The organism is Dehalococcoidales bacterium (assembly GCA_041656115.1).
Lineage (GTDB): Bacteria > Chloroflexota > Dehalococcoidia > Dehalococcoidales > UBA5627 > UBA5627.
The window spans coordinates 1-57,671 of the sequence record JBBAED010000004.1 but is presented as its reverse complement, the minus strand read 5'-3'; the positions used below and the strand labels follow the sequence as shown (position 1 = coordinate 57,671).

At 44.8% G+C, this 57,671-nt stretch carries 57 protein-coding genes, 5 tRNA genes and 1 other RNA gene (1 of these 63 running past the window's edge); 26 read left to right on the top strand and 37 right to left on the bottom strand.

Annotated elements, in window-relative coordinates; translation table 11 throughout:
• Together WC958_03610 and WC958_03605 are read right to left on the bottom strand one after the other, a co-directional pair.
• Positions 1–646 carry the beginning of a fibronectin type III domain-containing protein gene (locus WC958_03610; protein MFA5629323.1) on the bottom strand. 3,293 nt of this gene lie to the left of the window's left edge, so 646 of the gene's 3,939 nt are visible here — the first part of the coding sequence; it begins with the start codon at positions 644–646; its stop codon lies off the left edge, out of view.
• A 488-nt stretch (positions 647–1,134) separates the two neighbouring features.
• Positions 1,135–1,266: a DUF3096 domain-containing protein gene (locus WC958_03605; GenBank protein MFA5629322.1), complete on the bottom strand. Its 132-nt coding sequence runs from the start codon at positions 1,264–1,266 to the stop codon at positions 1,135–1,137.
• Between the two features lie 212 nt (positions 1,267–1,478).
• Here WC958_03605 and WC958_03600 point away from each other — a divergent pair, with 212 nt between their 5' ends.
• Positions 1,479–1,811 (top strand): nitrous oxide-stimulated promoter family protein, encoded by a 333-nt coding sequence (locus WC958_03600; GenBank protein MFA5629321.1) that lies wholly within the window; start codon positions 1,479–1,481, stop codon positions 1,809–1,811.
• Positions 1,812–1,855: 44 nt separating this feature from the next.
• Here WC958_03600 and WC958_03595 read toward each other — a convergent pair whose 3' ends face one another.
• Together WC958_03595 and WC958_03590 are read right to left on the bottom strand one after the other, a co-directional pair.
• Positions 1,856–2,350, bottom strand: coding sequence for a hydrolase (locus WC958_03595; GenBank protein MFA5629320.1), 495 nt, complete (start codon positions 2,348–2,350; stop codon positions 1,856–1,858).
• Positions 2,351–2,373: 23 nt separating this feature from the next.
• Positions 2,374–3,372, bottom strand: a complete 999-nt coding sequence (locus WC958_03590; GenBank protein ID MFA5629319.1) for a hypothetical protein — start codon at positions 3,370–3,372, stop codon at positions 2,374–2,376.
• 128 nt (positions 3,373–3,500) lie between these two features.
• On the opposite strand from WC958_03590, the gene WC958_03585 reads away from it, so the two are divergent.
• Positions 3,501–3,881 carry a metallopeptidase family protein gene (locus WC958_03585; GenBank protein ID MFA5629318.1) on the top strand — a complete coding sequence of 127 codons (381 nt, stop codon included), beginning with the start codon at positions 3,501–3,503 and terminating at the stop codon, positions 3,879–3,881.
• Here the strand turns inward: WC958_03585 and WC958_03580 are convergent.
• Positions 3,878–4,132, bottom strand: coding sequence for a hypothetical protein (locus WC958_03580; GenBank protein MFA5629317.1), 255 nt, complete (start codon positions 4,130–4,132; stop codon positions 3,878–3,880). The two genes, WC958_03585 and WC958_03580, sit on opposite strands and share 4 nt — an antisense overlap.
• A 364-nt stretch (positions 4,133–4,496) precedes the next feature.
• On the opposite strand from WC958_03580, the gene WC958_03575 reads away from it, so the two are divergent.
• Positions 4,497–5,009, top strand: a complete 513-nt coding sequence (locus WC958_03575) for a deoxyuridine 5'-triphosphate nucleotidohydrolase (protein ID MFA5629316.1) — start codon at positions 4,497–4,499, stop codon at positions 5,007–5,009.
• 3 nt (positions 5,010–5,012) lie between these two features.
• Here WC958_03575 and WC958_03570 read toward each other — a convergent pair whose 3' ends face one another.
• The 6 genes from WC958_03570 to WC958_03545 all read right to left on the bottom strand — a co-directional run bounded on the left by WC958_03570 (position 5,013) and on the right by WC958_03545 (position 10,879).
• Complete coding sequence (locus WC958_03570; protein ID MFA5629315.1) at positions 5,013–5,927, bottom strand: diacylglycerol kinase family protein; 915 nt, start codon at positions 5,925–5,927, stop codon at positions 5,013–5,015.
• 30 nt (positions 5,928–5,957) lie between these two features.
• Complete coding sequence (locus WC958_03565; GenBank protein MFA5629314.1) at positions 5,958–6,764, bottom strand: ABC transporter permease; 807 nt, start codon at positions 6,762–6,764, stop codon at positions 5,958–5,960.
• Complete coding sequence (locus tag WC958_03560; GenBank protein MFA5629313.1) at positions 6,757–7,482, bottom strand: ABC transporter ATP-binding protein; 726 nt, start codon at positions 7,480–7,482, stop codon at positions 6,757–6,759. Before WC958_03560 ends, WC958_03565 begins: the two co-directional genes overlap by 8 nt.
• 924 nt (positions 7,483–8,406) lie before the next feature.
• A complete protein-coding gene (gene ispE / locus WC958_03555; GenBank protein ID MFA5629312.1) occupies positions 8,407–9,252 on the bottom strand; it encodes a 4-(cytidine 5'-diphospho)-2-C-methyl-D-erythritol kinase in 846 nt (281 codons plus the stop codon).
• Entirely contained in the window at positions 9,246–10,139 is an 894-nt protein-coding gene (gene rsmA, locus WC958_03550; protein ID MFA5629311.1) for a 16S rRNA (adenine(1518)-N(6)/adenine(1519)-N(6))-dimethyltransferase RsmA, read from the bottom strand. The genes ispE and rsmA overlap by 7 nt, the downstream gene beginning before the upstream one ends.
• A 2-nt stretch (positions 10,140–10,141) precedes the next feature.
• Positions 10,142–10,879 (bottom strand): metallophosphoesterase family protein, encoded by a 738-nt coding sequence (locus WC958_03545; GenBank protein ID MFA5629310.1) that lies wholly within the window; start codon positions 10,877–10,879, stop codon positions 10,142–10,144.
• A gap of 99 nt (positions 10,880–10,978) precedes the next feature.
• Here WC958_03545 and WC958_03540 point away from each other — a divergent pair, with 99 nt between their 5' ends.
• Entirely contained in the window at positions 10,979–11,611 is a 633-nt protein-coding gene (locus tag WC958_03540) for an MBL fold metallo-hydrolase (GenBank protein MFA5629309.1), read from the top strand.
• 2 nt (positions 11,612–11,613) lie between these two features.
• On the opposite strand, the gene WC958_03535 is transcribed toward WC958_03540, so the two are convergent.
• A complete protein-coding gene (locus WC958_03535) occupies positions 11,614–14,643 on the bottom strand; it encodes a hypothetical protein (protein ID MFA5629308.1) in 3,030 nt (1,009 codons plus the stop codon).
• Positions 14,644–15,028: 385 nt separating this feature from the next.
• A complete protein-coding gene (locus tag WC958_03530) occupies positions 15,029–15,943 on the bottom strand; it encodes an SPFH domain-containing protein (GenBank protein ID MFA5629307.1) in 915 nt (304 codons plus the stop codon).
• An 810-nt stretch (positions 15,944–16,753) separates the two neighbouring features.
• Here WC958_03530 and WC958_03525 point away from each other — a divergent pair.
• The 11 genes from WC958_03525 to WC958_03475 all read left to right on the top strand — a co-directional run bounded on the left by WC958_03525 (position 16,754) and on the right by WC958_03475 (position 27,626).
• Positions 16,754–18,292 carry an NAD(P)H-hydrate dehydratase gene (locus WC958_03525; GenBank protein ID MFA5629306.1) on the top strand — a complete coding sequence of 513 codons (1,539 nt, stop codon included), beginning with the start codon at positions 16,754–16,756 and terminating at the stop codon, positions 18,290–18,292.
• 78 nt (positions 18,293–18,370) lie between these two features.
• Positions 18,371–19,138 (top strand): type III pantothenate kinase, encoded by a 768-nt coding sequence (locus tag WC958_03520; protein ID MFA5629305.1) that lies wholly within the window; start codon positions 18,371–18,373, stop codon positions 19,136–19,138.
• 80 nt (positions 19,139–19,218) lie between these two features.
• On the top strand, positions 19,219–20,403 hold the full coding sequence (gene coaBC, locus WC958_03515; GenBank protein ID MFA5629304.1) for a bifunctional phosphopantothenoylcysteine decarboxylase/phosphopantothenate--cysteine ligase CoaBC: 1,185 nt from the start codon (positions 19,219–19,221) through the stop codon (positions 20,401–20,403).
• A gap of 113 nt (positions 20,404–20,516) precedes the next feature.
• Positions 20,517–23,186, top strand: a complete 2,670-nt coding sequence (locus WC958_03510) for a valine--tRNA ligase (protein MFA5629303.1) — start codon at positions 20,517–20,519, stop codon at positions 23,184–23,186.
• Positions 23,187–23,348: 162 nt separating this feature from the next.
• Positions 23,349–24,185 (top strand): hydroxyethylthiazole kinase, encoded by an 837-nt coding sequence (gene thiM, locus WC958_03505; GenBank protein ID MFA5629302.1) that lies wholly within the window; start codon positions 23,349–23,351, stop codon positions 24,183–24,185.
• A gap of 2 nt (positions 24,186–24,187) precedes the next feature.
• Positions 24,188–24,502 carry a thiamine-binding protein gene (locus tag WC958_03500; GenBank protein ID MFA5629301.1) on the top strand — a complete coding sequence of 105 codons (315 nt, stop codon included), beginning with the start codon at positions 24,188–24,190 and terminating at the stop codon, positions 24,500–24,502.
• Complete coding sequence (locus tag WC958_03495; protein MFA5629300.1) at positions 24,489–25,187, top strand: thiamine phosphate synthase; 699 nt, start codon at positions 24,489–24,491, stop codon at positions 25,185–25,187. Before WC958_03500 ends, WC958_03495 begins: the two co-directional genes overlap by 14 nt.
• A gap of 105 nt (positions 25,188–25,292) precedes the next feature.
• On the top strand, positions 25,293–25,751 hold the full coding sequence (gene smpB, locus WC958_03490) for an SsrA-binding protein SmpB (GenBank protein ID MFA5629299.1): 459 nt from the start codon (positions 25,293–25,295) through the stop codon (positions 25,749–25,751).
• A 16-nt stretch (positions 25,752–25,767) separates the two neighbouring features.
• Positions 25,768–26,122: a transfer-messenger RNA gene (ssrA, locus tag WC958_03485) on the top strand.
• Positions 26,123–26,468: 346 nt separating this feature from the next.
• Positions 26,469–27,203: a DNA repair protein RadC gene (gene radC, locus WC958_03480; protein MFA5629298.1), complete on the top strand. Its 735-nt coding sequence runs from the start codon at positions 26,469–26,471 to the stop codon at positions 27,201–27,203.
• A 39-nt stretch (positions 27,204–27,242) separates the two neighbouring features.
• On the top strand, positions 27,243–27,626 hold the full coding sequence (locus WC958_03475) for a protease inhibitor I42 family protein (protein ID MFA5629297.1): 384 nt from the start codon (positions 27,243–27,245) through the stop codon (positions 27,624–27,626).
• A 161-nt stretch (positions 27,627–27,787) separates the two neighbouring features.
• Here the strand turns inward: WC958_03475 and WC958_03470 are convergent, their stop codons facing one another.
• The 12 genes from WC958_03470 to WC958_03415 all read right to left on the bottom strand — a co-directional run bounded on the left by WC958_03470 (position 27,788) and on the right by WC958_03415 (position 37,087).
• Positions 27,788–28,495 carry a ComF family protein gene (locus WC958_03470; protein MFA5629296.1) on the bottom strand — a complete coding sequence of 236 codons (708 nt, stop codon included), beginning with the start codon at positions 28,493–28,495 and terminating at the stop codon, positions 27,788–27,790.
• A gap of 32 nt (positions 28,496–28,527) precedes the next feature.
• Positions 28,528–28,740, bottom strand: coding sequence for a hypothetical protein (locus tag WC958_03465; GenBank protein ID MFA5629295.1), 213 nt, complete (start codon positions 28,738–28,740; stop codon positions 28,528–28,530).
• A 75-nt stretch (positions 28,741–28,815) separates the two neighbouring features.
• Positions 28,816–29,409: an RNA 2',3'-cyclic phosphodiesterase gene (thpR, locus tag WC958_03460; GenBank protein ID MFA5629294.1), complete on the bottom strand. Its 594-nt coding sequence runs from the start codon at positions 29,407–29,409 to the stop codon at positions 28,816–28,818.
• 1 nt (position 29,410) lies between these two features.
• Positions 29,411–30,253, bottom strand: coding sequence for an amidohydrolase family protein (locus WC958_03455; GenBank protein MFA5629293.1), 843 nt, complete (start codon positions 30,251–30,253; stop codon positions 29,411–29,413).
• 73 nt (positions 30,254–30,326) lie between these two features.
• Complete coding sequence (locus WC958_03450; protein MFA5629292.1) at positions 30,327–31,541, bottom strand: ABC transporter permease; 1,215 nt, start codon at positions 31,539–31,541, stop codon at positions 30,327–30,329.
• Positions 31,534–32,457, bottom strand: coding sequence for an ATP-binding cassette domain-containing protein (locus WC958_03445; protein ID MFA5629291.1), 924 nt, complete (start codon positions 32,455–32,457; stop codon positions 31,534–31,536). Before WC958_03445 ends, WC958_03450 begins: the two co-directional genes overlap by 8 nt.
• A gap of 29 nt (positions 32,458–32,486) precedes the next feature.
• The gene (locus tag WC958_03440; protein ID MFA5629290.1) at positions 32,487–33,149 is read right to left on the bottom strand and encodes a 50S ribosomal protein L25; all 663 of its coding nucleotides are present in this window, start codon (positions 33,147–33,149) and stop codon (positions 32,487–32,489) included.
• Between the two features lie 194 nt (positions 33,150–33,343).
• The gene (locus WC958_03435) at positions 33,344–33,751 is read right to left on the bottom strand and encodes a gamma-glutamylcyclotransferase family protein (GenBank protein MFA5629289.1); all 408 of its coding nucleotides are present in this window, start codon (positions 33,749–33,751) and stop codon (positions 33,344–33,346) included.
• Positions 33,752–33,755: 4 nt separating this feature from the next.
• Entirely contained in the window at positions 33,756–33,911 is a 156-nt protein-coding gene (locus WC958_03430) for a hypothetical protein (GenBank protein ID MFA5629288.1), read from the bottom strand.
• A 128-nt stretch (positions 33,912–34,039) separates the two neighbouring features.
• Positions 34,040–35,143 (bottom strand): hypothetical protein, encoded by a 1,104-nt coding sequence (locus tag WC958_03425; protein MFA5629287.1) that lies wholly within the window; start codon positions 35,141–35,143, stop codon positions 34,040–34,042.
• Positions 35,144–35,162: 19 nt separating this feature from the next.
• Positions 35,163–36,530, bottom strand: a complete 1,368-nt coding sequence (locus WC958_03420; protein ID MFA5629286.1) for an MBOAT family O-acyltransferase — start codon at positions 36,528–36,530, stop codon at positions 35,163–35,165.
• 62 nt (positions 36,531–36,592) lie between these two features.
• Positions 36,593–37,087, bottom strand: a complete 495-nt coding sequence (locus tag WC958_03415; GenBank protein ID MFA5629285.1) for a hypothetical protein — start codon at positions 37,085–37,087, stop codon at positions 36,593–36,595.
• A 225-nt stretch (positions 37,088–37,312) separates the two neighbouring features.
• On the opposite strand from WC958_03415, the gene WC958_03410 reads away from it, so the two are divergent.
• The 4 genes from WC958_03410 to WC958_03395 all read left to right on the top strand — a co-directional run bounded on the left by WC958_03410 (position 37,313) and on the right by WC958_03395 (position 40,299).
• On the top strand, positions 37,313–38,296 hold the full coding sequence (locus WC958_03410; GenBank protein MFA5629284.1) for a hypothetical protein: 984 nt from the start codon (positions 37,313–37,315) through the stop codon (positions 38,294–38,296).
• A 160-nt stretch (positions 38,297–38,456) separates the two neighbouring features.
• The gene (locus WC958_03405) at positions 38,457–38,600 is read left to right on the top strand and encodes a DUF5679 domain-containing protein (GenBank protein ID MFA5629283.1); all 144 of its coding nucleotides are present in this window, start codon (positions 38,457–38,459) and stop codon (positions 38,598–38,600) included.
• 137 nt (positions 38,601–38,737) lie between these two features.
• Positions 38,738–39,148, top strand: coding sequence for a helix-turn-helix domain-containing protein (locus WC958_03400; GenBank protein ID MFA5629282.1), 411 nt, complete (start codon positions 38,738–38,740; stop codon positions 39,146–39,148).
• A gap of 209 nt (positions 39,149–39,357) precedes the next feature.
• Entirely contained in the window at positions 39,358–40,299 is a 942-nt protein-coding gene (locus WC958_03395; protein ID MFA5629281.1) for a nuclease-related domain-containing protein, read from the top strand.
• Positions 40,300–40,426: 127 nt separating this feature from the next.
• Here WC958_03395 and WC958_03390 read toward each other — a convergent pair.
• Positions 40,427–40,511, bottom strand: a tRNA-Leu gene (locus tag WC958_03390).
• 33 nt (positions 40,512–40,544) lie between these two features.
• Here WC958_03390 and WC958_03385 point away from each other — a divergent pair.
• Positions 40,545–40,958 (top strand): hypothetical protein, encoded by a 414-nt coding sequence (locus tag WC958_03385; GenBank protein MFA5629280.1) that lies wholly within the window; start codon positions 40,545–40,547, stop codon positions 40,956–40,958.
• 838 nt (positions 40,959–41,796) lie between these two features.
• Here WC958_03385 and WC958_03380 read toward each other — a convergent pair.
• From WC958_03380 to WC958_03360, 5 genes are all read right to left on the bottom strand, one after another.
• Positions 41,797–41,871 (bottom strand) — tRNA-Cys (locus WC958_03380).
• 7 nt (positions 41,872–41,878) lie between these two features.
• Positions 41,879–41,953 (bottom strand) — tRNA-Gly (locus WC958_03375).
• A gap of 9 nt (positions 41,954–41,962) precedes the next feature.
• A tRNA-Leu gene (locus WC958_03370) sits at positions 41,963–42,048 on the bottom strand.
• A gap of 1 nt (position 42,049) precedes the next feature.
• Positions 42,050–42,126: transfer RNA gene (locus WC958_03365), tRNA-Trp, on the bottom strand.
• Positions 42,127–42,237: 111 nt separating this feature from the next.
• The gene (locus WC958_03360; protein ID MFA5629279.1) at positions 42,238–42,561 is read right to left on the bottom strand and encodes a hypothetical protein; all 324 of its coding nucleotides are present in this window, start codon (positions 42,559–42,561) and stop codon (positions 42,238–42,240) included.
• A 257-nt stretch (positions 42,562–42,818) separates the two neighbouring features.
• Here WC958_03360 and WC958_03355 point away from each other — a divergent pair, with 257 nt between their 5' ends.
• Positions 42,819–44,084 carry a pitrilysin family protein gene (locus WC958_03355; protein ID MFA5629278.1) on the top strand — a complete coding sequence of 422 codons (1,266 nt, stop codon included), beginning with the start codon at positions 42,819–42,821 and terminating at the stop codon, positions 44,082–44,084.
• A gap of 143 nt (positions 44,085–44,227) precedes the next feature.
• Here WC958_03355 and groL read toward each other — a convergent pair whose 3' ends face one another.
• From groL to tsaD, 3 genes are all read right to left on the bottom strand, one after another.
• Complete coding sequence (groL, locus tag WC958_03350) at positions 44,228–45,859, bottom strand: chaperonin GroEL (GenBank protein ID MFA5629277.1); 1,632 nt, start codon at positions 45,857–45,859, stop codon at positions 44,228–44,230.
• A 66-nt stretch (positions 45,860–45,925) separates the two neighbouring features.
• Positions 45,926–46,219, bottom strand: coding sequence for a co-chaperone GroES (gene groES, locus WC958_03345; protein ID MFA5629276.1), 294 nt, complete (start codon positions 46,217–46,219; stop codon positions 45,926–45,928).
• Positions 46,220–46,383: 164 nt separating this feature from the next.
• Complete coding sequence (gene tsaD, locus WC958_03340) at positions 46,384–47,367, bottom strand: tRNA (adenosine(37)-N6)-threonylcarbamoyltransferase complex transferase subunit TsaD (protein MFA5629275.1); 984 nt, start codon at positions 47,365–47,367, stop codon at positions 46,384–46,386.
• Positions 47,368–47,535: 168 nt separating this feature from the next.
• Here tsaD and WC958_03335 point away from each other — a divergent pair, with 168 nt between their 5' ends.
• The 5 genes from WC958_03335 to tilS are packed head-to-tail and all read left to right on the top strand — an operon-like array spanning position 47,536 to position 52,721.
• A complete protein-coding gene (locus WC958_03335; GenBank protein ID MFA5629274.1) occupies positions 47,536–48,825 on the top strand; it encodes a hemolysin family protein in 1,290 nt (429 codons plus the stop codon).
• A complete protein-coding gene (locus tag WC958_03330) occupies positions 48,800–49,444 on the top strand; it encodes a TIGR03936 family radical SAM-associated protein (GenBank protein ID MFA5629273.1) in 645 nt (214 codons plus the stop codon). The genes WC958_03335 and WC958_03330 overlap by 26 nt, the downstream gene beginning before the upstream one ends.
• Before the next feature lie 3 nt (positions 49,445–49,447).
• Positions 49,448–50,617: a M48 family metallopeptidase gene (locus WC958_03325; protein ID MFA5629272.1), complete on the top strand. Its 1,170-nt coding sequence runs from the start codon at positions 49,448–49,450 to the stop codon at positions 50,615–50,617.
• Positions 50,618–50,623: 6 nt separating this feature from the next.
• Positions 50,624–51,265 (top strand): histidine phosphatase family protein, encoded by a 642-nt coding sequence (locus WC958_03320; protein MFA5629271.1) that lies wholly within the window; start codon positions 50,624–50,626, stop codon positions 51,263–51,265.
• Positions 51,266–51,293: 28 nt separating this feature from the next.
• Positions 51,294–52,721, top strand: coding sequence for a tRNA lysidine(34) synthetase TilS (gene tilS, locus WC958_03315; GenBank protein ID MFA5629270.1), 1,428 nt, complete (start codon positions 51,294–51,296; stop codon positions 52,719–52,721).
• A 1,672-nt stretch (positions 52,722–54,393) separates the two neighbouring features.
• Here tilS and purH read toward each other — a convergent pair.
• The 3 genes from purH to WC958_03300 all read right to left on the bottom strand — a co-directional run.
• Positions 54,394–55,938 carry a bifunctional phosphoribosylaminoimidazolecarboxamide formyltransferase/IMP cyclohydrolase gene (gene purH / locus WC958_03310; GenBank protein ID MFA5629269.1) on the bottom strand — a complete coding sequence of 515 codons (1,545 nt, stop codon included), beginning with the start codon at positions 55,936–55,938 and terminating at the stop codon, positions 54,394–54,396.
• Positions 55,939–55,964: 26 nt separating this feature from the next.
• Complete coding sequence (gene purM, locus WC958_03305) at positions 55,965–56,972, bottom strand: phosphoribosylformylglycinamidine cyclo-ligase (GenBank protein MFA5629268.1); 1,008 nt, start codon at positions 56,970–56,972, stop codon at positions 55,965–55,967.
• Between the two features lie 147 nt (positions 56,973–57,119).
• The coding region (locus tag WC958_03300; protein MFA5629267.1) for a phosphoribosyltransferase family protein at positions 57,120–57,671 on the bottom strand (552 nt) is incomplete at its 5' end.

Sequence of the window (57,671 nt, the reverse complement as noted above, 5' to 3'; positions counted from 1 at the left end):
CATCGCTTCCCGTAATTCTGATATCGGTAACGGAAATATCGCCGTTTTCTTGGACCGTAAAACCGTTAATTGCTATTTTTAGATTTTTATTTTCAACCGCTGCTTGAAAAACAGGGTCAGAGGAATAAAAATAACCTCCTGCCTCAAAAGTTACTGTTTTCGTATCTTTATCGGCAATGAGATTACCGGTTATCGAAAAACTTTCGGTACTTGGGGCAGACGTGCCGGAACCTTTAATATCCGCAGTTAACTTAAATATAAAAACTCCGGTAAGATCAGTCAGATGCTCTTCAAGATCAGTTATTGTAACAAAGGTGTAAGATTTATCATTTGAGTCGAGCGATTCTTCAAACCAATTAAATTCAATATTCCCCGTAGGGATTCCGTCACTATATCCCCCTAAATCGATAGCAGGATCAATTTTAAACAGATGCTTTACAGTGCTAATGAATATGGTACCGTCATTGGCTTGCTCTATCAATTCAACGTCGGTACCGGGAGCAAGGTCAGGCATCGCAACACTCTGCCAACCATTTACGGAAGGAGGGTTACCAACAGCAACAACCGGGGATCCGGTTATAACAAACCCGGCAAACATAGCAATCGTTACAATAATACCAAGCATTTTTGTTATGTTGTTTCTCACTCAAATACACTCCAAGAAAAAATTATTGATGCACCCGTTTTTTTGATTGTTTTACCCCTCCCAAATTTGTATTTTGAAAAAAATTTTAGCTGCGGATTATAAATTCAGCCGACAAAAAAGTGCAAACCCGACGATTATATTATTAAAGCCCAAAAAAGGCAAAATTTTGCATATGAATGTTTTTTGTGCGTACGGGATTTAATATTAATGATTTGAGGTCGTTACAGGGGAGTAATATTCGTGCTCTTTGTCTTTGCAGAACCATTCCCGCAGGGAAGGTGAGGCAACCACCTTTGTATTCGCGAGAGTAGCAAAGCAATCCTCCTTGTCTTTGCGAGCGCAGCGAAGCAATCTCTAATAAATCTGTAGGAGATTGCCACGTCACTCGCCTAAAGGCTCATTCCTCACAAAGACGGTTAAAGACCCCGTTCGCCATGTTAAAGGCGAAAAAGACAATATAAATTCTGCTAACAAAGAAAGCTATGTAATCAGAGTGTGGCGATAATGCCCAAAATGCCGGTTATAATCAGAAAAGCGGCAACAATATAGTTTAGGATTTTAGGCCAAACCAAAACGACAATGCCGGCAACCAATGTCAATATTGCAATAACCAGTCCCATAGGAATAACCCTCCTCCGTATTTAGTAACAAACCATTATTTTATAAACAGCGTCCGTAAACGACCGAGTGTTATTGTAATATTGCAATCTATCATAAACATTATCCTATCAGGAAAAGCTGTTGTCAATCATTTTGGGATTGATTTTAATTGGTTTATAATAAACAAACAGACAATTTGCCGAAAATCCATCAAAGGTAAAATAAAAATACAATGGCTGAAAACAAACGAATTAAACGGGAAAGAAAAACAATTGTTACGATGATTGGAATGTATTGCAAAGGGAATCATCATACGGCAGAACTATGCCCGGAGTGTGCTGAACTGCAAGAATACGCATTAAAAAGGCTTGACCTTTGCCCTTTCGGTGAGGGCAAAACAACCTGTGCCAAATGTCCTGTACATTGCTACAAACCGCAAATGAGAGAGCGGGTAAGGGTTGTGATGCGCTATTCGGGTCCGCGTATGACTTACACCCACCCTATTCAAGCTGTTTATCATGTCATTGATAACAGACGTAAAGCCCCGCTAAAAAAGCAAGATTAAAATAATAAGTAATATGTCCGGAAATCAAAAGTGGGTCTCATTACTTAGACCTCGGCAAACACCACCGTATAATTGTGCCCATGTTTTTGTGCGCATTTAGGGCAAGTAGTATGATAAAAGTAGTAATTTTTAACGCTCTTACCTTTTTGGGAAACGTATGATTCCATTTCTTTAATCCATTTCGGGATATTATTATACGCACCGTCAAAAACCCTTGTTAAATAAGTCCCCGATAGCTTTATATTCTCGGCCTCGGAAATTTCTTTGGTAACACTAATATAAACTTCGCCTTTCCACTGCGAGCTTTCCGACATTAGCATCAAAAAGTCTTTGTTTTCCGGTTTGGCGCCGGCGGCTTCAATTTTATTCCACATCGCAGATATCTTTTTAGGTAAAATACCCGGCAGCGGAATATGAAAAAGCTGCGGAACGGTATCTTTGATAAACAATTTGTCGCACCAGATAATTTCTTGGCCATCCCAAGGTATGGGGTCAAATTTAGGGCAACATTCTGTTTCTGACTTATTATCCGCAAACAATTTTACCGACCGCCGTTTATAAATCAGTTCAAATATTCAGCCTTATCGATATTAAAAATCATCTTTATAAAACGCACCAGCGCACTTACTCCTAAGGCAATAGCAACAACGATAAGCGTTGACTTGGCAACAACCGGTATTATACCGGCGGCAATCGCATCGGGAATAATACTGAAATCAAACGGGAATATTACCACCAAATAGATAACCACCGCGATCCCGATTAACTCAAGCACTATTTGTACCGCTTCACGAAACCAATATCGATCGTAAACGATTAAGATTATGTTAGCAACAATGGTAACGGAGAGCGCCGTAATTAAAACCGGTAGCCACAATTGAAAGTCGGGGGTTAAAAACGGCTCCATTATTAACTTACCGTCATCTCCTACAAAATACCAAGCGATATACTCGGAAAACCCTGCAAAGAAAACAATAAAAACAACCGCCCAGAATATCGCAAAACTGTAGCCTATGATTCTGTCGCCGCGTGTACGGTGGAAGTAATTGTCGGCTTTCTTACCGAGGTCATCAACCTTTTGTGAAATATTCTCGGCAAAATCTTGCCCTTCTTTATTTTCTGTTTCGCCGGAATCAGGTGTTTTCCAAACCGATTTATGAATTGCTTCGGCAATGTCACCGGCAACCGGAACCTTAAAGCGCTCTCCTTGATATGTCTTAACCATCAGCACTATCCACAAAATAAACATCGAAATTCCGATTATGGCATTAAGAATACTGCCAACATAAGGAATCCAATTAAAAAAGAGGCTTAGTACGGTGAGCCCGCCGAATAAAACAATGGACTGGATGGCATGGAAATTAACCTCTTTATCCTTTTTTTCTAAAACCAAGAAAATAATGCCGCTAATCCAAAAAAGCGCATAACAGAGCATGCAAGCAACATTTTGCGGGATGTTTGAGCTTAATGTATCACCTGATTCAGTGTCCCGTCCTTCCGCCTCAATGCGTGCTTTTTCTTCTTCGTAAATACGCCGTCTTTCTTCGGGAGACAGTTCCATTTTAATCCCCTCATTTCTTTCTTAAATGAATGATATCACAAATCAGGCTTCCAAAATACAGAATTAGATAGTTTTCACAGATAATTATTGGCAAATATAAATCGGAACACGTAAAATATAAAAACGATATGGACAGAGAACGGTTTGAACAGCTGGTTATTAAGGCGATTGAAAGACTGCCGAAAGAATTTTTGGAGTTGATGGATAACGTCGACGTGGTGGTGGAAGATTACCCGACGGCTGAGCAACTTAAAAACGAAGATGCCGAAGATGAGATATTACTGCTGGGTCTTTACGAAGGGGTGCCGCAGACATGCCGCGGCAGTTACTACGGAATGGTAATTCCGGATAAAATCACCATTTTCCAAAAGGCAATCGAATCAATATCGGCAACGGATGATGAGATTGAAAGGCAGATTGAAAAAACAGTACGACACGAAATAGCTCACCACTTTGGCAGTAGCGAGGAAACTCTAAGGCTGATAGAGGGGGAAGATGATTTCAGCTAGTAAATCACGCTCTTTTTCTGGTAATCGTTAATTGTTAGCTCGTTTCTTTTTCCTTCTTCTACCGCAGTTTTCAGAGAAAACTCGATAATGCTTTTGCATTTTGCGCAACGACAGGAGAAGTTGTCCACCTCTCGAAAATCCAGAGTTACCTGTGCGCCCGGACCGCTTTTTGTTTCAAAGTTACTTAATGTTTCCCCGCAAACCGGGCATTCGACATCTTCATTAACCGAAACGTAATCAATCTCATTCATGTTGACACCATCCAAAAATTATTCACCAAGTTAAAGGATATAACTTACGCCTACTTTTAACAAGTAGTATTTTATCAATTTTGGATTGTTTTTGTAACCCCCCAAAAAAATTATTGCCATTATTTGTTTTGAGATGCTATACTGGCTTTCGTACTTGGAGGAAAGTATGAGCACACGCGGGATGATCAGGCTCATCGGCCTGGTGATTTTTATCGGGATAGTTATATCTGTTATTGCAATCCTGGCCGGATGCTGATATTTTAATTTCTAAGGCCTCTGTGAGTTCTGTCTTTCTCATTTTTTACAAAGACTGTCCGATTGGGTTTTATAAAAAATTGATTTTAACACCGAAAGGCACCACAATATGTCCAATGTCCTATCTAAATACGATATCCAAAAGCTGTTAAATGCAAACCCGCCCCTGATAGAGAGCTTTATCAACACGGATGAACAGCTCCAACCGAACGGGGTCGACTTTACGCTTCGCAGTATATCCGCATTGCAATCCGCCGGTAAAATTGCGATTAACAACAAAGACAGGGTTCTGTCGGGTCAATCTCCGCTGGCGTTTGATGCAAGCGGCTTTATACACCTGCCCCAAGGGGTTTACAGCGTTACTTATAACGAAATAGTGCATTTACCGAAAAACGTAATGGCACTTGCTACGCCGCGCTCAAGCCTTTTACGCTGCGGGGTTACCGTTAATACCGCTGTTTGGGACGCAGGATATTCGGGGCGCTCGGAATCTTTGCTTGCGGTACATAATCCGGCGGGGTTCTCTTTGCAGCAAAATGCGCGCATAATACAGATGGTCTTTTTCAGGCTGGCCTCAGAAACCGATGCTTACAGCGGCATTTATCAGGGGGAAAATATTTAGCCGCTAGAGCGCTAAACTCAAGGCTGCCGGAATTATTCGGAATGTGGCCGGACATTCTCCAAGGAATTCCCCGTCCGCTTCAATTACAACTTTCTCGGCGGAGTTGATTTTAACTTCGGAAGCCCGTTCAACTTTTACTTTAGGATGGGTGGTATGCGTTCCTTTGTATATCTTCGGGAACGTCTTTAAAAGATCCAGTTTATTTACATCGCCGACGCTGACTACATCAAAAAAGCCGTCGTAAATATCGGCGGTAGGGGCAATACACATTCCGCCGCCAAAATAGCAGCCGTTAGCCATTACAACCGTTAACACCCTTCTGTCCTGGCATTCCTCTTCCAAGCAAAGGTTGACCGACTTATTTTTATAACTGACAACGGATTTAAGTAAACCGAGTACGTAAGGAACTGTTCCGCCGAATATTTTCGGCAGGCGGCTGGCAGCTTCTATTGCATGGGCATCAAAACCAACCCCCGCGGAGTTTACAAAATAGCGCTTATGCGGTTTTCCGTCTTTGTGGTACTCAACCACTCCAACATCGATCATCCGTTTGTTTGAGGCGCAAATAGAATTGCAAGCCTGAATATAATCCCGTGTAATACCGGCGGTACGTATAAAATCACCGCCCGTTCCGGTACTGATAATACCGATCGTTGCGTTTGATGAGTCGCCGGATTGCAAGATGCCGTTGGCAACCTCATTGATGGTTCCGTCTCCGCCGACCGCCACCACAAAGCTGTAACCGTTTGCGGTTGCTTCACGAGCAAGTTCAATGGCGTGCCCGATTCCTTCAGTGTATTGATATTCGAAAGGGATTCCGCCGCTTTGCAGCAATTCATTGATAAGGGGCCACTTGCGATATGTGGTTTTGGCTCCGGCCACAGGATTAACGATAACCTTAGTTTTTAATGGAGTCATTTTTAATCGGCCTCTCAAATTATTTTTATTTTAGCTAAGCTCTCTGCGATTGGTTATAATCAGGCTGGGAATAAGGCCTCCCACCAAATAAATAACCATTGCAAGAACACTATGTCCGATATTCGGAACCTGTATTTCAAACGGGAAATTACCGGCCTCTTCCATCGGAATTAAACCTGATAGTATCAGCTCAGTGTTACCTTCGTAAACAAGGGCAATTCCATCGCCGGCGGCGGATATCAAAAACCAATACGGTTTGCCTGCCAGCATCAAAATGCTTTCGATTGTCCCTGAAATTACCATAATTAGAACCAGCGTAATCACAATGGCGCTCATTGAACTTTTGGTTAGAGAGCTAAACAGGAAAGTGACCGCCAAAATCGAAATGCTGTACAAAAGACATAAACCGAAAGATTGCGCCGTTTCCGGAGGAATAGTTTGATAAACGGCAAAAAGGGAAATACAAAGCACGGCGTATGCGAAAATTACCAAGATTGCCACTGCCATACAACCGGCGATGTATTTACCGAGCACCAATGTAGTGCGCTTTACGGGATTGGTAAACAACAAAAAGCCGGTTTTGCTTTCAAATTCTCCGGCAATGGCATCCCCCGAAAAGAAAATTGCTCCGAAAGCCGCCATTGACGGCCCGACGGAAAGCATTACCGCCAGCAAAGCGGCATTATCGGGGAAGCCGCCCATCATTGTTTGAAAACCGATTAGCGTTGCGGCTTCGCTGATAAGCACCAAAAGCAAAATCACATATAATCGCTTCCGACGAATATGTTTCAGAAATTCGTAATTGATAACGGTTTGTAATTTCTTTAACTCACTCACTCGGAACCCCCGTTAACTCGAGATAGGCATTCTCTAAAGAGCCGTAATCGCGCTCCAAGTTTTCGATAGCGTCGTAACCGAGCAGTTTGCCGCGGTCTATAATCGCGACGTGTTTGCATATTTGAGCGACTTCGCTTAATTGGTGAGAGGCAAAAAAGACAGTTTTATCTTTTCCGGCTTCGATAATTATTCGCCTAAATTCAATCACCGCCCTGGGGTCTAAACCTAAAGCCGGTTCATCAAAGATAAGAATCGGCGGGTCGTGCAGTAAGGTTTGCGCTAAAGCCAAGCGCTGCTTCATACCGCGTGAAAACTTTTCGATTTTAATATTAAGCCACTTTTCCAGATTTACCATTTCAATAACTTGGGGGATACGCCGACGTAAATCATCGCTACTCATACCGCGCAGTTTACCGAGGTAGCTTAATGTTTCCGCAGGGGTTAAATAACCGTAAAATTCGGTGGTTTCAATAATTGTACCGATTTGGGAGAGGACCTTTTCTTTCTCGGAAGCGATATTAAAACCGTTTATGTAGGCTTTACCGGAGGTTGGGCGCAGAAGACCGCATAAAATCTTTAAAGTGGTGCTTTTACCGGCTCCGTTGGGCCCTAAAAATCCGATATTTTCGTTACCCTCTATTGTAAGCGACAGATTATCCAATGCCAGAAAGTCATCGTAATACTTGGTAAGATTCTCAATAACGATAGACGAGTTCATCAAATAATCCCTATTTTATTTCCCAATGCGGAATGCCGACCACCTGATTGTATCACAAAGAAATTGAATAATGAATAACTTAACGATGTATTTTTAAGCTTTTAGAATATATTTAAAGCAATTCTCTTTGTCTTTGCGAGCGTAAGCGAAGCAATCTCTAATAAATAAACTCCACTGTCTTTCAGAGCGAAGCGAAGAATCTCATATAGATTAAATTCCTTGGAGATTGCCACGTCGTTCGCTTACGCTCATTCCTCGCAAAGACAATCCAAATTCCGAGCACCCTGAGCCTGTCGAAGGGTCTGAGCTTGCCGAAGAATCTAGGAGTTGGCGGATAGTGCACTGTTCGGTTGCGGATTTATAATAGGACGAAGCCTCTTTCTTGTTCCCGAGAATGACTCATAGCCTATACTTCTCGTCCTCTTAGATCCTTCACTCTGTTCAGGATGACAAAATAGGGAAACAGGATGATAAAAAAGACTCGTTCGCCCTGAGCTTGTCGAAGGGTTCCACGAACGAGAGTAGACAAGGATTACCATCCGGCCGCCGTTATGGTTCGACAGGCTCACCACGAACGGCTGAGAAGCACCTTGTCTTTGCGAGCGCAGCGAAGTAATCCTTAATAAATCGAGAGGCATTCTATTTGTAGGAGATTGCCACGTCGTTCGCCTAACGGCTTATTCCTCGCAAAGACGTTTATAACTTGTTATTCTGAGTCTGTCGAAGAATCTAAGGGTTGGCGAATAGTGCAGCGTTTGGTTACTGTTTATACAGTAGGGCGATTCCTCTTTCGTGATTCTGAGGCGACCTCATAGCCTATACTTCCCTTCCTCTTAGATCCTTCATTACATTCAGGATGACAAGAGGGACCCGTTAAGGGTCCTACGAACGGCTAAAGAGGGATAAAACGGCTTCAATGTTGCGTCAAAGAGTCTTTAAGGCAAAAGCTGAATACCCTTTTGCTTTGAGCCTTTCACAAATTCGAAGGGCATTCGTTTCACTATCAACCAAAGCAAAAAGAGAAGGCCCCGAGCCGGCAAGGTGAACGGTCAGAGCTCCGGCACTTAAAAATTCATCGCGCAGGACTCCAAGCCCTTCATAAATATCATACGCCACATATTCAAAAACGTTATAAAGCATATCATTATCGATATCTTCGCCGCGTTTCAGCCTGGCAACAAGCGCATCAGTTTTTTCTCCTGCGGTAAATAAATCCGTTCTCAGAGCGGAGTACATTTTAGCGGTTTTACCGATTACGCGTTCTGTTTGAGGTAACATTAAAACGACCCATGTCGGAGGCATTGGAGGAAGGGGTTCAACGATTTCTCCCCGCCCTTGCATCAGGGCCGAGCCTCCCGATAAGAAAAAAGTGGTATCCGAGCCAAGTTTGGCCGCCAGGCCTGCCAGCCTTTCGGTTGTATAGCCCAAATTCAAAAAGGTATTCAAGCCTTTAAGCACGGCTACCGCGCCGGAGGAATCACCGGCAAGCCCCGAAAGTAAAGGGATCCGTTTACTTAGGTGAATTTTACACTCCAAAGGCCTATCCAAATCGTCTGCAAGCAAGTTTACCGCTTTGAAAATCAGGCTTTTTTCTTTCTCCCAATTCGGGTCGTCACACGTTATATTAAGACCCTCTCCTTTTTCAAAGGACAAGGTATCGCATAAATCAATTGCCTGAATAACACTTTTAATCTCGTGATAACCGTCGCTGCGCTTGGCAAGCACCTCAAGTGTCAAATTTATTTTAGCGGGAGCGGTAATTTTTAACATTGGTTATCCTCTTTAAATATCTCCCAGAGCTGCCCCCATTCCTCAAGTGAGAGGGTTTCCGCACGGCGATTAGCAGCGATTTCGGCTTTTGCCAGAAGTACAACCGCCCTTTCTTTTTCCCATTTTAACCCCTGTGCCAGTGAGTTGGGGAGCTGCTTGCGCGAAGCGGCAAATCCGGCACGAACAAGATTAAAAAATCCGTTAACATCGTCTATATCAAGACGCGGTTTATCGTAAACTTTTATTTTTAAAACGGCGGAATCAACTTCGGGCGGCGGGTAAAAACTTGCTGCCGGTACGTACCTTACAATTTCGGGCTTACCGTAGAAATGTATGCTGGTGCTAAGCAGACTCATTTTGCCCTGTTCGGCAGCGATAGCTTCGGCGACTTCCTTTTGCACCATTACAACCATAACAGACGGCTGCGGTAAAGCTTCCAGAAAATAGCGCAGTACGGCGGAGGTAATATAATAGGGCAGGTTTGCAACCACTTTATAAATCGGCTGAGCCCCTTTCAAGACGTTTAGCGCTACCGGCTGTGCCAGAAACTCTTGCGGTTCGGCTTTTAAAATATCTTTATTAACTACGGTAAAATTAGTTGCTGCCGTCATTTTCTTTCTAAGGATTTCCGCCAGCCGGTCGTCAAGTTCAACGGCAACAACGGCGCCGGCTTTTTTTACCAGTTCATCGGTTAAAACCCCCAACCCCGGCCCCACCTCGATAACCAGGTCATCGGCGGTAAGTTCGGCAGCCGAAACGATTGCCGCTAAAGCATCTTCGTCTACAAGAAAATGCTGTCCGAGTTTTTTGCGCGCTTTTAAATCGAGGCGCCGTAAATAACGCTGCGTTTCCGCCAATAAATCACGCTGTCGGTTATTGCTGTTCAAATTTATAAACCTTTCTCTAAACGAGATATTAAACGTATCGGCAAATTCTGTTTAATCATTTTTTGCTGGGTCAGTTTTATATCGTACGGCACGCGATACAACCTGATTACCTTGCTTTCGCTATCATAAATGGCATAGCTTGCGCGCGGGTCTTCATCTCTCGGCTGCCCGACACTGCCCGGGTTAATAATCATTTTGTCCTTACCGAGCACCACTCCGATATTTTCCGTAAACGGTACACCAACGCAGTTTTTGTTTTCATCCAGCTTAAAAATGAGAGGCGTGTGCGAGTGTCCTACCAGGCAGTATTTATTACGAAAATAATCAAAATTAACAAGCGCCACACTCTGCGATATCACATATTCCCATAACGGCTCACGCGGGCTGCCGTGTACCAGCATGAAATCGTCACGCTCGGCAACATTGGGCAAGTCTTTAAGATATTCAATATCCTCCGCTGTCAAAACGCTTGCGGTCCAACGACAGGAAGTAAAGGCTTCGGGGCCGAAAATATAAAGGGACTCCGGAGCGTCGGCACAATAAATATCGTGGTTACCGCAAACGGCGGTATGCTTGCGACTACGCAGGAGTTTAATGCATTCTGACGGATTGGGGCCATAACCGACAGTATCACCCATTATCCAAAGCTCATCAACGGCAGCGCGCTTGTCAATATCTTCAAGGACGGCAGTCAATGCTTCCAAGTTAGAGTGAATATCGGCTAACAATGCGTATTTCATAACAGCTATATCATACCATAATCGGCAAACGGTTCAGTATATTTTAGTCTTTTTTAATTGACCGTTTAAAGCTGTTTATGATACACTTACGCTAAGAATATGGATATTAATTGGCTCGGACATTCGTGTTTTAAGATTAAAGGGAAACAGGCGACCGTTATCACCGACCCGTTTTCGGCGGGTATCGGCTATACGCTCGGTAAACAGAGCGCCGATATTGTTACCGTTAGTCATAATCACCCCGGACACTCCAACGTCAGCGCTATTAACGGCGATCCTTACGTAATAACCGGTCCGGGCGAATACGAAATCAGCGATGTTCTGGTTATCGGGCTTCCTTCTTATCACGATAACGAACATGGCTCGCTAAGGGGCAAGAATACCGTTTATTTGATTGAGATAGACGACGTTAGTATTTGCCACCTCGGCGATTTGGGGTATCCCTTAACCGAAGACCAACTCGAAGAACTGGGAACCGTTGATATACTGATGTTACCGGTTGGCGGTGTCTCAACAATCAACGCAGCCGCAGCGGCATCCGTTGTACGCCAAATTGAGCCCAAAATAGTGATACCGATGCATTACGGGACCCCTTTACTAAACCGTGAGCTTGATCCGATTGAGAAATTCTTAAAAGAAATCGGCGCGCACGACACAACGCCTTTGCCGAAGCTTTCAATTACCAAGAACAGACTTCCGCTTTCGATGCAGGTTACCCTGCTTGATCTTTAACCCTATCCTCTTTTCATTACGATGACCAGGATTGCTGCTAAAAGCAAAACGATTACTATTGCCATAAATCTAAACGCGTAATAAAACCAATCCGGTATTGAATCTTCTTGCCCGATGGGGATAGTTACTTGTTCGGTTTGGGTAACGGTTACCGTACCAAACTCCGTGACCAGTGCTGTTGTTACCTTTTCAACGGTTACAGTTTGCGTTATTTGGGGTTGAGATGTATCGGCAGTGACTGTTGTTTGAGAATCCTCTTTATCTATTGTGGCAAAGACCCCTACCGCGCTCCAATCACCGATTGTATCTTCGTTTACCGCACGCACATGCCAGTAATAAGTACGGTTATATTCGAATTCTGCGCTATTTTGCCAGGCGTTTATCGGCAGAGAGTCGCTACCCCGAATACATATAAATGGATTTTGAAAATCATTCTCGGCCGATATCTCAAGCTCGTAACCGCTTGCACTGTTTACTTTATCCCACTGGAAAAGCGCACTTAGGGGGACATTTACGGCACCGGGTGCGGGGGTTTTTAACTGAGGTGTTGTAAGCGGTATTAGCGCTTGAAGCGAAAATAATTGAGTTTTCGACCAAGGGCTGAGGAGCGGTGTAACCGCTCTTACACGCCAGTAGTAAACCCCATCCGTTTCCGATAAGTCTGTTAAAACCGAACCGGCGGTCGTGGTTCCCTCGCCGATAATTGAAGAAAAACCCGCATTTTTACTAACCTGCCAATTGTAGCTTCCGGCGCCCTCCAATGTTTCCCAATCCAGTAAAACATCTTTTATCTTCCCCCAAGAGGCATTCCCTTTAACTATTGCACGATTTGCGGGAGATGTAAGGTTAACTTGTTCGGAAAGGGTATCTTTAAAAAAGAGCAGGCTGTTATGTGTTGTATCAATAGACCATAGCGCACTGCCGCAAAGCTTTAAATCGGTAAGGGTTGTATTTATTTCCAACCCTCTTACAAAGGTTTCAAAGGGGTCTGCAGCACATAAACTGCGCTCTATGCCGCCCTTTGGAACACTGCCGCTTGCAACTTGTTGTTGGTTTACTGCATACAAAACGCCGGATTGGGATATCTTGAGGTCTGTTATCATCGCACCCGCAGGAAGCGAATCATCAACAGCTTCCCAAACTGTACTCTCTCCGATTACAAACTCAAAAATTCCGTTATTTACCGCACTGCCGGCAGCGTAAACGGTTTTATTCTCCTGAAAAGCAGCGCTAAAGGCGATACTGACATCACCGCTTAGCGGTGACAAAATGTTCCCCGGCGGCAAAAAGGTAATCCCTTCATCGGTTGAAAAATAAACCTCACCGTTGCAATTACCGACAAGCATTGTTTTATCGTTTGCGTAATCAGGTGAAAGTGCAATTGACGTGAGCGCCTGGCTGTTAATAATTGTTTTGTACTTATAATGCGCGCCGCCGTCAACGGTGCGATAAAGAAGCGCATTACTGCCGTCAAAACCGGCAATAAAAAATGAATCATCATTTATAATCTGCCAACAGTCTGCTTCAAACGGCATGGGTAATTCCGAAAAACCGTTCCCGCTGTTTTCGGAATTCCAAAGTGTCGGCGTACCTCCGCGGCTCCCGTAAAAGTAGAGTACCTGTTTTGCGTTTCCGTACTCCGGTGAAACGTCTATTTTATCGATAGTTATATCGGAACTTCCCACAAAAACCCTTCGCCAGCTGCGGCAATCATCGCCAGTGCGCCATATGCTGTATCCGTTTCCTTCGGTAAGTAAAAATAAAGTTTGGTTACTTCCAAGCCCGTCAGAAACGGCTACGTCAACTATATTATCGATTTTTGCATCAATAAATTTGTACTGGTTCCAATTTCGACCGTTATCAATACTAATCGAAAAGGCACTTTCGTTGCCTGCGGTCGTACAGTAGGCTTTACCGTCATTTTTATAATCTGCGGAAAAAAGAACGGAGGTTACTTTTTCGCCCCCGGGTGATTTTTGGCTCTGTTTCCAACTTATTCCGCCGTCAAAGCTTGTGTAAATATTATCGGTTGCGGCAGAACCTGCGATAATATATTCACTATCGCCGCATTCCAATATATCCAAGCTGCTGATATCAATACCGTTAGAGCCGCCAATGTTTAGGTCTTCGATTAGGGAATACTCGGGATTGCGGCTGCTGTAACCGGAATAAACGCCGCCGCTATCGGAACCGGTGTTTAAAGCGGCATAAAACAAGTAGGTATCATCAAAAAAGTCTAAGCGGCGGTTTTTCGGAAAAACAATTTTGGCAGATTCAAATTTAGGGATCGGGTTTCCCGTATTTTTATCTTTAAAAACAATGTTACTAACGGCAGCGCTCCAATCAGCGCTTCCTTCTTTGCGAGTAACAAATGTTTGCGTTTCGTTAGCGGCCAAAGCTATTACCGTATTATCCTCGCTAAAGCGGGGAGAGAATGCCACAGAATACACGTCACAGCCCGCTAAACCCAAATCCTGCCACTGAGTAAACGGATTGCCGCTAATTAGATATACACCGCCGAATTTGCCGCTATTTTCGTTTTTAGTACCGACAAGGATTGCGGTACCACCGTTATAAAAAGAAATATCGATTGAGGTTATAACAGTTCCCGGTTCGGTAAAGTGACTCGGTAAAAATGCAACGGCAACATTGGCGTTATCTGTTATTTTGTAAATTTGAGTGTTGGTTGTGCTGTAAACGGTGTTGTTGTAGATAAGAATGGTGTTGATTGGTGCATCGGCATTGCCTTCTATTTTTTGCCAGTTATTGCCCCCATCGACCGATTTATAAAGGTTTGATTTTGAATCGCTTACCCCGGCATAGAGGATGCCGCTATCATCTTGAGCAAGGCATGTTACATCCGAACCGTCTGCCAAAAACCAACCTTGTTCGGCACCCTGTTTTGGGATATTTGCTATCTGCCAGCGGGCAAGATTTGATGCGCCTTGGGCGATAAAGGCTTCGCTACCGGGGATAAAAGTGAATATTATTACGGCTGAAACAAGAAATAAGAGAAGCCTTTTTATTAACATTCGGCTATTTTATAACATAAATTATTGGCGGGTCAAAATGAACGGGTAAGGGCTTTGGTCTGTATGAGATTTTTGCTGATTTCCTGTATTTTCCCCCTTGTCGCCTTGTTTTTTCCCTTGTCATCTTGCTTTTTCTTCATTTGTCATCCTGAACGCAGTGAAGGATCTAAGAGGACGGGAAATTTAGGCTATGAGTCATTCTCGGGAACAAGAAAGAGGCATCGCCCTACCGTAAAATCCGTAACCAAACACTGCACTATTCGCTAACCCCTAGATTCTTCGACAAGCTCAGAATGACAAAGGAAGTGCCCTGAAAGACAAAAGGAAACAAAAAAGCCACGCCTCGATGGAACAAGACGTGGCTTAATGTCATAAACTTTTAAAACTATTTCTTATGTTCTTCCGAAGCCTTGTCGGCTGCAAGCAAAGATGTCAAAATCTGCTGTTGGAAATCCCCAACTGCTCCCGGCGAGTGCGGAATAAGAATCGTGTTATTATTGGAGTGCTTCCCGACATCGGTCAGCATATCGTAATATTGGGTCAAAAGGACAAGCGACATAACATCTCGGGCATCAATTCCCTTAATCGCCTGTTGGAAGTCTTCCACCGATTCGCGTAAACCCTTAATAATCGCCATCCTCTGATTGGCAACACCGATACCCGATAACTCCTTACTTCTGGCATCGGCTTCAGCCGCTTTAACCACCAAGATTTTTTCGGCTTCGCCCCTATGCTCGGCGGCAACCCTCATTCTTTCCTGTGCATTGATCTCATTCATTGCGGTCGCTACTTTACTGTCGGGGACAATGTCGTTTACCAGGGCCGTCTTTATAAAGTAGCCGAACTCCGGCATTATATCGCCCAGCTTAGCTTCGATATCTTCGGCAATGTCTTCCTTTTTCTCAAAGACTTCGTCCAATTTCATATGAGGGACTTTCGCCCTGACGGTATCGAAAACAAAGGATTCCATTTGTGCCAACGGATTGGTCAGTTTGTAAAAGGCATCCCAAACCTTTTCTTTGGTTACAAAAAACTGAACCGCAATAAGAAGATTTACGAAAACATTATCAATGGTTTTTGTCTTGACCTCGACATTTAATTCCCTAACTCTAATCGAAACACGCCCGACAACGCTCTCAATTATCGGCCATTTGATATGAAGCCCCGGCCCGGCGATTCTGGCAAACTTCCCAAACCGCTCAATTACGGCGAAAGTCTGCTGCTTAACGGTATAAATACCCATAATCAGAAATAAGATTACAAAAACGATAACTAAAAAAACGATTGCCGGTGCTAACATTTCTATCCCTCCTAAAGTTGCTCCTCGGTTAATTATACACCGATACGGTCGGATATAGAATACTAATCGAATGGTTTTTTACGAAATTTTGTGACTTCCGCCTAAATAATACCGCCACCGACGATTAATCTAAATATTCCGTATATTATTAAACTAACGTTGATAACTATCGCAATTGCTCCTAAAAGAACACCCCTGATAGTGTACATCAATCCGGTGCATTGTTGCAGAGGGTTACACCGTCTTTGCGAGGAAGGAGCTTTTAGGCGAATGACGTGGCAATCTCACACGAATTTATATGAGATTGCTTCGCTGCGCTCGCAAAGACATCACTTTTGTCATCCTGAACGCAGTGAAGGATCTAAGAGGAAGGGAAGTATAGGCTATGAGGTCGCCTCGGCAACAAAAAAGAGGCGGCGTCCTACTCTAAAATTCGTTACCGAACGCTGCACTATTCGCTAACTCCCAGATTCTTCGACAAGCTCAGAATGACAATAATAAAAACGTCTTTGCGAGGAGCGAGCCTTGTGCGAGTGACGTGGCAATCTCCAAGGAATTTAATCTATATGAGATTCTTCGCTTCGCTCTGAAAGACAGTGAAGGATTGCTTTGCTGCGCTCGCAAAGACAGGGGTTTAGCCGTTCGTGGTGAGCCTGTCGAACCATAACGGCGGACGGATGGCAATCCTCTTTTGTTCTCGTCCCTTGAACCATCCAACAGGCTCATCACACACAACTTATAAAACATTCTTCTTTTACTATTGACCCCTGATTGCGGTATTGCTAAACTTTATCCACAGGATGGTTGATAATGAAGATTTTAACTACCTCTCGTATGAAACAAGCGGAACAGGAATCTGTTAAGGCAGGCATTTCTCTTGATACTCTAATGGAAAACGCCGGGAAACAGGTCGCCGTTGAGGTTCGCAGGGTTCTGGAGGAGGCGTTTAATAAAAATATAGTTGTCCTTTGCGGCCCGGGTAACAACGGCGGCGACGGTTTGGTGTGTGCCCGATATTTGAATGAATGGGAAGCCAAGGTCAATGTTTTTCTTTTGGGCGAGCGTAACGAAAAAGATGCTAATCTTAAAAGGGTAACCCAGAGCCGTATTCCGGTTTATAAAAACTTAGACGGACTGGATAGTCTGCTTCGAACAGCTGATGTTGTTATTGACGCATTATTCGGTACCGGCGTCAACCGTCCGCTTGAAGATATTTACAGAGATGCCCTTAAGAAAGTCGCTGAAGCTAAGTCTAAATATCGCCGTCTTAAAACAGTGGCGGTTGATATCCCCTCGGGTCTTAATGGTGATAGCGGTGAGTGCGGTTCCGCATGTCTTTCGTCTGATTACACAATAACACTCGGGTTTCCGAAAGTCGGTTTATTTATCGGTAGGGGTCCGCAAAAGGCGGGTAAAATTGTAATTGCCGATATCGGAATCCCCGATTATATCGCAAGAGACGTCAGGCTTGAGCTTTTAGATAAAGACTGGGCCGCATCGGTGCTTCCCATGCGCCCTTTGGATGCCAATAAAGGCACTTTCGGCAAAGTGCTGGCGGTTACCGGGTCCCCAAATTATATCGGGGCGGCTTATCTGGCGTGTACCGCTGCCATTAGGGTTGGCGCCGGATTGGTAACCCTGGCAATCCCCGTCGGATTACAGCCCGTTATGGCTCCAAAATTAAACGAAGTGACTTATTTACCGCTTGCGGAATCGGAAAAAGGGATTGTTTCCGAAGGCGCCTCTTCCGAGGTGTTGTCAGCTTTGCAAAATTATAATGTGCTGCTTATCGGGAGCGGTTTGGGTCAACACAAAATGACTGCCGCTTTTACAAGAACGGTTTTATTCAAAAAAGAATTGTCGCTTCGGTCGGTTGTTGATGCCGACGCCCTAAATATATTGGCAAAAGTACCGGGCTGGCAGCAGAAGCTGGGGATGGATGCAATTTTAACACCGCATCCCGGCGAAATGGCAGGTCTAACGGGAATATCTATCGAAGAGATTCAAAAAGACAGGATCAATATTGCCATGCGCTTTGCAAAGGAATGGGTTAAAACAATTGTCCTTAAAGGGGCTTATACGGTAATCGCCTCATTTGACGGAAGATGCTATGTTGCCCCGTTTGCTAACCCGGGGCTGGCCTCCGCCGGTACCGGCGATGTGTTGGCTGGGGTTATTGCCGGGCTTATGGCGCAAGGGTTGGATAATTTTAGCGCCGCCTGTTTAGGGGTTTGGATACACGGACAAGCCGGTGAAGCGGTTAAATCCGAGCTGGGAGATACCGGAATGCTTGCCGGTGATTTACTGCCGGTGCTGCCTAAGGTAATTAAGGCTCTAAAAGATAGTTAGCTTAAAAATATAGCCGCTCACAGCGAACTCTTTTTGCTTGCGAGCCTAATCGGGATTATCATTGTTTAAGAGGGAAATATGTTACTGGCAATTGATATCGGAAACACGGAAATTACGGTTGGTGTATTTGACGGTGAGCAAAAAAAGACAACTTTTCAGCTTACAACTTCAATCCACCGCACCGCCGACGAAAACGCCGTTTTACTGATAAGCGTATTGAAAACGCGCGGTTTGGAGCTGTCGGATATTAATGAAGTCGCTTTATGCAGTGTTGTTCCTCCGCTGACTTCTATTTTTGAAGGAGTGGTCAAAAGATATTTCGGACTTTCGCCGCTTGTTGTCGCCGCGGGGGTCAAAACGGGCATGCGGATTTGTATGGACAATCCGAAAGAAGTCGGTGCCGATCGAATAGCGGATGCGGTTGCCGCCAAACACTTGTACGGCGGTCCGGTAATTATTGTTGATATGGGAACGGCAACTACTTTTGAAATTGTTTCTCAAAGCGGGGATTATATCGGCGGGGCGATTGCGCCGGGGATTCTTTCTTCCTCTGAAGCGCTCTTTCAAAGAGCCGCTATGCTTCCCAGAATTGATCTTACGGTGCCCGGTAAAGTGATTGGCACTAATACCGTAGACGCAATGAAATCGGGTGTATTTTACGGATACGTGGGTTTAGTGGAAAGCATGGTAGCGCGCTTACGGGAGGAAATCGGAGGCAAAGCCAAAGTGATTGCCACCGGCGGTTTTGCCGGGCTGATTGCCAAAGGAACAAAAGCGATTGACGAGGTTAATCCCGACCTGACGCTGGTCGGTCTGAGGCTGATTTACGAAATGAATCGCGAATAACAATCAGATTATCTTGCATGGCCGCGCTGTTAAGGGTAGACTAAAATATCGTCTGTTTGGATGATAATAAAGGCAGAAATATGGATATATTAAAAGATAAAACAATCCTTTTGGGAATAACCGGCGGCGTTTCCGCTTATAAATCTCCGGATATTGCCAGTAAACTTTGCCAATTTGGTGCAAATGTTGACGTCGTTATGACAGAGTCGGCCGCCAAGTTTATTCCCCCCTTAACTCTGCGCAGTATAACCGGCAGGCATGTTTTTACGGATATGTGGGAAGAGGTACCGGGCTTCAAATCCGCTCATGTGGCACTGGCCGAAGCGGCGGATTTAATTTTGATTGCCCCGGCAACCGCTAACAGTATTGCTAAAATTGCTTGCGGGCTGGCCGATGACATACTGAGCTGTACTGTTTTAGCTACCGGAGCACCTGTTGTTTTGGCTCCGGCGATGAACGATAACATGCTTAACAATCCGATAACTCAGAAAAATTTATCCAAACTTAAAGATAGAGGGTTTACCGTTATCGAGCCCGGATTCGGGCATCTTTTATCGGGTAAAATCGGGCAAGGGCGTCTGCCTGAAACGGCGGAAATAATCGATATCATCAAATTGGTATTGGCACGCGGCGGTGATTTTGCAGGTAAACGTATCGTGGTTACCGCAGGCGGTACCCGTGAGGCGATTGACCCCGTGCGTTTTATCGGTAACCGTTCCAGCGGTAAAATGGGGGTTGCCGTTGCCCGGGCGGCGCGCGACAGAGGGGCTGATGTTACCGTTGTAACAACCGTTCCCGTTTATCCTTCGGCAGGGATGGAAATTGTAACCGTTGAATCGGCCGAGGATATGAAACAAGCGGTTGAAAAAGCGGTTGTCGGCGCCGACGCGCTTATTATGGCGGCGGCGGTGGCGGATTATCGTGCCGAGACTATTTGCGGCAGTAAAATTAAAAAGGAAGATGCCGTTATTGAATTAAAAATGGTCAAAACCGCAGATATTCTATCAACCCTTAAGGGTGATTTTATTAGAGTCGGGTTTGCCGCCGAGAGCGAGAACCTGCTTGAAAATGCCAAATTAAAACTTGAGCGTAAAGGGCTTAATTTTATTGTTGCCAACGATATAACCGATAAAGACAGCGGCTTTGGTGCCGATAACAATCGTGTTACAATAATTGACAGAAATAAACAAACCGAAGTACTGCCGCTAATGTCCAAGTGCGAAGTGGCGGACAAGATTTTAGATAAGATTAAAGAAATAATGTAGCTTATTGCGGTAAAACGGAGTGGAATCTGTGAGGGGTAATGCCCCTCTCTTTTAATCACCCGCTTATTCTCTGTCGCGGGAGAATTATTAACAAAAACTTTTAAGGGGCAAGTATGTTTGAATCTGAACAAAACGAGATGCCAAAGGCTTACGAAGCGGCCAAGGTTGAGACTAAGTGGTATGAATATTGGATGAAGCAGGAATACTTCAAACCGAAGATAGACCATAATAAAGAGCCTTTCGTGATTATGATGCCTCCGCCCAATGTTACGGGCGGGTTGCACGTTGGGCATGCCTTAACCGCAACTCTGGAAGATATTATGATCCGTTGGCATCGTATGCTGGGTGAACCGACGTTATGGCTGCCCGGTTTTGACCACGCCGGTATTGCGGCGCAGGTGGTTGTTGAAAGGCAGCTGGCTGCGGAGGGAACCGATAAATATGATATGGGGCGTGAAAAATTCGAAAAAAGAATCTGGGAATGGGCCGGCGAGTGCCATGATACGATTATGCACCAGCACCAGCGCTTGGGTATTTCCTGCGATTGGAGCCGCGAACGCTTTACGCTGGACGAAAGTTTAAGCAAAGCCGTGCGCGAGGCCTTTGTGCGTTTGTACAATAAAGGGTTGATTTACAGAGGGGAACGCATTATCAACCGCTGTCCGCGCTGTGCTACGGCGCTTTCCGACCTTGAAGTTAATCATAAAGACGTTGAAGGTAATCTCTATTACATTCGCTATAAATTAGCCGGCGATGAAGAAAACTACCTGACGGTGGCAACGACGCGCCCCGAAACCCTTTTGGGCGATACTGCCATCGCCATTAATCCGGTCGATGAGAAATTAGCCAAGTTTATCGGTAAAAAGGCGATTGTTCCGGTTGTTAATCGTGAAATTCCGATTGTTGGTGACGAAGCCGTTGATTTGGAGTTTGGTACCGGAGCGGTTAAGGTTACTCCGGCGCACGATCCGGTTGACTTTGAAATCGGGCAAAGGCACAATCTGCCCCTTGTTAATATTTTAAACCCCGACGCCACAATGAACGAAAACGCCGGTCCTTATGTCGGGATGGACCGATTTGAATGCCGCAAAGCAATCATTACCGATCTTGATAAAGACGGCTTATTGGTTAAAATCGAACCCTATAACCATTCAATCGGGCACTGCTTCCGTTGCAATACCGTTGTCGAGCCGATTGCCAGTAAGCAATGGTTTGTAAAAACGGAGCCGCTGGCAAAGCCGGCAATCGAGGCCGTAACCGACGGGCGGATTACAATCCTCCCCGAGCGTTTTACCAAGGTTTATTTGAACTGGATGGAAAATATCCGCGATTGGTGTATATCACGGCAGTTATGGTGGGGGCACCGCATACCGGTCTGGTACTGCAAAGAGTGCGACGCTTTAACGGTTGATAATAAAGACCCTCAGTGTTGCTCAGGCTGCGGTTCATCCGCGATAGAACAAGACCCCGATGTCTTGGATACCTGGTTTAGTTCGGCGCTTTGGCCGCATTCAACTTTGGGCTGGCCCGATGATACGGAAGATTTGCGTTATTTCTACCCCACTTCGGTCCTGGAAACCGCTTACGATATCCTCTTTTTCTGGGTTGCGCGAATGATAATGCTGGGGATTGAAGATACCGGCAATATTCCTTTCCGCACGGTTTATCTGCACGGTTTGGTGCGTGACGAAAAGGGCGAGAAAATGAGTAAAACCAGGGGCAATGTGGTTGATCCCCTTGAACTGATGGATAAGTACGGCACTGATGCCTTGCGCTTTGCGCTTTCTACCGGTATATCACCGGGTAATGATACCAAGATTACCCCCATCAAAATGGAAGCCGGCCGGAACTTCGCCAACAAGATGTGGAATGCCACCCGTTTTGTGTTAAAGAGCATGGAATCCTATAACGGCGATATGAAGATAGAACGGGAATTTCTGCCGCTTGAAGACCGATGGATTTTAAGCCGCTTAAATTCAACCGTTGCCGATGTTGACAGGCTTATGCAGGAATACCAATTCGGCGAAGTACAGCGCCAAATCTACGATTTCCTGTGGGGTGAATTCTGCGATTGGTACATTGAAATCACCAAGGTCAGGTTAAATGCCGCCGAAGGCGTGATTTCCCCCATTCCGGTATTGATTGAAGTCTTGGAAAAATCGCTGCGCTTATTGCATCCGTTTATGCCGTTTATAACGGAAGAACTCTGGCAAAATATTGTTAGCAGGCTTCCCGCGGATAAAACAAGACCCGAATCAATTATGATTGCATCTTATCCCCGCACCGATAAATCACTTGAAGATAAGGCTGCCGAAGAGGTAATGGCTTCGGTAGTTGAAATTATCCGCTCCGTGCGCAATGCCAGAACCGAGTATAAAGTAGAGCAATCAAAGCTGATTGAGGCGATAATATATGCCGGTGAAAAAGAAAAGGAGATTGCCGCTTATGCTTCGGCAATCCAAACGTTGGCAAAGGCCGTTCCGGTTGTAAAAGGCGCAAGAGAAGGGGCGCTGCCCGAAAACGCGTTGGTTATAGCCCTTGAAGGAATCGAAATAGTGATTCCGATGCAAAGTATGGTTGATATTGAAGCTGAGAAAAAGCGTATCGGCAAAGAAATCGAACAATTGGATAACGATGTGGCTCGCCTTAAAAACAGGTTAAGCGATGAAGCATTCCTTACGAAAGCGCCGCCGCAGGTTGTTGATAAAGAAAAAGCGAATCTGGCGGCAAGAGAAGATAAACTGGCAAAACTGAGGGAACACTTATCGCATATCCAAGAATAATCTTCTTTGCACTCCCTTACAATCAGGTTTATAATTACGGGTAGAGGCAGTATGAGCCTGTTCTACCCGTAATGTTTTTGCGTTGAACCCAATCGCATAATCCTTAATCTGCCGTCTGGCGGAAACCCCGTCTGCACCTGATTTTACGAGAGGCAAATTTTGATGGTTAACAAAAAAGAAATTCAAAAACAAATCATAAATGCCGTTGAAACGGTAAAACAAACCAATCCGGTGGTTGGCTCAATTACGAATGCCGTTTCGATTAATTTTGTTGCCAATGCCCAACTTGCCGTCGGCGGTTCCGCCGCGATGGTTTATTTACCCGAAGAGGGTGAGATTTTAGCCGGTTTGGGTGAGGCGACTTATATCAATATGGGGACGCTTATCCCGATTTACGAGCAGACACTGCCGAGGGTTGCCAAGTTATTGCATGAAACCGGGAAACACTGGGTTTTAGACCCGGTGGCAATCGGGATTGGCTCTTTTCGGTCGCAGGTATTGGCACAGTTTAAAGAATATAAGCCGTCCGTTATCAGGGGCAACGCTTCCGAGATTATTGCCTTAGCCGGTTTATGGGGTCTGGAGGGCGGTTCCGGGAAATCCCGCGTTCGCGGGGTTGATTCTACGGATGCGGTTGTTTCCGCCAAATCAGCGGCTGTTGCTCTCGCAAAGTGGACCGGAGGTGCCGTTGCGGTATCGGGAGAAACGGATTTAATTACCGACGGCAATTTAACGGTTTATTCTTATGGCGGGTCGCACTTGATGGAAAAAATCACCGGCGGGGGGTGTTCCCTGGGCGGGGTCGTTACGGTCTATTTGGCGGTTACCGCTCCTTTGATTGCCGCACTTACCGCTTCTGCGGCGTATAATCTGGCGGGTAAAATTGCCGAAAAAGAGGCAAACGGACCGGCAAGTTTTCAGATTTGTTTCCTTGACGAATTACATAAGGCAACCGCAGAGGAAATTGCCGCCAATCCGTTTGAAATTGAGGAGGTCTAATTATGAATACATTGGTTGCGGTGGCGATTGCGCCTTTCGGGGTCGGCGACGAGCTTGCGCCTGAGGTAGCCGAGGTGATTAGGGTAATCCGCAAATCCGGGTTACCGAATCGTACAAGCGCGATGTTTACCGAAATTGAAGGCGAGTGGGACGAGGTGATGCAAGTTGTTAAAGAAGCGACGTTTGTTCTTGCTTCAAAAGGCATTCGCACGGAGGTTGTTTTGAAGGCCGATGTACGCCCGGGGTTTTCAAACACCATCAATGCCAAAGTGGATAAAATAAACGTTATTCTGGCGGAAGATAATGAAGGGCAGTAAAAAATTCGACCTTTCGGCCTATTTGGTAATCGGGCCGGAAAATACCAAAGGGCGCCCCATTATCCCGATTATTAAAGATGCCGTTGAAGCGATGTTTACTTGTGTGCAGATTCGTTCTAAAACCGCTTCGGCACGTGATTTAATAGAGATAACCTGCAAAGCCTCTGATGTAATCGCACAATCCGGAAGGGCAGATGAAATTACTTTACTGGTGGATGACCGCCTTGATGTTGTATTGGCTGCCAGAAAGCAGGGCGCCAAAGTTGACGGAATCCATGTAGGGCAAGCTGATATTCCGGTTGATGTATGCCGTTACTATTTAGGGAAAGATTCAATTATCGGCTTATCGGCGAGAACGCATCAGTTATTTGAGTATATCCAAACGGCGGATGTTTCCGATATTGATTACTTCGGTGCCGGTCCGTTACGCGAAACAACAACCAAGCCCGATTGCGGTATCGGCGCGGACGGTAAGATAATTACGAGGAGCTTGGAAGAAATTGCCAAACTGGCAAGGATAAGCCTGATTCCGGTGGTGGTGGGGGGCGGGGTTAAATCGGCCGATATTCCGGCGCTCGCCCAAACGGGGGTCGGCGGTTTTTTTGTTGTTACGGCGGTTACCGGGGCGGATAACCCCAAGCTTGCCGCCTTAGAACTTGTTCAAAAATGGCGGGAATATCGCTAGGCTAAGATATTACACCATAATTAAGGGTTATCCATCGTATTAGCAGTTTGCGGCGCGTACGTTTGCACTCATTCACACATACAGCGTAAAATGATATAATTAAAGATGACTATAAAAACAATTGCCACTAATCGTAAGGCTTACCACGATTATAATATTTTAGAAAAATTTGAGGCCGGGATAGTGCTGACCGGAACGGAGATAAAATCCATCCGTTCGGGAAGGGTTAACCTCGGACAGGCCTTTGTTAAGCCCGAGCGCGGAGAGATTTGGCTTATTAACGCCCATATTGCGCGCTACGAATCCGGCAGTTACATGAGCCACGAGCCGACGCGCACGCGCAAGTTGCTTCTGCACCGTAAAGAAATCAGAAATCTGATTGCCAAAACAAGCGAAAAGGGCTCGACATTGGTACCGTTAAGCCTGTATATTAAAGGGCATGTTGCCAAAGTTCAAATTGCGCTGGCAAAGGGTAAAAAGCAATACGATAAACGCCAGGCGATTATCCAGCGTGATGCTGAAAGAGAAATGGACCGGACGATTAAAAACCGGAAAAGATTATAATTTAACAGTTGAATATGGGGACGCAAGGTTTCGACAGTAAAGGTTAGTTACTGGATTGCAGGTTGAGATTGTCGCAGCTCTCATTAAAAAGGTGGCAAAAACATAAATGGCGAACCTGAAATGGTTCTCGCTGGCTAAAAACAGCTAGCGCATCCAACTCTACCTCACCCCGGCGGGTAGGGATTGGGTGTCGAGATGTCGGGGTGCCGTTAACCGAATGCCGATACGAGTAACGAAAGATCCATCGGCTGGCCTTACCGAACTCGGTTAGCAGAGGCCGGTAAGGTGAGCTTAATCTGCTAACTAAACCTGTAGTATATTCAGGACAGTCTTTATTGGACGGGGAGTTCGATTCTCCCCCGTCTCCACCAAACGTATATTCCACGCCCAGGCGTGTAACCCCTTTGTTTTTGGCCTGAAATAAAAAATAGACCTGTCAATATCAAATCTTACCTGCCTCAAGGTATCATCTCATTTTTAATTCGCTCTTTTATTGCGCTCTTTTTTCCAAAATCGGTATTGCAATCTGCGGACGGATACGGGAAATCTTCTCAATCTGATTAGCCCGAACGTCTTTATCTTATTTTTAATAATTATCTTTGCATCAATCTGTTCTCCACCCATGCAAATCCCGTAAAAATTGTGCTAGAATTACGCATCCTTTTTAAAACGGAGATATCTTTTTGATTGTGATAATAAACGATACCGAGAACCGGAATGGCAGATGAAATAAATCGAGACGGGCACCGAAAAAGATTACGCGAGAGATTTATTACGTCCGGGCTTACAGGGTTTGCCGACTACGAAATTATCGAGTTGTTGCTTACTTTGGGCTCCCCCAGAAAGGATTGCAAGCAACAGGCCAAAGAAGCGATCAAAAAGTTTAAAACACTGCGGGGCGTTTTGGAAGCCTCCCCCGAGGAATTGCAACAAATAAGCGGCATCGGTCCGCATAATTCGTTCGGAATTGCCTTTGTTCATGAAGTAGCCAAACAATACCTTAAAGATCGTGTAATCGAAAAACAATCCCTTTCTTCCTCTCAAGAAGTCTTTGATTATCTTTATCATTCAATGAGCGGCTTAAAAAAAGAAATCTTTAAGGTGTTCTATCTAAACAGCCAGAATCAAATAATTGCAATCGAGGATTTGTTCCAAGGCACGGTTGACAGCAGTGTGGTTCATATCCGCGAAGTAATCGAAAGCGCCATCAAACACAAAGCTGTTTCGATGATATTTGCTCATAACCACCCCTCCGGTAACCCCACCCCCAGCCGGAGCGACAAGGATTTGACGCGCGATTTGGTAATGGCGGCCGGAACAGTCGGGTTGAAGGTTTTAGACCATATTGTAATCGGTGAGAATAAGTATTATAGTTTTAGCGGTGAGGGTTTAATTTGCCGTTACGAAGAGGGATTCTTGGAACTTAAAGCAAGGAGCCTCAACGAACCTTAGTTTTTAAAAATTGCCTTACCGGAAAGGTTGGTAAACGAAATGAAGAGGATACTGGTGATGGTTACTTTAATAGCGGCGTTTTTAGCGGCAGCGGTCGGCTGCGGCGGAGAAAATATCAAAACGTACACTAATACCGGCGATACGATAGAAGTAAAAGTAAACGGTGAATTTGTGATTGCCCTTGATTCCAACCCGACCACCGGTTATTCGTGGATGCCTGTTTATCAAAATGCGGAATTCGAACTGGTTGCCGATAACTACGAACAAGATCCAACAGACGGAATGGTACTCGGTGCCGGCGGAACGCAATATCTCCGCTTTAAGGCCTTAAAAGAAGGTGTTTTTAAAATCACCTTGAATTATCAGCGGGCCATTGGCGGTGAAGCGGATAATAAAGCTGTTTTTAATATTAACGTTTCCTAAACAGAACGGTTCAGTTGGAATGCGGGCTTAAATGCGTTTTACGGCGATTCGATATCTGTTGTGTTGTTTCCCCACTTATCACATTAGCCCTTGGCTTATTTTGAATTACAAAGCCTCCGGGGCTATTCTGAGGAGGTGGCCGTGCCGGTTTTAAGGCATTATTATTTGCGGATATCTCTGGCCAGTGTAAAACCCCAAACGGAAACGGCACCTGCTGACTTTAGCGCTTGTGCGCAGGCATCCAAAGTTGCACAAGACGTTGCCACATCATCAATCAACAGTACTCTTTTCCCCACTGTGTCGTTATTAAGACAAGAAAAGGCATCGGTAAGGTTAACATACCTTTCATCTCTCCCTTTTGTCATGGCTTGTGCAGGGGTCTGTCTAATGCGAATAAGACATTTTGTATTAACCGGCAAACTCGTAATTTTTCCAATTTCCTTAGCCAGTAACTCGGATTGATTATAGCCGCGTTCGCGCAGTTTTTTGAAGTGCAAGGGTACAGGCATAATAATGTCATAGGGCAAAGGATTTTTTGCAAGGTAATCCGCCATTACGGATGCCAAAGGGATGGCAATGGCCCTAAGGTTGCGGTATTTTAATTGATGCACGGCGGAACGAATAATGCCTTCGTAGCGCAGCGGGGCGCGAACCCCGTCGATAACCGGTTTGAATGTCGGGCAGCTTGTACAAGGTTTGTCAATGGGTTTGTCAACACCGCAAAAGGAGCATACCGGCGCCGATATCCATTGCAGTTGGGCGCGGCAATCCTGGCATATCAGATTACCTTCTTTACCGCATTCAATACAGCGCAAAGGGAACAGCAAATCCAGCGCTATCCGTTTGAATTTGCCTAAGATAGGTAACATTTGAAAATTTTGATTTGCGGTTGGTTTTATAATTAACCTTGTCGTGAGCGGCTGTTAGCACCGCTGAAGATCGGTTCGTTAATATAAATATCCCCGTTTCTGATTTTCAGATTGTAACCGCAATCGGGATTGGTGCAGACCCATGCTTTGTAGGTAATGGATGCACCTTGTCCGCCGAAATCAGAAAGGGGTACTAAATTTCCGTTAGCGCATTTTTGACATTTTGGATAGTTGAATTGTTCCACGAAATCCACCTCCCGGCCAATTTATTGCTAAGAGTATACATCAGTTAATAATTTTTTTACAAGGTTAACGATGGGCTAACGATTGTAATCAGCGCCCGTAAAGTTTGCTTTATGTAGCCTGTTATAAATTGCGCCCTGCGGTGTCAGCGTGCTTTGCATTAGGCTGATATCGGCTGCCTCAAATGTGTAACTGATGTTAGCGCTGCTTTTTTGAACAAGCTCACCGAATTTTTGGCGTTCACTCTCAGATACGTGCATGCCAATGCGCCCCAGCGTTAAATGCGGTTTAAAGGCCTTTTTTTCAGGCGGGAAACCGATTTTTTCTGCCTCGGATTCAAGGCTGAGGTAGAGTTTGTCCAGGGTGTCCGAGGCTCCTTCCAGCCCCACCCAGACTACCTGTATCCTCCGGCTGTTGGGGAATGCTCCCAGCTCCCCAACGCATAAACTAAAGGGGCTTATTTTTCTTGCGGCTTCGTCCATCGCACTTGCGATTAGGTTTACGTTTGTTTTTTCGATATCACCAAGAAATTTTAGGGTCAAGTGAATGCTGTCAGGTGAAACCCATTTGACGCACGAGGTGTTTGCTTTTAGTTTCTCCTGTAATTTAGCAAGTTCTTCTTTTAGGCTTTGCGGGAGTTCAATGGCAATAAAGGCACGTATTATTTCCAAATTAGTTAATCCTTAGCAGATTACGCGCGTTTTCTCCGAGTATTTTCATTTTTGTAATATCCGGTAAATCCTCTAAAAGTATTTCTTTGATAACACGGGATTGGGGCATTAAGGGATAATCACTCCCGAAAAGGATTTTATCCTCCCCGATAATTGCGCTAACCTGTTTATAGATTGCCGGTTTGTAAAGAAAAGGTGAAGCGGCCGAATCAAAATAAACGTTTTCCATTGCAATTTCAACCTCGGGCATCAGCGCATAAAAAGGTAACCCCCCTCCCCAATGGGCGCAGACAATTGTCAGTTCGGGGTGGTTGTAAATCAAAGAATAAAGCATATGCGGCGTTACGGTTCCCTTCCCCGCGTATTGGTGCCCGACCGGCTCGGAGCTGTGGGTAAGCAGAATCATATTGTTTTTAACCAGCGCATCCGCAAGGGGTTGTGTAAAGTCTTTGTCGGCGATATCCAGCATTTGGACATCCGGTCTTAATTCCCCCACCCCGCGCATACCACCGGCGGCACAACGGTTGATTTCTTCGATTGCCTCCCCCATTGACAAGGGCTGGACACTGCAAAAACCGATTAGCCTGTCGGGGTATTTTTGGATTGATTCGAGAATATAATTATTGGTTTCAACACAAAGTTCATGGGTTGTCCAGCCTATATTTTGCACCACCGAGATATCCACCTTGCAATCGTCCATGCTTGCGATAAGCTCTTCGGCGGTAATCAGTTTTGCTTTCGGGTTACTGTAGAGCGTGCCGAAGCAGTGGTCGGTTTGACCGTAATAATCGCGGTTATTTATTATCTGCGGCGGGAATATATGCGTATGAAAATCAATAATCATAATTGAGATGATAATAACAGAACGGGGGTTGAAGCACAATCCCTGTTTTCGAATTGTCCGCCCGTCTGTTTTGTTAGGCCTGTCTTAACGTCTTTATAATTTCACCCAGTTTCGGTGTTTTGCCGTGCATCAAAAGGAATGTGCGGAATATCTTGGCGGCCAGCAAAATTGAGCCAAAAATGGCAGCGACCATAATTGCAATGCTTACGCCCAGTTCCCAGATCGGGATATCAATAACCGCCATTCGCATTATAACCGTTATTGGGGCGGTTATTGGGAAGAAGGTGAGGAATTGTGCTAAAGCGCCCGCCGGTGACTCCAGAATCTGAATCATAAAGAAAAACGGGACTACTGCCATAAGGGTAAAGATTGTCGAAAATTGTTGGCTTTCACGGGCGGTAGCGCCGATGGAACCGGCACCGGCCATAATGATGGCAAATAAAAGATAACCCGTCACAAAATAAATAAGGCTGACAATCAAATAATCGGTTGGAATTGAGAGCCCGCTTAATATCCCGCCGATTGAAGTCGAGGCCATATCGGCAAGGATTCTGGCGGAAACAAGCCAGACCCCAATCTGAATCAGCCCGGCACACCCCAACCCGAGCACTTTACCGGTAATAAGCTGTGTTGACGAAACCGAGGATAATAAGATTTCCATTACCCTGTTTTCTTTTTCCTCCCCCAGCCCTTGGAGTAAAAAGCCGGAAGAAGTAAAGATTGCCATAACTAATAATAAGCTGAAAATATAAGGGATAATAACCGAGGCAAATCCGCCTTGCTGGTCGGAAACCTCACCACCGGATGAAAGAGTAAAGTTACTTAGGAAAAGGGGGTAAGCCACTCGGTTGGCGATGCTGCTATCGACTTTCCCTTCCAGAATGTTATTAAGCAGAAACATTTCAATAGTGTTGTAAACTTCGTAAGGGACATCGACTTCTCTGGAAAAGGTATATCTTAATATATTGCCGTTAGCCATGTAATCCCGGGGAATAACAAAAAATTGGCTGATTAAACCGTTTGACATATTATCAAAAGCGCTTTGCCAATCTTCCTGCGGAACAAGCGTTACGTTGCCGTATGTTAAATTACCGTTAAAATCCCCCGGCTCATCGACATAACCGATTCTGATATCATTAACGGGGCCTTCTTCGGCGCTCTGGAAAAAGCCAATCCCGCCGATTACCAAAAGCCCCAACAGCGGGAAAGCAACCGTAACCAAAATAAACGATTTCCTTTTTACGGTGTTTAACAGTTCGCGCTTGAAAATGGTTTTTATTTTACCCATTGCCGTCTCCGTTCGCTCCTGCTATGCGGATAAAGATTTCATGCAGGCTCGGCGTCCCGACTTCAAAGCGGGTTACCATTACTTTTTTATCAAGCAGTTGTTGCAGCAAATCTTGCGGTAGCGTTTTTGAATCAAGGAAAAATTCGGTGTAGCCGTCTTTTTGGCGGCTTTCGGTGACCCCTTTTAAGGTACCGGCTTCCCCTTCGTAAGCAATAAAAACAGAGTTGGCGCGGTATTTGCGCTTGATTTCATTTAAGTTACCGTAAAGAACCTCAGCCCCTTTGTTAATCATAAAAAGGCGGTCGCAAAGTTCTTCAACCTGGCTCATCTGATGCGTACTGAAAATGATTGATTTGCCTTCCTCTTTGAGTTCTAAAATCAACCCTTTCAGAATTTCGGTGTTAACCGGATCCAACCCCGAAAACGGTTCGTCTAAAATTATCAAGGCCGGGTTGTGAATCACGGTTACCAAAAACTGAATAAGCTGCCCCATGCCGCGGCTCATTTCCTCGATTTTTTTGTTTTTGTGAGGGAGCATTCCGACACGGTTTAGCATTTCTTCGATGCGTTTATCGGATACGGCATTGCCTTTAAGCGACGCCATATATTTTAAGGTTTCCGTAACGGTTTGTTTTTTATACAAACCCCTTTCTTCGGGGAGATAGCCGATTTTGTTTTTGGTTTCTTCGCGGAACTTTTCACCGAGAATGTAAACCTCGCCCGAATCCGGTTTGATAATATCCATCATCATACGGATAGAAGTGGTCTTACCGGCGCCGTTAGGGCCGATAAGACCAAAAATCTCGCCTTTTTCAACGGAAAAAGAAACATCGGAAACCACTGTTTTTTTGCCGTACGTCTTATAAATATTATTTACTTGTACGGCTACAGCCGTTCCTTTGCCGTTATTTTGCATAGTTTTAAAGAATTACCTTTAAAAATTAATTATTCCGCAGCAGGTTCCGTTTCATCTGTTGCTTCAGAGTCCGGTGTGCTAACGGTTTCCGCGTCTTCGGCTGCCGTTACTTCAACTTCCTCTTCAGCTATGGCTTTAATCTTGGTGATTTTGGCGATTAGCTGTTCGGGGTCGGCTGTCGTTGCAACATCATCTTCAAAGACGATATCCTTTACATAAACAGAGTCTCCGTCTTGAGCTAAATTGCTGATATCAATCTCTATATGCGGCGGCATTTCGGCGGGGAAAGCCTCAACCTGGATACTGTTAATCAGTTGTTCAATAATATTCGTTTTCGTTTTAAGAGCCGGTGATTCGCCGCTAAGGATAATGGGGATTTCGGCGGTCATTTTTTCCGTCTTATCCACCTGGTAAAAATCAACGTGCAACAATTCTCCGCTCAGAACATCGCGTTGAATCTCACGAATAAAAACGTGGCGCGGTTTTCTTTCTTTTTCTATTTGAAGGTCAATCAAGCGGGTGACCCCGACACGTGTAATCAATTTCTTGAGTTCGTCGTTATCGCATTGTAGGGCAAGGGATTTAATTCCGTTCCCAAAAACATGTGTGGGGGTAACTCCTTGCCTGCGTAAATATCTTGTTCGTTTACCAAAAACGGTTCTTTTTGACGCTTTTAATTTTATATCACTCATATCATTTCTCCTTTTTATTATACTATTTACATTATTTACGTCGCTAACAATTAAAACAGGAATCACACTTAAAAGCAATCGGTAATCGAGAAAAGTGTTAATATTATGTCAATTTATCGTATAAAATCGGTTTAAATCCAATCAAATTCTTTAAACGGGAAACTCAGCTTATTACCCGTGAAACTTGGGTTGGGTTAGACAAGCCGCCAGTCTTTATAACCCTGCTGTATCAGCGCAAGGTATTCCGGAGACGGTTTGGATTCCTCCGCCCGCACCAAGTCTTTTTTAATATAGGTTACGGCTTCCGTTGCGTCCCCGTCTTCGTTATTGACAATAACCCTGATTCGCTCGTATTCACCGGGGCAATTCTCGGCCCGGTCGAGTTTTCTCCAATCTTCTTCGGGGACATCATAAATTGCGCCAAAAACCTTATCTCTGTCGGAACGCTTGATTGTAGCCGTACCGCCGCGCCACTGGCGCGTCCAGCCGGTAAAAACTAAACGGTAATTATGTAACGTCGCGGTGTATAAGGGGCGGATTTGGGGGGAAATAAGCGCTATTTGCTGCTTATTCAAATTGGTTGCATAAGCAAAATAATACATAACACTACTCCAGTGAATAAATTATTGCCAAAACCCCCACAATAATCAGCCAAGATGCCAAGACGTAAACGCCTTTTTTGGGCCAGACCATTGCGACTACCCCTAACAGGACACATATTATTCCGGCAATTATAATCAGAGGTGGGGTTAGTTCGAACATGTCCCGCTCCTTTAATCTCGGTTATCGTTACGGGCTATTATAATGCTTTTTCCGTTTTCTTGCCAGATGTGCAATCGCAATTCCCGTTTGTTTGCAAAAAATAAACCCGAATTCGCTAACTCTTATTTTTATCTTAACATAAAACTGTTATTTAAAATTTGAGTGCTGTATAAAAATAAAACATCGTCAGCCGCGGAAAAATCGATATAATTTCCCAGTAAATCGGTAGTTATGTAGCGCAAATCAACCAGTGTAATTTTGGAATAACCGCAAGCAAGCAACGGAGCGATACTGCTGCCGAACGAGTCGCGGAACAAAATCAGCTCCTTGTCAGTAGTCGCGTTCGGATTTTCGATTGTTAACAATGCCTTTGCCCCCGAAAGGAACACATCGTACGGATCAATCCCCTCGAATAAATCCGTTACGTAGATTGAGCTCTTTTTCATTGTTTCGTAATCAAAAACAACCGCTTCCTCCAGCATCGCGTTTGTAAGATAGAAAAGCGTTTCGGCGGGCAGATTTAGGGCGGCTTGACCGTGCAAAGAGCCGTAAAAAGGCGCCAGTTCCTTAATGGTGTAACCAAAATCCGAAGGCAGGATGCTGTTTCCTATTCCCGCCATTAAAATGTCGGCAACTCCGATAATCTTATCCTGGCTCCAATGGATATCCGTTTTGTAATAATCGTTAATCGATAATCCGCTAAATAAATCGATGTATTGTATGTTACGGATATCGCTTTGTAATATATCCAATAATTTCCCGTAATCCATGGTTGGTGCTCCGTAGCTTGGCCCCATAAAATAATTTTTATCCGGTATCACCGCGTAGTTTACATTTAACCCTTGCAGGTAAAGGTCATAGACCTGATTTAGCTTTTGTGCCGCGTTTAAGATTGCCTTTTCGCTTAGCGGATACTCTATTTTACAAATGTTTCCGTCTACCGCATAGATATCGTTGTAATCCTGCTGGTTTAACAAAAACAATTTGGTAAAAGCGGTAAATCCCCTGAAATTATCGCGGAAAATAAATTGATCCAAGAAATATTTTTCGTAGTCGTCAAAGTATTTGCCGTTTAAAAGCGTGGTACCGGAAAATTGGGGAGCGGACAATAATTTACGCCGCTCCGCAAAGGAAAAATCTGCGTTCGGCTTAAAAACGTTAACAAACATAAATCCGAACGTAATTAAAACGAAACAACCAATCATAATAATATTTAAAATGTTTTTATTCATTTTTGATTCCTATTTACAATTAAAACCGGAAGTATATGAAGGGGTTAAACGACCCGTCAATCAGAAATCCGGTACACATTAAAAGCAGCACAACCATTATCACCGGTTTGGAGAAGCTTAATGTTTTTTCCCCGAAGGTATAGCTCTTTAGTTTCTCCGCTATCTTTTTAAATAAAGGGGTTGCGGCAATAGCCGCCAATATAAACACAAACCCATAACTTTTAAGGTAATAGATTGTTTCGGTATTGGCGAAGGGAACATTAAGCAGCCCGAACATCCCTTTAAGGTTAATCAGTGCCTCGCCCATTCCGTCGGCATTAAAAATAACAAAGCCGATAATTACTACCGGTAACAAATAGAAATGCGCGATGGCGCCCGGTAATTTCCCGAGCAATTTGTTTAAAAAGAATTTTTCCAGCACAAGGAACACCGCAAAATAGAGCCCCCAAACGACAAAATTCCATTCCGCCCCGTGCCAAAAACCGGTTAAAAACCATACCACAAAAATATTGCGCCCCCATTTTAAGAGGCTTACGCGGTTACCGCCCATCGGAATATAAATATAATCCCTAAACCATGAACCCAGTGAGATATGCCACCTGCGCCAGAATTCGGTGACGCTTTTGGAAATATAGGGGTAATTAAAGTTTTCCAAAAACTTGAACCCGAAAACACGCCCAAGACCAATCGCCATATCGCTGTAACCCGAAAAATCAAAGTAGATTTGCAATGTAAAAGCGATTGCCGCCATCCAGAAAAAGAGCACGCTTTTCTCATCGGCACCGTTAAATAAAACACCGATTTCCCCCAAGGTGTTGGCAAGGATTACTTTTTTGGCAAGCCCGATTACAAAACGGTTGATTCCGTAGGCGATATCCGGGATTGAGTGGGTGCGGTGAGCAAGCCCTGCTTCAATGGTGCTGTAACGCACAATGGGGCCGGCAATCAGCTGCGGGAACATTGCGACATAGGTTGCCAAATTGATGGGGTTCTTTTGGACTTTGATTCGCCCGAAATACAAATCAATCAGATAAGATAAAATCTGAAATGTATAAAAGCTGATTCCAATCGGCAGCAGCAGCTTTAACGGAACAATTGATGTTCCGAACAGCGAGTTGAAGTTATTAACAAAAAAGAGATGGTATTTAAAAAAGAGCAGTGCGCCGACACTAAACGATACCGATGAAATAAAAGCTATTTTCTTATGTCTTTGGGTTGGAGCCTTGTCCATCCACAAGCCATGCAGGTATGCGGAGGCAATCGAAAACACCATCAATAGTGAATAGATTGGCTCCCCGTAGAAATAAAAAAACAAACTTGCCAGCAGTAAAACAAGGTTTTTATATTTGGCAGGGGTAATGAAATAAATCCCTAATACTGCCGGCAAGAAATAATATAAGAAGCTAATACTCGAAAACAGCATGCATAATCCCTATTTAATTTTAGAAGCTATTTCCCCAGTGATAAAAACGAATTATGCAGCGCCTCTAACTCATAATTACTCATTAAAAGGATAATTACATCCCCAACATTATCGACAATCACATTTTGCGGGTCAACTCCGACACAAATCCATTTGCGCGGATCGGCGTTTTCTTTAATCTCTTGTTTCATTTTTGCGATATCGGTGCCGTCTTTGACACGCACCAAGCATAATGAATAAGCAGAAATAGAAATCATCGGTTCGGAGGCAATCCCCGATTCAAATTCCAACCCTTCTTTTCCTAAAAAGTAGCCGACGTTTTCGGAGGTGATTTCAGTTGTGTACAATCCGTTTTCAACAAATTCTTTAAACGATTCATCCACTTTGGCGTTTTCGTAAATATTAGCCAGTATGTCTTCCAAATTTCCTTCCAGGTTGCCCCGGTTGTTGTTTCCGTTGTCGCAGCCTACTGTACCGATACACAAGACCAATCCAAGCAGTAACAGTACCAATTTTTTCATTTGTTCTCCTTCAATATAAATTAGTTTATTTTGATGTGTTTTTTACAACTCACTCTAATATAACGAGGCAAAACCGGTTTGGTTAGCGCTTAAATTCCAAAAATATTGGTTTTGTAAATAATTGACAATATTTCTTAGGGCAGTTATAGTTGTGTGAAAGCTCTGTGTCTTTTATCAATTAGATCCGTTTAAGTGTTTGGGGTAGTGTTATAGAGGTTTACAGCGATGAAGGTACACGAAGAACCAATTGAAATAGAGAATTTAACCAGGCTTAACGAATACGGTCCCGACGACCTGTTTATCTGTTGTTCCAGCTTTGAAGACAGATGCTTGCAAGCGGCCGCCAAAGCCGGCCCCAGCTATCGTGTGCGTTTCAGTATTATCTTTGCCATTGAAGAACCTTTTTATCAGCAAGTTGTTGAAACCAATATGCTGAAATTACAAGGGCATCTCAGCAAAAGAACCTCCGAAGGTGTTTTCGTTATCCGTTGCCAGCGCGACAGCCCGGCAGAGGGTATCGGACAGCTTAAAAATATATGGAATCGCTGTCGCCCGAAAGACGTTGACGACTCCCATATCACCCTCGACATAAGCGGTTTTACCAAAATTTACCTTTTGGAGCTACTGCATTTTTTGGTCGAAGGACAAAACTTGGGTATTCCGCGTATTGTCCATACCACACAAAGCTATGCCCCGACAAGGCTGACCAGGGGTGTGGAGCAAATTTCCACCGTTCAAAATTTCTTCGGTTCGATTTCTTTTGAAAAACAAACCGTTTTGGTATTGTTCCTCGGTTTTGAACCGGAGCGTTCGCTTACGGTCTGGAAACACTTTAATCCCGTACGCACAATTGCCCTGATTACAAACCCTCCGCGAAATAACAACGAAGAATACTTGGAGTATGCTAAAAACAATAACGCTTTTCTGCTTTCCCAGCCGGGAGTGGAATTAAGAGATGTTCCCGCGGACGATCCGCATTCAACAAGAACCGTCCTTGAAGATATCTATCGCGAAATAAAGGATTCTTTTAATATGGTAATCGGTCCCTTCGGCACCAAATCGCAAACGGTTGGCATCTTCCTCTTTTGTTTGGAGTACCCCAAAGCGCAGGTGGTTTACTCTTTCCCCGTTAATTACACCAAATCTTACCTCAAAAGAAAACCGGGTAAGACACTCCTGCTTCCGCTCGCCCCTGTTGTTAAAGATTAACCCCAGCCGGTTTTTAAGTTTTTAATGCATGAAATCACCCTTATTTTACGTTTGGCTCTATCGTAAAAAATAAATTTCTCCGATTTTACGCTCAAAATACTTGACAATAGCCTTGCGATAGTTTATTCTAGCTACAAACTGCTAAAAAGGGAGGGAACCAATGCAAGGCTATTGTATGAAGTGTCGCGAGAAAAGAGAAATGAAAGATGCCAAAGCGATAACCATGAAAAACGGCCGCCCGGCAACCCAGGGCGTATGTCCTGTTTGTGCCACCAAGATGTTCAAAATTGGTAAAGCACAGTAGTTTCACGGAAACAAGAAAAACCTAGAGGCCGGACTGATCATAGAGATTTGTCCGGCCTCGGTGTTTATAATGGTGCTTTACCCCATTGACAAAAAAGAAAAATAACTATAGACTTGTCAATGGGTGTATTTGAAAATATGAACATTAACGAAGCTGCCGAGGCGCTGGGGGTATCCACCAGAACCATCAGGCGTTACATTAAGTCCGGAAGGATTCAGGCCGAGCTGATTACAGGACAGTTCGGTCAGGAGTATCGTATTTTGGAATTACCTTCGGATTTAAGCCCTGCCGAAGAAACCCCCGAATCCGATGAATCGGAAAAAGTTCTTTCCCAGATGGCAAACTATGACCCCGGCGAGGCACTGGTGCAAAGTATAAGTCTTTTACGAGAGCTTCAGGAAAAGAACGTCAGCATGGCCGCTCAGCTCGGTATCGCAACGGAACGTATTCGTAATCTGGAAAGCCAGATAGAGCAATTAAAACTGTTGACCACTCCTAAAATTCCGTGGTGGAAAAAACCCTTTGTTTCCGAAAAGAAAGCAAAATAACCACTGTCAACCCCTGACAACATTTGGTTAAGGTCTTCTCAATTTATTATCCGACCCCATCTGCAATCTTATTAAAGGCATACTTATTGGATATGTTTTTACAAAAGTTTGCATAATAAACAAGCCTGTATTAATATCATTACGTAAACTGCTTCGACAAGTAATAACATGATAATTGACGGCTGGTTGTTAGCCTCTGGAGGGACGGATTGATTATTAAAGACGTTGACTCAATTAATTCTTCGGATAAATTTACAAAAGCAGGGCATAATGCAGAAAAAACAATGGCCTTCTATTTAAGCAGAGAATTTAAGTATTCTAAAGATGTGCTGATTATAAACGGTATTAGATTAGAAATGGACAATGACGTCGCGCAAATTGACCATCTGGTAATTCACGATTACGGAATGATAATAGTTGAAAGCAAAAGTGTTTTAGGTGAGATAAAAATCAATGAATTTGGAGAATGGCAACGTACTGATTTTAACATTGGATTAGCCTCTCCAGTTGAGCAAGCGAAAAGGCAAGCATCATTTTTACGGAACTATTTAATAGAAAGTGGATTAAAACCAACGAAAGAGCTTACTAATATACTTTTTGGGCGTAATACTTATGAAAAAATTCCCATTGATATACTTGTGGCAATATCGGATACCGGTGTAATTGATAGACCTAGTGATATAAAAAATGATAATGTTTTTAAAGCTGATTTAATCCCCAGTGAGATAAATAATATTATTAAAGAATATAAAAAACTTGACTCAGTTTTAATAATTAGTTCAAAACCCTTTCCGGTTAAACTTGATTTCGACACAAAAAACGAACTTGCCAGATTTCTATGTTCTCGACATACAGCAAAAGGCAGCATTCCCACGAAGAATATTGAAGCAAAGCGTTCCTTACCAATTTCAAAAGCAAGAACTGGGATTTATTGCTTTAATTGTAACAGTGATGATTTGAGTATTATGTACGGAAAACATGGTTACTACTTTAAATGCAATAAATGTGATAAGACAAAATCAATTAAAGAACGTTGCCCTGGGTGTAATGCCCTATTAAGATTAAATAAGCGTAAGAACGAATTTTACATCCAGTGTAAAATATGCAACACGTCTAGACTATTCTTCAAAAACCGTAATTCTGTCAGTTAATAATTAATCAATTAAAATGTTTTAATAACAGCCAGTAGAGGCATCCGGTTGTCTCTTGGAACTGTCATGAATGGACGTATAATGCAAATTCGAGGGTTAAAAGTTTGAAGTTGAGGTTCTTTGTCGGTGGTGCCGAAGGAGGGGGTCGAACCCTCAAGGATTTCTCCGGCGGATTTTAAGTCCGCTGCGTCTGCCAATTCCGCCACCTCGGCTTTCCAACAAGATATTTTACAACCTTACGGGTTATGATTCAACTTTTTAATTTTTACGACATGCAAAAAACGTCAAAATATGTAACGATGATTATCGGAACCTCTTTTGCGGGGTTCGTTTTCGGTATTCTTGCGGCCTTTCTGATGGCGTTATTGCTGCAAGGTGGTGACGGTTGGGGCGGGCTGATAGGTGCTGTGCTGGGGCTTGCTTTCGGATATCCCCTCGGTGTTTTTATCGGTATTCTTTTTTTTAAAAAGAAGTTACGTTATGAAGGCTCGTTGTTGTTCGGGTTAATCGGGGCGGTTGTAGGCGGGGTGCTGCCTTTTGCACTGGCGGAACCTTTGGGTTTAAACAATTACACAGATTTGTTGTGGGCATTTATTATTTTGAGCGCACCGATTTTAAGTACAATCGGATTTAACTTAAAAAAAGATTCCGCTAAGTAAAAAAAGTTTACTGCAATCCTCGGATATTCCTGTCAATATTGATTTTGCCAGGTGTTGTTCATCAAATAGATTTCTTGTTCTCTCTTGTCTTTCAGAGCACTCTCTTTTTGTCTTTGCGAGCGCAGCGAAGCAATCTAATATAAATTAAATTCCTTAGAGATTGCCGCGTCGCTCGCTTAACGGCTCGCTCCTCGCAAAGACGTTACTATTTTTGTCATCCTGAATGAAATGAAGGATCTAAGAGGATGAGAGATACAGGCTATTAGGTATCTTTGGCAATAGGAAAGAGGCATCGTCCTACCATAAAATCCGTTACCGAACGGTGCGCTATCCGCCAACTCCTAGATTCTCCGCTTACGCTCAGAATGACAAAAGGAGGGCCCCCCAGCCGTTCGTGGTGAGCTTGTCGAACCATAACGGCAGACGAATAGTAACCCTTAGACCACCCGTTCGTTGGACCCTTCGACAGGCTCAGGGCGAACGAGTGGTTTGTCATCCTGAATGAAATGAAGGATCTAGGAGGACGGGGAATTTGGACTATGAGGTTGCCTCAGAATCATGAAAGAGGAATCGCTCTAACGTAAAACCCGTAACCGAACGCTGCACTATCCGCTAGCCCCTAGATTCTTCGCTTACGCTCAGAACGACAGAGGGGGGCGCGGAATAACAAAAAGAGGGCGCTCAGAGTTGCAAGGGTAACGTCATAAACTATCAAACTATTTGAAAGTGTTATGTAAAAGAAACGGACATTGAGTTTGGGCGGAAGGGCTTTAAAGGCAGCAAGGCAATCAAAAAATCTACAAGAGAAAAGTAAGAGCAAAACTTTAGGGTAAGCCAGTGGAGGCGACGAGCGGATTTGAACCGCTGAATGGGGGTTTTGCAGACCCCTGCCTTACCACTTGGCTACGTCGCCGTTTAGATGGAGCGGAAGACGAGATTCGAACTCGCGACCTCCTCCTTGGCAAGGAGGCATTCTACCGCTGAACTACTTCCGCATTTCCATTTGGTGCCGAGAGAGAGATTTGAACTCTCACAAGCTTGCGCTCACTAGCCCCTCAAGCTAGCGTGTCTGCCATTCCACCATCTCGGCATGGCAGGAGTGAGAGGATTCGAACCCCTGACCGACGGTTTTGGAGACCGTTGCTCTACCGGACTGAGCTACACTCCTAAGGCCCCATCTAGCAGCAATATGATACTACGGGAGCGGTATTTTTGTCAAAGACAAAAATAACCAATCGAGAACTTTGAGACAGCTCCTTTTTTTGATACTTATTCGGGATTAATTTTCCTTTACGGTGATAAAGCCGTTGGTAAATAATCCCATCGAAACTAAAGTTAAAAGAATTCCCACAAAATTATCGACAACTTTCATGTACCCGCCAACCTGTGCCATCATTCCTCCAAGCGAGAGTTTTAAAGCCCCAAACATTGCACCGGCTGCCGCTTGGGTTTCCGGCGGCAAGCCATCCATGGATATGTTGTTGAGGTAACTTGCAATCCATTCGCCCCAAGTGTTGAGTGTTGTAAAGACCAGTAGCGCAATTGCAAGAATTGCCATTGCACCAATCATCATGGCTACGCCCTTTCTTTTACCAGTTGGCATTCCGCTCACCCCTTTTTAAGTATTATTTTTGCAATTTTATCCGGACAAATCCCGTTGGCACCGCAGCCTATTTTTAACAATTTGTCCTTATCGATATTAGTCCTGTTGCCTTCCGTTGTCAATAGATTTTAATCCGAAATTTAATTATCGCGTCGGATTTAACCCGCCCATTGCACTCTTGTCTTTTTATCTTTTTAATTGGTACTTTTGAGCCAATCGGTGATAAAATGGCCTCAAATAAAAAAGGAGGCGGCATTTTGTATCAAAAAACAGTATTGGATAACGGATTAAGAATAATTACGGAAAATATGCCGCAGTCTCATTCGGTTTCCGTTTGTATTTTTACCGGTGTGGGTTCACGTTATGAAAAAGAAAAGGTTGGCGGAATTTCGCATTTTATTGAACATATGCTTTTTAGAGGAACCGCCAAACGCCCCGAAACAAGAATGATTTCAGAGGCGATTGAAGGCGTGGGCGGTGTTTTGAACGGCGGAACGGATAAAGAGATGACCGTATATTGGAACAAAGTTCCTTTCGCTCACTTTGATGTTGCCTTAGATGTTCTTTCCGATATGCTGCTTAATGCGAAACTTGACCCGGCGGATATTGAAAAAGAACGCCAAATTATTTTTGAAGAAATCAAAATGACCAATGATGCCCCCGACCAAAAGGTTAACCGGCTGATTGACAAATCCCTGTGGTACGGAAGCCCTCTGGCACGTGATGTCGCCGGAACCAAGAAAACGGTAGCGGCAATATCGCGCGAAGACATTTTGGAATATATGCGCTTAAGTTACCTGCCGTCCAACTCGGTTGTATCGATTGCCGGTAACATCGGGCACGATGAGGCGGTTGAGGCGGTTAAGGGATGCCTGGGCGGATGGAATAAAAAAGACCATTCTCACAAGTTTAAAAGCTATAAGTTTAAGGACTGTGAGGCGGTAAAGATTGAGAAAAGGAAAATAGAACAGGCACACCTGTGCCTGGCATTGCCCGGCTTATCCAGATTTGACCGCAAACGCTACCATTTGGATATTTTAAATATTATTCTCGGCGGCGGTATGAGCAGCCGTCTTTTTAACGAGGTTCGCGACAAGCGCGGATTGGCATATACCATTGCCAGTTACGCCGAGCATTTATCCGATACGGGGTCTTTGGTTGTCTATGCCGGGGTTGAGCCGCAAAAGTTACCGCTTGCTATTGAGGTTATTACGGATCAAATGGCCGATTTCAAGAAAAACAAGGTTTCACAAGAGGAGCTTACCAAGGCTAAGGAAATGGCCAAAGGCAGGCTTCTTTTGCGGCTGGAAGATAATCGTAATATGGCAAGCTGGCTGGGGACTCAGGAAATCTTAAGTAACAATATCCTTGGCGTTAGCGATGTGGTGGCTCAAATAGATGCGGTTACCACGGAAGATGTTTGGCAAATTGCTAACGAGTTAATGGCCGCCGACCTTCTGAAATTAGCGGTTGTGGGCCCTATCAGCCGAGAGGAACCTTTGGAAAAATTACTGCAGCTTTAACACGCTTGCCCCGGACAGTATTGTCAATGGGTAAGCGATAGATTTTGCAGTCAAACATATCTTCTAAGAATAAAAACAGGCGCGACATCGAAACGTCGCGCCTGTTAGTTTGTCTATACCTTGTGCGGTTTTTTATGCGGGAACTAGTACATACCGCCCATACCGCCCATTCCGTCCATACCGCCGCCCATCTGGGGCTTTTCTTTTTCGGGTATGTCGGCAATCAGCGATTCGGTTATCAGAACCATGTTGGCAATGCTGGTAGCATTGGTAATCGCCGAGCGGACAACTTTGGTCGGGTCAATAATACCCATTTCAACCATGTTGCCGAATTTATCGGCTTCGGCGTTGTATCCGACACCGACCGGGCTGTTTTTAACCTGATCGGCAATAACGGCGCCGTCTTTTCCGGCGTTATTGGCAATTAAACGAATCGGCTCTTCAACGGCCTTCTTAAGGATTTTAACACCGGTTGCTTCATCGCCTTCAACGTTCATTTTTTCTAAGGCTTCCAGTGAATTCAAGAGGCTGACGCCGCCGCCGGGGAGAATACCCTCTTCAACCGCTGCTTTGGTAGCTGCCAGAGCGTCTTCGACACGATGTTTCTTTTCTTTCATTTCGGTTTCGGTTGCGGCACCGACTTTCAGAACGGCAACGCCGCCGGCCAATCTGGCCATTCTTTCCTGCAGTTTTTCACGATCAAATTCGGAATCGGTTTCATCAATCTGAACCTTAATCTGTTTGATGCGATCCTGAATGTCTTTGGCTTCGCCTTTACCTTCAACGATGGTGGTGTGGTCTTTGTCACAGGTTACACGGCGCGCCCTGCCGAGGTCTTCGGGTTCAACCGAATCTAATTTGCGGCCGATATCTTCGGTAATCAGTGTGCCGCCGGTAAGGGTTGCGATATCCTGTAACATCGCCTTGCGTCTGTCGCCGAATCCGGGGGCTTTAACGGCAAGTACGTTTAATGTACCGCGCAGCTTGTTCAAAACCAAGGTAGCTAAAGCCTCGCCTTCGATATCTTCGGCAATAATAAGCAGGTTTTTGGTAACCTGTAAAATCTTTTCCAACGAGGGCAGGATTTCGGCAATCGCCGTAATCTTTTTATCGGTGATTAAAATATGCGGGTCTTCCAGAACGGCTTCCATTCTGGCGGTATCGGTTACGAAGTAAGCGCTGAGGTAGCCTCTGTCGAACTGCATACCTTCAACGATTTCGGTTTCAAAGGCGGTGCCTTTGGATTCTTCGATAGTGATTACGCCGTCTTTACCGACTTTTTCCATTACATCGGCAATCAAATTACCGATTTCGGTATCTTTAGCGGTAATTGTTGCAACCTGAACAATTTGTTCTTTGCCCTTAACGGGTGTTGAATTTTTGGTAAGGTTTTCCAAAACGGCTGCGGTTGCTTTTTCGATGCCTCTTTTAATCGCCAAGGGTTCGGCACCGGCGGCGATATTTTTGAAGCCTTCGTTAATAATTGCGGCTGCAAGTATGGTGGATGTGGTGGTGCCGTCGCCGCAAGCGTCATTGGTTTTGCTGGCAGCTTCTTTGACCATTTGTACACCCATATTTTCGAAAGGATCAGGAAGTTCAATTTCTTTGGCAATATTGACACCGTCATCTATGACCAGAGGGGCTCCCCATTTTTTCTCGATGGCTACCGGCCTGCCCTTGGGGCCAAGGGTTACCTTTACTGTGTTGGCCAGCGAATCAATGCCTTTCTTTAAGGCGTGCCTGGCCTCTTCTCCGAATATAATTTGCTTTGCCATATTTTTTTATTTATCTCCTATGTTAACTTAATAAATATTTCTTATCTTAATTCCGTAAACGTCCGGTTAAGCTTTTTTTGCTAAGATTTGGCTTTCGTTCAAGATCATGTAATCTTGCCCGTCTATTTTCAGTTCGGTTCCGCCGTATTTGGCGTAAACAACGATATCACCAACCTTAACATCCATGGCTATCCTCTGGCCGTCATCGGTCATTCTTCCGGGTCCGGCAGCGATTACTTCGCCTTCCATCGGTCTTTCTTTGGCGGTATCGGGTAAGACGATTCCCCCTTTGGTCATCTCCTCTCTTTCAATCGGTTTGACGACTACTCGGTCGGCTAACGGTTGCAATGCAATTGCCATTTGTATTCCTCCTTCTTTTGAATTTTCAAAACTATTAGCAATCCCAAAGAGAGACTGCTAACTTACATATAATAAAACAAATAAAAATTTTCTGCAACCCTTAATTGGCAGGAAATTAAACGTAAGAAAGCGTGTGAGGCAAATCAAAATTACGGCTTTTTGTTTCAGATTAACTTGAGTCCGGGGATTACATCAACATCTAAAGCGCTGGTTTTGCCGCCTTTAAGGCGAAAATAACCGCAGGATGCGACCATTGCGGCGTTATCGGTGCAAAAGACCGGCTGAGGGATTAATACCGGAATGTGTGATTCTTCTTTCATCCGACGGCGTAACATTCGATTGGAAGCGACTCCTCCGGAAAGCAGTATCTGTTTGGCGTCGTTTTGCAAAGCGGCTTCGATTGTTTTCCCTACCAAAACGTCCACTACGGCTTTTTGAAAACTGGCGGCCAAATCGGCGATGTTATCTTTATCGACTTTTCCGTCTTCATTAAGTTTATGTAAATATGTTTTAACGCCGCTGAAGCTGAAATCGTTGGTGCCTTTAATCCAGGAATGCGGCAGGTCAATATTGGCATCTCCGCCTTCGGCAGCCTTGTCAATCGCCGGTCCTCCGGGGTATCCCAACCCAAGTATTCGGGCGGTTTTGTCAAAGGCTTCGCCCGCGGCGTCGTCGCGCGTTCTGCCTAATACCGTATAATCCCCATGCCCTCGCATAAGGATAAGATCACTATGGCCGCCGGACACAATTAAACAGAGCAGCGGGAATTCGGGCTTGTTTTCTCCCAGCCAGTTGGCATATAAATGAGCTTCAAGGTGATTAACGCCGATTAGCGGTATCCCCTTGACAGCTGACAAGGCCTTGGCAACACTGGCACCGACCAAAAGCGAGCCTGCCAGCCCGGGTCCGACGGTGACGGCAATCCCGTCTAAATCCTCCCAGCTTACGGCAGCATCTTTTAGTGCTTTATCGATAACCGGAATAACCGCAAGGATGTGCTGCCTGGAAGCCACTTCGGGAACAACCCCTCCGTAGCGGGCATGAATTTCCACCTGTGAGGCAATTTCGTTTGAAAGCACGTCGGTTCCGTTTGCAACAACGGCCGCCGCTGTTTCATCGCAAGACGATTCAATCCCCAATATTTTCATAACAGGCCATTATATCATAAAGGCCGCATAATTTAAGAACATCTATTTTTGACACTACCTGTTGACGGTGATATCATTGAGATGTTATACGTTGAAAGAGTAGCGTTGGAAACAGAATATATTATTGTGTGCTTGTTAAGCACGAGAGTTAAATAAGGTGAGGGAGAAATGACAGTTGAAGCATGGTATTTAGTGCTTCTTGTGATTTGTTTTATTTTATCCGCTTTTTTCTCAAGTTCAGAAACCGCCTTTACATCACTGGAAAGATTTCGGCTTCAACACATGGTTGAAACCAATGTCAGCGGCGCCAAAAGAATAGCCAAATTATTGGAAAAGCCGGAAAGATTTTTATCCACAATTCTGCTGGGGAATAACCTGGTTAATATCCTGGCCACCGCAATTGCCACCACATTGGCAATCAATGCTTGGGGGCAGGATAAAGGCGTTATTATTGCCACTATATCGATGACAATCTTACTGCTGATTTTCGGGGAAACGACGCCGAAAACCTTTGCCAAGCAATATCCGGAAAGGATTTCCAGATTGTTTGCGCGCCCGGTTGAATGGTTAAGCTGGCTCTTTTATCCGGTAGTTTTTGTGCTTAGTTCGCTGGCTGCCGGTTTATCACGCCTTGTTGGCGGTAAAGCCGTGCCTTCAACACTTATTAGCGCCGATGAGATTAAAACGATGATTACCGTTGGACATAAAGAAGGAACGGTAGAAGGAAACGAAGCCAATCTTTTACATGCTGTTTTTGAATTCGGTGATAATCCGGTAAGCGATGTTTTAGTCCCCAGGTTGGAAGTGGTCGGTGTCGAAAAAGGTAAAACGATTGCCGAATTTTTGGCTATTTACGCCGAAAACTCAATGTCGCGTTTTCCTGTTTATGTCGATAATTTGGATAACATTGTCGGCATTCTTTCCATTAAAGATGTCCTGATGGCACAGGCAAAAGGCACTGTTACACCTGAAAGCTTAATTGACGATTTAATTCGCCCCGCCTATTTTGTTCCCGAGTCAAAACCGATTGACGAGCTTTTTGTTGAGATGCGTGACAGAAACTACAGGATGAGTATTATTGTCGATGAGTACGGTGGAACCGCCGGAATCGTATCGCTCAGCCGTTTGATGGAAGAAATTGTCGGTCCGGTGGGAGATGAACTAACCGCAGCGGAAAAAGATTTTGAATCGATTGATGAAAACACGTTCCAAATTGACGGGACCATGCGCATTGAAGAAGCTAACGAAAAATTGGGTTTATTCCTGCCCGAGGGTGAATATGAAACCGTTGCCGGGTTTATATTACAGCTTTTAGGCCGTATCCCGAAGCAAGGCAGACAAATTAAATACGAAAATCTTAAAATAGTGGTTACCCGTATGAAGGGTCATAAAATCGAAGAGATAACGGTAACCAAAGAAAAGCAGCAAGAAGATGAGCCGACTCAGGGTAAGGTTTAGGAGAGGGCCGGAGGTTAAATATATCTCTCACCTTGATATTATCAGGGTGTGGGTACGCGCCTTTAGGCGTGCCGGTATTCCTGTCGCCTATTCCGAAGGATTTAATCCTCATCCGCGGATTGCACTGGCGGCGCCGCTTGCAACCGGGGTTACCGGCGACGCCGAGTTAATGGATGTTTATATCTCGGAAACCGTTTCCCCGCATAATTTTACCGCCGCGGTAAACAGGCAAATGCCAGTTGGGTTTGAGATATTAAATACCTTTCAGGTAGATATTAAACTGCCGTCACTGCAAGCACAAGTGGTTGCCGCCGAATATACGGTTTTAATCAACGTAAAACACGAAGTTGAACGCCTTAGACAAGCATTGACAAATATGCTTGCTTTGCAACAGTTCCCATGGCAACATGAGCGTGATACGGGGGTTAAATCTTATGACCTTAGGGTTCTGATTGAAGATCTTGCCCTTGAGGGTTGCGATAACGGAATTGCCACGGTTACGATGAGATTAGCCTGTGATAATCGCGGTTCGGGTAGGCCGGAGCAAGTTGTTAAGGCTTTGGGCTTTGATTTGCCCCTATCGATTCATCGAACCAAATTAATACTAAAAACGAGTTGACAATTGGATAGCCGAGATAGCTCCGAAAAACTGTCAAGGGTTGTCATACCGCCAGGTAAACAGGTGCAGGCCAATCGCCTCGCCCGTACCGGTCGCCTGCTCACCTTTTTCAAGGGCTTATTGTTTGCCGCTGTTTTAGCGGGTCTTATCGTAAATTCCGTTTTAACGGGTTTACCTCTTTATTATCAATTACCGCCGATGCCGTCGCTTTTGGTGAATGGGCTGATTCTTATCGGTATTTTCTGGCTTTTATCAATTCCGTTCGATTTTTACAAAGACTTTATATTGGCACGGAGATACGGTTTATCCGTGCAAGGTTTCGGAGCCTGGCTGTCATCTTATATCCGCAATATAATCTTAATCTCGGTTTTAGCCGTGGGGCTTGTTGCGATTGTCTATTTGGCGATTGTTTTATATCCCGAAATATGGTGGCTTTTAATCTGGGCCTTTTTGATGATTGTTAGCATTATTCTTAATTTGCTTTTACCGGGCGTATTAACCCCGCTCTTTTTTAAATCCGAGCCGATTAGTGATAAAAATTTAAAAAAACGTTTTTTGACGCTGAGCGCCAATGCGGGCGTATCAATTAAAGGGGTTTACCGGGTTGGGCTGAGCGACAAAGAGACTACCGCCAACGCCGCCTTGGTCGGTATCGGCAAAGGAAAGCGTATTCTACTTAGCGATACCTTATTAACACAATATTCGGATGATGAAATTGAGGCGGTTATTGCGCATGAGCTTGGACACATCAAAAACCGCGACACTGCCGGAATGTTTTTATTCCAGACTGTCGTTATCTTTGCTTGCCTTTGGTTAACGGCTGTTATTGTCAAGGCATTGACAACCCCTTTGGGGTTTGACGGAATCGAAGATGTGGCGATATTACCGCTTTTTGTTTTGGTTTTTGTTACGGTTAATATCATTTTTACCCCGCTTTCGAATGCGCTAATGCGCAGCTTTGAAATTGCGGCAGATGATTTTGCGCTTAGGCTGACCCGAAATCCCGAGGCATTTATTGCGATGATAACCAAATTAAACGAACAAAACCCCGGAGAAACGCTTCCGCCTTTGTGGGTGGAATTTTTGTTAAACGACCATCCCGTGTATCATAGACGTATATCCTATGCGAAGGGTTTTATTTTAGATAGAGAAGAGCGACAGGTTAAGGAGTAGTATGGAATGTTAAAAATTATGCTTGTAAGGCACGGAGAGACGGATTGGAACCGCGTCAAAAGGGTTCAAGGGGGTTCCAGCGATGTTCCCTTAAATAATATCGGAGAGCAGCAGGCCAAAGGCTTGGGCAAGATGTTATCCCAAGAGAAAATTAAAGCCGTTTTTTCCAGCCCTCTGCAGCGTGCTGCGGTTACCGCAGAGGAAATTGCGATTTTACATAACACTAGTGTTGAGGTTGTCCCGGACCTTCGTGAGATAGAAGCCGGAAAACTCGAAGGTGTTTTATCCGCCGATCTTGGAAAAAGGTTTAGCGAATATCTTTTTAACGAAGACGAAACAGTAAAAATTCCCGGCGGTGAGTCGCTGGCTGAGGTGCAGGAACGGGTTTGGAATTTTATAGAAGACCTCACTGCGCGCTACAATGAATCTACCGTTGTTTTGGTAAGCCATTACTTTGTGATTCTCTCCGTCATCTGTAAGGTTTTAGATGTCCCTCTGCAAAATATAAACCGTTTTCGGATGGATACCGGCAGTATCAGTATTATTACAATCGATGAGGGCGCACTCTGGCTGCAGGTTTTTAACGATACCGGATATATGTCCAACGAACTGCGCAAGGCTTGCTCATCATATCCGCGCTCATTATAATTAAATCGTTATGAGTGCTCAAGAATTAATGCCCACAGAAAAAGTCCTCAATTTTATTCTTGAAAACCGTTTGGTGTCAAAGGGTGATTGTCTACTCCTTGCGATTTCCGGCGGGCATGATTCGGTTTGCCTCTTGCATATTATGTTAAGCTTGAAGGACGTGTTGGGGGTCACCTTGCACATTGCCCATTTAGATCACCAACTGCGTGGGGCGGAATCCGAAGCGGATGCGGCTTATGTTGCCAAACTTGCCAGCAGTTTGGGATTACCTTTTACAATGTCAAGGGTTGATGTCAACAGTTATCAAAAGAAACACAAATTATCATTGGAAGAAGCGGCGCGCGAGGTGCGTTACGATTTCCTGGCCGAAACGGCAAGCGCTATTAGTGCTGATGCTATTGTTACCGGGCATACCTTAAACGATCATGCCGAAACGGTAATGTTAAATATCATACGAGGGACAGGTATCGGGGGGTTGGTGGGGCTAAAAGCAAAGAGTCGCCGCAGGTTGTGCGGCAAGCAATTTGACATAATCAGGCCGATGTTATCAATCAGCCGCGAAGAAACGGAGGCATATTGCCTTTCTCATAACTTGGCGGCGCGCGAAGACAGCACCAACAAGTCGTTATCGCCGCTGCGTAATCGTATCAGACATCGGCTTTTTCCGGAGTTGAAACAATATAATCCGAAAATTATCGAGGCTTTGTTACGCACTTCCGCAATTGCCGCCGATGAAATCGAATTTTTGGATTCCGAACTGCAAAAAGTTTGGGAAACCATTGTAAGTGAACAAAACGGTATTGTTATAATCAGTAAAGCCGGATTGGACGGGCTGGCAAATGCCCTCAAACGCTTACTGCTTAGGAATGCGATTAAAATTTCGGCGGGAACATTAAAAGATATCGAAGAGCGCCATATTGAAGAAATAATGGATGCTTTGAAGAAACAGGCCGGCAAGTATATCAACCTGCCTTACGGGCTTATTTTTGCGGTAGAATACGACAGGTACCTGCTTGGCAAAGACATTAAAGCCCTTTGCCCCTTCCCGGAGTTAACTTCCGAGCCCGATATAAAAGTCCCCGGTGTCACCGAAGGCCTCGGTTGGAGCATTACAACCGCAATTACCGATAAAATAACCGAAGAAGATAATTCGAATCAATTTATTGCTTTTTTGGATGCGGATAAATGCGAAGGCAATCTGACTTTACGCAACCGAATTGAGGGCGACCGTTTTCAACCCCTTGGTTTTGATACCCCAAAGCGTTTAAATCGCTTTATGATTGACCTTAAAATCCCGCAGGCATGGCGAGAGCGTGTGCCGCTGGTCTGCTGCCGTGGACAGGGCTTGCCTACCTATGGACAAATTATCTGGGTTGTCGGTTATCGTATTGATGACAGGTACAAAGTAACCGAGAAAACAAAGCGTATCTTGAGGGTTGAGTTTAGATTATCTTGATTTCAATATTATTGTCATTCTGAGCTTGCCGAAGAATCTGGGGGTTGGCGGATGGGCAGTGTTCGGTTATGGATTTTTCGATAGGACGATGCCTCTTTCTTGTTTCCGAGTTAACCTCATAGCCTAAATTTCCTATCCTCCTAGATCCTTCACTGCGTTCAGGATGACAAAAAGACTCGTTCGCCCTGAGCCTGTCGAAGGGTTCAGCGAACGGTTATTCCATATTGTCTTTGCGAGCGCAGCGAAGCAATCTCTAATAAATCAAAAGACGTTACATTTGCAGGAGATTGCCACGTCACTCGCCTGACGGCTCATTCCTCGCAAAGACGGTAATGTCATTCTGAGCCTGCCGAAGAATCTGGGAGTTGGCGAATAGCGCAGTGTTCGGTTGCTCCTTATACGGTAGAGCGATTCCTCTTTTTTGTTTCCGAGTTAACCTCATAGCCTGTATTTCACGGCCTCTTAGATCCTTCATTTTATTCAGGATGACAAAAAGGCCCATTAGCCCTGAGTTTGTCGAAGGGTCCAACGAACAGGAGCAGACAAGGATTACTATCCGCCCGCCGTTATGGTTCGACAGGCTCACCACGAACGGCTGAGAATTACCCTGTCTTTGCGAGAGTAGCGAAGCAATCCTCCTCTGTCTTTCAGAGCGAAGCGAAGAATCTCATATAGATTAAATTCATTAGAGATTGCCACGTCAATCGCCTAAAGGCTCCTTCCTCGCAAAGACAATCCAAATTCCGAGCACCCTGAGCCTGTCGAAGGGTCTGAGCTCGCCGAAGAATCTAAGAGTTGGCGAATAGCGCAGTGTCCGGCTGCTCTTCCTACGGTAGAGCTATGCCTCTTTCGTGATTCTGAGGTAACCTAATTGTCTAAATTTCTCGGCCTCTTAGATCCTTCACTGCGTTCAGGATGACAAAAGGGAAAAGCAGGATGACAAGCTACCCGTTCGCCCTGAGCTTGTCGAAGGGTCCAACGAACGGGAGTAGACAGGGATTACTATTCGTCCGCCGTTATGGTTCGACAGGCTCACCACGAACGGCTTAGAAGTACTGTCTTTGCGAGCGCAGCTAAGCAATTCACCTTGTCTTTGCGAGACCATTCCCGCAGGGAAGGCGAAGCAATCCCTAATAAATCAAAGAGGCATTCCATTTGTTGGAGATTGCCGCGTCGTTCGCCAAAGGCTCGCTCCTCGCAAAGGCGTTTATTAACTTGTCATTCTGAGCTTGTAGAAGAATCTAGGAGTTGGCGAATAATACAGTGTTCGGTTAGCAAATCACGCCTGACGCTGCCCCTTCTTTATTGCCGAAGACACCTCATAGCATGTATTTCACGGCCTCTTATATCCTTCACTTTGTTCAGGATGACAAAAAAGACCCGTTCGCCCTGAGCTTGTCGAAGGGTCCAACGAACGGGTTGCTATCCGCCCGCCGTTATGGTTCGACAGGCTCACCACGAACGGCTGGAACCCCCTTGTCTTTGCGAGCGCAGCGAAGCAATCTCATATAAATCAGTAGGAGATTGCCACGTCACTCGCCGAAGGCTCGCTCCTCGCAAAGGCGTTTCTACTGTTACTGTCATTCTAATTAACCTAATTCGGACAAAAGAAAACCCCCTCTTAAAATCGGAGGGGGTTAGAATGCCTTGCCACCTATTGACAACTGGCGAATCAGTGTAAGAAATGCCTTACACCGGTAAACACCATAGCAATCCCGTATTTATCGGCGGCTTCTATCGATTCGTTATCCCTTATCGAACCGCCCGGGTGAATGATGGCAGTAATTCCCGCTGTGGCTGCCTGTTCAACGCTATCGGGGAACGGGAACATCGCATCCGAGGCCATTACCGCCCCTTTAGCTTCTTCTCCGGCTTTTTCAGCGGCAATATTGACACTAAAAACACGATTAGGCTGCCCCGAACCCATTCCGAGCATCATCCCGTTTTTGGCAAAAACGATAGCGTTGGATTTAATATGCTTGACCGCTCTCCATGCAAATTTTAAGTCTTGAAGTTCCTCCGCGGTAGGCGCTCTTTTGGTTACTGTTTTTAACTCTAAAGCGCTCTCAGCCAGTGTATCGGAGCTTTGAACTAACATTCCGCCTTTAACGCGGCGATAGTCCGTGTAGCCAATAGGATTACTGCTGTAATCGGCAGCCAGCTCCGGAACAAGAATACGCAGGTTCTTTTTCTGTTTTAAAAGGGTAAGTGCTTCGTCGTCGTATTCCGGCGCAATAACAATCTCATAAAAGACTTCCTTCATAGCCTCGGCCATAGCTAAAGTAATCTTGCGGTTGCAGGCCACAATGCCTCCGAATGCGGAAACCGTATCGCCGGCAAAGGCATTTTTGTAGGCTTCGACAATATTGGAATTGCTGGCAAGCCCGCAGGGATTGGTATGTTTTACGATACAAACGGTCGGTTCGGAAAAGTCGGTAACGGTATTCCAAGCGGCATCGGCATCCAATATATTGTTAAAAGAAAGTTCCTTGCCCCAGAGCACTTGAGCCCAAGTAATACCGGTATCCTGTTTTTTGCCGGGGACACTTTCGGAATAGAACGCCGCTTTTTGATGCGGGTTTTCGCCGTATCTTAAATCGTAGCGTTTTTTTAAAGCGATTGTCATATCCTCGGGGAAACTGTCAACACCTTGCCTTAAGTATTGCGCTATGGCTGTATCGTATACGGCAACATGCTGGAAAGCCTTTTGCGCCAACCTTTGCCTTTCCGCCATATCAACTTCGCCTTTTTTTAATTTCTCAAGTATTAACGGATAGTCCGTCGGATCGACAATAACAATAACCCCTGGGAAATTTTTGGCGGCGGCGCGTATCATAGTCGGTCCGCCGATATCGATATTCTCCAAAGCGGTATCCAGTGTAACGCCGTCTTTAGCAACAGTCTGGACAAACGGGTAAAGGTTTACCACCACCATGTCAATGGGTTGGATGTTATTATCTTTTAACTCCGCCATATGCGAATCCAAGTTGCGTTTGGCAAGAAGCCCGCCGTGAACAGAAGGATGCAATGTTTTGACGCGCCCGTCAAGTATCTCGGGAAATCCGGTAATATCTGAAACCCCTTTGACAGGAACCCCGGCTTCGATTAAAGATTTTTGAGTTCCCCCGGTGGAGAAAACTTCAAACCCTAAAGCGGGTAGCTCTTTTACAAAATCGGCGACACCGGTTTTATCGGATACGCTTATAATGGCTCTCATTTTGGCAATCCCTCCTGGTTTCAGGTTTATTCTATGATAACTCGGTTGCTTCCTGTCTGTTTTATTACATCTCCGATGACTTGGATGCCGGGTACTTGTTCGGTTATTTTGGCGACATTGTCGGGCGAACAGAATAAGATCATCCCGACCCCCATATTAAAGACGCGGTACATTTCTTTGGTGTCAATTTCACCCTTTTCTTGAATCAGTTTGAAAATGTAGGGGACTTTCCATTTACTGCTGTCAAATCTGGCGGTTAGGCCGTCCGGCAGTATTCTGGGAACGTTGCCCGGGATTCCGCCGCCGGTAATATGTGCCATTCCTTTAATTAGTGTTAATGATGATTTAAGCGGTTTCAAATAACAAATATGGGGTTCCAATAGCGCTTCCCCAACGGTTTTCCCCATCTCGGGATAGAATTTGCGGACTGCTTCCGGCGTATCGCCCAATATTTTGCGTGCCAGTGAATATCCGTTAGTGTGTAATCCGTTGGATGCCACTCCCAAAGCGATATCTCCCGCTGTTATTGAGGTTCCGTTAATAATATTTTCTTTTTCAACAACACCGATAATGCAGCCGGCTAAGTCGTAATCGCCCTCGGCGTATAATCCCGGCATTTCAGCGGTTTCCCCACCGATAAGGGCACAGTTATTTTCGCGGCAAGCAATTGACAACCCCTTGACAACTGCCTCGATTTTGTCAGGAGACAATTTACCCATGGCGATATAGTCCAAGAAGAATAAAGGTTCGGCGCCACAAGTTAAAATATCGTTTACGGAGTGGTTGACAAGGTCTTGACCGATGGTGTCATGCCTGTCCATAGCTTCCGCTATTTTCAATTTGGTGCCGACACCGTCAATGCTGGAAACCAGAACCGGTTGTTGGTAACCTTTAAACTCAAACATTCCACCGAAAAGCCCCGGCCCCGCCAAGACTTCCGGCCGTGCCGTTGATTTGGCATGCTGTTTTATAAGTGATTTTATACTGTCAGCGGTGTTGATGCTGACACCTGCGGCATCATATGTGTACTTTATTTGCTTTGCCTCCTGTGTTTATTTAGGGCACCTGCTTGTATACCGGTTTATTTTGGATTTTAACAAATGCTTATAATATCATTAGCAAGGGGTTGTTGCAATTATTCGGAGCGGCAAAACGAGATTGATAAGGCGCCGGCGGGGAAATTATTCCTTTACCGTTTCGTGTTTTTGAGAGCATTCAAATTCCATTGCCAATTTATCCATGGTGAGTTGTACCGGCACCGGGTAATCTCCCGTAAGGCAAGCCAAACAAAAATCCTTCTTCGGTAAACCGGTCGCCTTAACAAGCCCGTCGAGGCTTAGATAACCCAGCGAATCGGCTCCGATATAATCTTTGATTTCGTCAATGCTTTTTTGGGCGGCAATCAGTTCCCATTTGGTTGCCATATCAACTCCGAGATAACACGGGAAAAGAATAGGCGGGGCACAAACACGCATGTGAATCTCTTTTACGCCGCTTTTTCTAAGCAGTTTAATTACTTGCGGTGTTGTTGTTCCGCGCACTATTGAATCGTCAACCAATACGACGCGCTTGCCTTCTAAAACAGGTTGTAACGGATTGAACTTGGTTTTTACCCCGAGGTCTCTGATTCTTTGGTCGGGGGCAATAAATGTGCGCCCCATATAGCGGTTTTTGATTAACCCTTCAGCCAGTGGGATCCCCGATTTGGCGGCGTATCCAAAACCGGCAGCTGT

Coding starts and splice junctions, on each gene's coding strand:
- WC958_03500 (MFA5629301.1), top strand. CDS start 24,188: ATGAATACATTGGTTGCGGTGGCGATTGCGCCTTTCGGGGTCGGCGAC.
- WC958_03440 (MFA5629290.1), bottom strand. CDS start 33,149: ATGAGTGATATAAAATTAAAAGCGTCAAAAAGAACCGTTTTTGGTAAA.
- WC958_03495 (MFA5629300.1), top strand. CDS start 24,489: ATGAAGGGCAGTAAAAAATTCGACCTTTCGGCCTATTTGGTAATCGGG.
- WC958_03450 (MFA5629292.1), bottom strand. CDS start 31,541: ATGGGTAAAATAAAAACCATTTTCAAGCGCGAACTGTTAAACACCGTA.
- smpB (MFA5629299.1), top strand. CDS start 25,293: ATGACTATAAAAACAATTGCCACTAATCGTAAGGCTTACCACGATTAT.
- radC (MFA5629298.1), top strand. CDS start 26,469: ATGGCAGATGAAATAAATCGAGACGGGCACCGAAAAAGATTACGCGAG.
- WC958_03540 (MFA5629309.1), top strand. CDS start 10,979: ATGGATATTAATTGGCTCGGACATTCGTGTTTTAAGATTAAAGGGAAA.
- WC958_03585 (MFA5629318.1), top strand. CDS start 3,501: ATGGACAGAGAACGGTTTGAACAGCTGGTTATTAAGGCGATTGAAAGA.
- WC958_03470 (MFA5629296.1), bottom strand. CDS start 28,495: ATGTTACCTATCTTAGGCAAATTCAAACGGATAGCGCTGGATTTGCTG.
- WC958_03410 (MFA5629284.1), top strand. CDS start 37,313: ATGAAGGTACACGAAGAACCAATTGAAATAGAGAATTTAACCAGGCTT.
- WC958_03405 (MFA5629283.1), top strand. CDS start 38,457: ATGCAAGGCTATTGTATGAAGTGTCGCGAGAAAAGAGAAATGAAAGAT.
- WC958_03590 (MFA5629319.1), bottom strand. CDS start 3,372: ATGGAACTGTCTCCCGAAGAAAGACGGCGTATTTACGAAGAAGAAAAA.
- WC958_03335 (MFA5629274.1), top strand. CDS start 47,536: ATGACAGTTGAAGCATGGTATTTAGTGCTTCTTGTGATTTGTTTTATT.
- WC958_03600 (MFA5629321.1), top strand. CDS start 1,479: ATGGCTGAAAACAAACGAATTAAACGGGAAAGAAAAACAATTGTTACG.
- WC958_03510 (MFA5629303.1), top strand. CDS start 20,517: ATGTTTGAATCTGAACAAAACGAGATGCCAAAGGCTTACGAAGCGGCC.
- WC958_03385 (MFA5629280.1), top strand. CDS start 40,545: ATGATTCAACTTTTTAATTTTTACGACATGCAAAAAACGTCAAAATAT.
- WC958_03520 (MFA5629305.1), top strand. CDS start 18,371: ATGTTACTGGCAATTGATATCGGAAACACGGAAATTACGGTTGGTGTA.
- WC958_03330 (MFA5629273.1), top strand. CDS start 48,800: ATGAGCCGACTCAGGGTAAGGTTTAGGAGAGGGCCGGAGGTTAAATAT.
- WC958_03570 (MFA5629315.1), bottom strand. CDS start 5,927: ATGACTCCATTAAAAACTAAGGTTATCGTTAATCCTGTGGCCGGAGCC.
- WC958_03425 (MFA5629287.1), bottom strand. CDS start 35,143: ATGAATAAAAACATTTTAAATATTATTATGATTGGTTGTTTCGTTTTA.
- WC958_03415 (MFA5629285.1), bottom strand. CDS start 37,087: ATGAAAAAATTGGTACTGTTACTGCTTGGATTGGTCTTGTGTATCGGT.
- coaBC (MFA5629304.1), top strand. CDS start 19,219: ATGGATATATTAAAAGATAAAACAATCCTTTTGGGAATAACCGGCGGC.
- WC958_03400 (MFA5629282.1), top strand. CDS start 38,738: ATGAACATTAACGAAGCTGCCGAGGCGCTGGGGGTATCCACCAGAACC.
- WC958_03320 (MFA5629271.1), top strand. CDS start 50,624: ATGTTAAAAATTATGCTTGTAAGGCACGGAGAGACGGATTGGAACCGC.
- WC958_03445 (MFA5629291.1), bottom strand. CDS start 32,457: ATGCAAAATAACGGCAAAGGAACGGCTGTAGCCGTACAAGTAAATAAT.
- WC958_03530 (MFA5629307.1), bottom strand. CDS start 15,943: ATGTTAGCACCGGCAATCGTTTTTTTAGTTATCGTTTTTGTAATCTTA.
- tsaD (MFA5629275.1), bottom strand. CDS start 47,367: ATGAAAATATTGGGGATTGAATCGTCTTGCGATGAAACAGCGGCGGCC.
- ispE (MFA5629312.1), bottom strand. CDS start 9,252: ATGTTAAAAATTACCGCTCCCGCTAAAATAAATTTGACACTTGAGGTG.
- tilS (MFA5629270.1), top strand. CDS start 51,294: ATGCCCACAGAAAAAGTCCTCAATTTTATTCTTGAAAACCGTTTGGTG.
- WC958_03360 (MFA5629279.1), bottom strand. CDS start 42,561: ATGCCAACTGGTAAAAGAAAGGGCGTAGCCATGATGATTGGTGCAATG.
- WC958_03580 (MFA5629317.1), bottom strand. CDS start 4,132: ATGAATGAGATTGATTACGTTTCGGTTAATGAAGATGTCGAATGCCCG.
- WC958_03575 (MFA5629316.1), top strand. CDS start 4,497: ATGTCCAATGTCCTATCTAAATACGATATCCAAAAGCTGTTAAATGCA.
- thiM (MFA5629302.1), top strand. CDS start 23,349: ATGGTTAACAAAAAAGAAATTCAAAAACAAATCATAAATGCCGTTGAA.
- WC958_03560 (MFA5629313.1), bottom strand. CDS start 7,482: ATGAACTCGTCTATCGTTATTGAGAATCTTACCAAGTATTACGATGAC.
- WC958_03535 (MFA5629308.1), bottom strand. CDS start 14,643: ATGTTAATAAAAAGGCTTCTCTTATTTCTTGTTTCAGCCGTAATAATA.
- WC958_03435 (MFA5629289.1), bottom strand. CDS start 33,751: ATGTATTATTTTGCTTATGCAACCAATTTGAATAAGCAGCAAATAGCG.
- WC958_03455 (MFA5629293.1), bottom strand. CDS start 30,253: ATGATTATTGATTTTCATACGCATATATTCCCGCCGCAGATAATAAAT.
- groL (MFA5629277.1), bottom strand. CDS start 45,859: ATGGCAAAGCAAATTATATTCGGAGAAGAGGCCAGGCACGCCTTAAAG.
- WC958_03545 (MFA5629310.1), bottom strand. CDS start 10,879: ATGAAATACGCATTGTTAGCCGATATTCACTCTAACTTGGAAGCATTG.
- WC958_03605 (MFA5629322.1), bottom strand. CDS start 1,266: ATGGGACTGGTTATTGCAATATTGACATTGGTTGCCGGCATTGTCGTT.
- WC958_03475 (MFA5629297.1), top strand. CDS start 27,243: ATGAAGAGGATACTGGTGATGGTTACTTTAATAGCGGCGTTTTTAGCG.
- WC958_03525 (MFA5629306.1), top strand. CDS start 16,754: ATGAAGATTTTAACTACCTCTCGTATGAAACAAGCGGAACAGGAATCT.
- groES (MFA5629276.1), bottom strand. CDS start 46,219: ATGGCAATTGCATTGCAACCGTTAGCCGACCGAGTAGTCGTCAAACCG.
- WC958_03430 (MFA5629288.1), bottom strand. CDS start 33,911: ATGTTCGAACTAACCCCACCTCTGATTATAATTGCCGGAATAATATGT.
- purH (MFA5629269.1), bottom strand. CDS start 55,938: ATGAGAGCCATTATAAGCGTATCCGATAAAACCGGTGTCGCCGATTTT.